Origin of the sequence: Oceaniradius stylonematis (assembly GCF_965223445.1) — a bacterium.
Classification (GTDB): Bacteria; Pseudomonadota; Alphaproteobacteria; order Rhizobiales; family Rhizobiaceae; genus Roseitalea; species Roseitalea stylonematis.
Genome location: NZ_OZ244994.1, coordinates 2,065,006 through 2,120,584, shown reverse-complemented (window position 1 = coordinate 2,120,584; position 55,579 = coordinate 2,065,006). Strand labels below are relative to the sequence as shown.

Sequence of the window (55,579 nt, the reverse complement as noted above, 5' to 3'; positions counted from 1 at the left end):
ATAGAAGACCATCGTCTTGGGATTGCCGAGCGTGACCAGCAGGCCGGCGACGAAGCCGGCCACCGCACCGCCGCCATCGGCCTTCGCATCGATCGTTTCGGCGGTGACCCCGGCCCGCCAGAACCCGATGGCCATCCAGACGAGATAGGCGGCACCGGCATATTTGATGACGACGAACAGCGTGCCGAAGGTCGATGCGACATAGGCGAGGCCAAGGATCGCCGCGGCCAGATAGACAACGTCACCCAGCACCAGCCCGAACAGCATGGGCAGTGTCGGGCGGAGGCCGGCGCCGAGCGCCCGCGCGACGATGGCGATCACGCCGGGCCCCGGAATGGCGGCGGCGATGGCAAGCGCGATCGCATAGGTCAGAAAATCGGGCAGGGTCATCGGCGCGGTTCCGCTTCGGGATCACCGGCAAGCCCTATCACCGAGCCGATGGTCTGTCTGTGGCAATCCTGTCACCGGTACAAGATATCCAGCGCCGGTCAATGGGTGCCGGTGGATCCGAAGCCACCGGCGCCACGCCCGGTCGCGTCCGGCGGCTCGGTCGTCTCGGCGGGCGCCGCCCGGACCGCCGGCGCGATGACGATCTGCGCGATGCGCATGCCGCGCGTGATCTCGAAGACGTCGTGGCCGAGATTGATCAGCAGCACATGCACCTCGCCTCGATAGTCGCTGTCGATCGTGCCCGGCGTGTTCAGGCAGGTGACGCCGTGACGGACGGCGAGGCCCGAACGGGGGCGGATCTGCCCCTCGAATCCATCGGGAACCACCATGACGAAACCGGTGGGCACCGCAGCCCGTTCACCGGGCGCCAGAACGAACGGCACATCGTCCGGCACGGCGGCGCGGATGTCCATGCCGGCCGCGCCCTCGGTGGCATAGGCGGGAAGATCGAGCCCGTCTGCGTGAGAAAGACGGATGAAGGTCACGACGGTCGCATTCATCACCGCCTGATGCGCCGTCGCGCGCCTGCCGTCAACGGCTGGCCGTCCGATTGCGGACATCCATTGCCGCGCGGCCGCGATGAACAATCAGCCTGTGCGCCAAAAGCGCAAAGGCGAGGCCTTGCTCCGCGCCAGTTCGCCCCGTGCCTCCAGGTCCAGCTGGACTGTCTTGGCCCACCAGCCTGCCGTCTTGCCCTGCGGAAACAGCGTTGCGGGCAGGTGCGGCAATGCCGCCTCCTTGATCTCCCGGCCGGTCAAACCCGGCGGGCCGTCGGGCAGAGTGGCCAGCATGGCGGTCTTCATGGCCGCGTACTTGGCCGCGTCGACCCGTTCCACGCGGCCCGGAACATTGACGTTCCGCACTTCGATCTTGTCGGACATGGCGTGCTCCCTCGGCCCCGATCGCCGGTCATACTGGCACGATTGACACCGCCTGCGCACCCTGCCAGACACCGCGCGACCCAGGAACAGGCCCACCATGCCGCAATCGCTCCAAGACGAGGTCGCCCGCCGGCGGACCTTCGCCATCATCTCGCACCCCGATGCGGGCAAGACGACGCTGACCGAGAAGCTGCTTCTGTTCGGCGGCGCCATCCAGCTCGCCGGCGAGGTCAAGGCCAAGAAGAACCGGACCCAGTCGCGGTCCGACTGGATGAAGATCGAGCGCGAACGCGGCATTTCGGTGGTCACTTCGGTGATGACGTTCGAATATGGCGGCAACGTCTTCAACCTGCTCGATACGCCCGGGCATGAGGACTTTGCCGACGACACCTATCGCACGCTGACGGCGGTCGACAGCGCGATCATGGTGATCGACGCGGCCAAGGGCATCGAGCCGCGCACGCTGAAACTTTTCGAAGTGTGCCGGCTGCGCAACATTCCGATAATCACCTTCGTCAACAAGATGGACCGGGAAAGCCGCGATCCGTTCGAGATCCTCGACGAGGTCGAAGAAAAGCTGGCGCTGGACACGGCGCCCGTCACCTGGCCGATCGGCCGGGCGAAGACCTTTTCGGGTACGTATCACCTGGCACGGAATGCGGTGCGGCAAGGCGATGCCGAAACCGAGCGCACAGCGGTCAACGGGCCCGAGGCGGACAGCGCGGCTGGCCTTCTGCCGGAAAACGAACGCGATGGGTTCATCGAGGAAGTCAATCTGGCGCGGGAAGCCTGCCGGCCATTCGATCGCGACGCCTATCTGGAAGGCCATCTGACACCGGTCTTTTTCGGCTCGGCGCTGCGCAATCATGGCGTGCGCGACCTGATCGACGCGTTGGCCGAGTTCGCGCCGCGCCCCCGCGCGCAGGAGGCAGACCTGCGCAAGGTGGAGGCGACCGAGACCGGCATGACCGCCTTCGTCTTCAAGATCCAGGCCAACATGGATCCCAACCATCGCGACCGGATCGCGTTCGCCCGCGTTTGCTCGGGGACCCTTGAGCGGGGCATGAAGGCAAAGCTCGTGCGCACCGGAAAGGCGGTGACGCTGTCGGCGCCGCAATTCTTCTTCGCCCACCAGCGCCAGACCGCAGACAGCGCCTTTGCCGGCGATGTCGTCGGCATTCCCAACCATGGCACGCTGCGCATCGGCGACACGCTGACCGATGGCGAAGCGCTGGTCTTTCGCGGCGTGCCGAACTTCGCGCCCGAGATCCTGCGCCGCGTGCGGCTGATGGATGCGATGAAGGGCAAGAAACTGACCGAGGCGCTGGCGCAGATGGCCGAAGAAGGCGTCGTCCAGCTCTTCATTCCCGAAGACGGTTCGCCATCTATTGTCGGTGTCGTCGGCGCGCTGCAGCTCGACGTGCTCAAGGCACGGCTCGAGGCGGAATACGCGCTGCCGGTTGACTTCGAAAGCGCACGGTTCTCCGTCTGCCGGTGGATTTCGTCCGATGACCGCGCGGCGCTCGACGGTTTCATCGCCAAGCAGCGTGCGGCGATCGCCCGCGATCTGGATGGCGATCCGGTGTTCCTCGCCGAGAACGGTTTTTCGCTGAACTATGAGGCCGAGCGCGCGCCGGCGATCAGCTTCGAAGCGGTCAAGGATTACCAGGTGACCGCGAAGAAGGCGGCCTGAGGCATGGTCAGCGGTTCTCGTCGAGCCGCTTGCGAATGGCGCGCAGATGCGGCAGCGCCTTGGCCAGATGATCGAGCATCGCGTCGTCGAACACATCGCCCACCATGGCTTCGACCGCGCCGATGGCCGCGTTGCGGAAGGCCCTGCCCTCATCGGTGAGGTAGACCAGCTTGGAGCGCGCGTCGCGCTCATTGGCTGCCAGCCGGATCAGGCCGCGCTTTTCGAGGAGCGCCAGCGTGTGGCTCATGGTCGCCCGGGTGACCTGAAAGGCCGACGCCAGTTGCGCCGGCGTCTTCGCGTCGCCGAGACGCACCATGTGGTTGAGCACACCAAAATGCGACGGATGCATGCCGTCCGGCAGGACCTTCTGGAACCGCGCGGTGCCCAACTGGCCGATAATGCCGACCTCGTTGAAGAATTCGAACGGCGAGCCTTTGCCGGGCGGCGTCTCTGTCAGCTTTGCGGCCCTTCCACAAGTCGGGATTCCAACGGCCAGCGCGGGGTCGGGCCGGCGGCGGGACCATAGCCGATGCGCGCGAGCATTTGAACCGTGCCGCCATCGGTCGCCAGCCGTTCGTGAACCTCGGTGTAGAGCGGTTCCATCTCGGCAAATTCCTGCAGCGACTGGCTCAGCGGATGGAACGAAATTCCCTGGGCCGTGGCGGCAAGGTTGATGCGCACCCAATCGCGCCCGGCACCGATCTGGCTCGAACGGCTGTTGTCGCCGGTCACGCTCCAGACAAATCCCATCGATGTCGCGACCGGGCCAAGCACCGAGGCCAAGCCCTGTTCGTAGGCGAACGAGCCGGTGTCGAGCGCGGTCTGTCGCGTGAAAAGACCGAGCGCGTTCAACACTTCGAGCGGCGCGCCGGGCAGTTCGATGCCGTCGGGGTTGGCGTTGATCTCACGCTTGCCGATGCGGAACAGATCGACCGACTCCTTGTAGGTGCGCGGCGTCTCGAATTCGATGCGCAAGGCATTGGCCGTGAGTTCGCGCCATTGCGCGATTTCGTCCGGCGCGAGGGTCCCGCCGACACGCGTGCCGTGGCGCGCAACGCGGATCATCGCGTCGAGTCCGGCCTGGGGAACCGGTCGGTCCGTGTCGTGGCTGCCCTTCGCAGAACGGCGCGCCAGCACATGGGCGAACAGCGGGTCGCGTTCGACAGCAGCGTCCTGCGCAAACCGGGCGACGGCGACCGGCGCACCGGTCAGGCCGTCAGGCGACGTGCCCGCCGGAAAAAGGTCGAGATCGACCCGGTGGCCGTCCTGGGCGGCAGCCATGACCATCAGTTCGAGGAAGCAGCCCATGCCGATGGTCAACTGCCGGTCATACGGGTCGGTGTGCGGCAGTTGCCGGGCATTGTCGAACCCTATCCGGACCGTGTCATCACCTTCAAGCGCGACCGTCCATGGCTGCCGATTGTGCGGATTGGGCGCGAGGATGGCGTAGGACAGGGCGCGCATGCGCGGGTCGGCATAGGCGGGAGCGCCGGCGCGCTCCCAGGGTTCAAGCGCGCGGGCCGGTGTGCGCGTCGCCGCAAAGACGCCGGCCGATGCGCCTGCGGCGACGACGACGCCACCACCGGCCAGCATCAGAAATTTTCTGCGATCGAGTGAGGACATGGCTTGCTCCTTTAATTAGATATCTAATCATTATAGTTTGATATCTAATTAGTCAAGCCGACCCAGAGGCGCTTTTTTCCGGGCCGCAGCGGGCAGGCTGCAGGTGCCGAGGGATGTGCCTTGCGGAACGGATTTCCCCGTCGCGGCCATCATCGGAACCGTGTTGGCTCGCAACGATGGCGCGGCGCGGCTAGATTGCTCTCAAGGTCGAAAGTCCAGCGGCGGGATGCCGCGCCCCCTTTCGAACGCGCTCTCCGATGCCTATTGAAAGGGCAGACCATCCGCACGACCACATGAAAAGGAACACGCCATGGGACTGCGCATCAACGACACCATCCCCGACCTGACCGTCGAAACCGACCAGGGCTCGTTCAGCCTTCACGAGTGGATCGGCGACAGCTGGGCCATCCTGTTCTCACATCCGAAGGACTTCACGCCGGTCTGCACCACCGAGTTCGGCGCGGTCGCGCAGCTTGCCGACGAATGGGACAAGCGCGGCACCAAGGTGATCGGCGTCTCCGTCGACAGTGCCGAAGACCATGTCAAATGGAAGGGTGACATCGAACAGGTCGCGGGCACCAAGGCCGGGTTCCCGATCATCGCCGATGACGGGCTGGCCGTGTCCAAGGCCTTCGACATGCTGCCGGCGGAAGCCTATCTGCCCGACGGTCGCACCCCGGCCGACAGCGCCACCGTACGCTCGGTCTTCATCATCGGCCCGGACAAGCAGCTCAAATTGTCGATGACCTATCCGATGAATGTCGGCCGCAACTTCGCCGAAGTGCTGCGCGCGCTGGACGGGCTTCAGACGGCCGCCAAGCACAATGTCGCGACTCCGGCCAACTGGAACGTCGGCGACGACGTCATCATTCCGACGGCCGTCAATGACGACGATGCCAAGAAGAAGTTCGGCGAATTCGAAACGGTTCTGCCCTATCTGCGCAAGACCAAGGCGCCGAAATCGGCCTAGCCGTCGAACCCCGGCCTTTCCGCTTGCCGGAACCTGTATGTTTTGGCAAGCTGAACGGGTCGGGGTCATCGTTCCCAAAGCGCCACGGCAGCGCGAGACCGGCCCCTTCCACACGCGGCGCCTTGATATGGCGAGACGTTGAAGACCGCCGTATCGTGCTGCGCGGAGGCTGGCTGAAACAGCCATGATTCCCGACCGCGACGTTCCGCTCACGCTGCGATGAGCGTTGCGGCTGCCAAGCTGCGCGGAGGAGGAACATATGGCACATGATCTCAAGGACCAGGGCGAACGGGCCGACGGCCTGTTTTCGCGTTTCGAAGAAGACCCCGAAGCGGCCGATTGGGCGTTGTTCGGCCGCCGGACCAACACCGACCGGCGCGGGTTCCTGCGCGGTGCGGGGCTGGCGACCATGGGGGCGATGCTCGGCGCAAGCATCCCGTTCCACCGCAACATGCCGGCCGGGTTCATTCCGGTAGCCTTTGCACAAGATGATGTGCTGGTCGGCAAGGATGGGCTCACGCTGCTCAACGACCGCCCGATCAACGCCGAAACGCCGGCGCATCTTCTCGACGATCCGATCACACCAACCGAACGGCACTTCATTCGCAACAACGGCATTCCGCCGCACGAACTGGGCGAGGTGGATGCCGACGGCTGGACGCTGACCATCGACGGTTTCGTCGACAACACCATGACGATGACCATCGCGGACATGCAGGAGCGTTTCGAGGTGCATACGATGGCGCTTGCCATCGAATGCGGCGGAAACGGGCGCGCCGCCTTCGATCCGCCGGCAAGCGGCAACCAATGGACGGTCGGCGCGATCGGCTGCTCGGAATGGACCGGCGTCAGGCTCAGGGATGTCCTCGAGGCGGCAGGTGTTCAGCCCCAGGTTGTCTATACCGCACATGTGGGCGCCGACGCCCACCTGTCCGGTGACCCGGAGAAACTGCCCATCTCGCGGGGCCTGCCGATCGAAAAGGCGATGTCCGACAATGTCCTGATCGCATGGGCGCAGAACGGCGCACCGATCCATCCCAACAACGGGGCTCCGTTGCGGCTTGTTGTTCCGGGCTGGCCGGGCTCTTGCTCGCAGAAGTGGCTCACCAGCATCACCTTGCGCGATGTCGTCCATGACGGACCGAAAATGACGGGAACGTCCTATCGCGTGCCGAACCGGCCGGTCGCTCCGGGTGAGGATGTCGCGGAGGAAGACTTCGTGATCATCGAGCGGATGCCTGTCAAGTCACTGATCACGGCGCCGCCGACGGGCACGTCTGCGGGGCGGTCGGTCGAGGTGCGCGGGCATGCCTGGTCCGGAGACCGCCGGGTCACGGCAGTGGACGTGTCGATCGACTTCGGTGCCACATGGCAGCGCGCCGAACTCGATGAGCCGGTCAATGACGGCGCCTGGCAGAACTGGCGGACGAACGTCCGGTTTCCGCAGGCCGGCTACTACGAGGTCTGGGCGCGGGCGACGGACGATGCCGGCGCGCAACAGCCCTTCGAGATCGCCTGGAACCCGAAGGGGTATCTCAACAACACCATGCACCGCGTCGCGCTGACCGTATCCTGAAAGAAGGGTGGCCGGCGTTGGCCGGCCACCCCCGCGCCTTTCCGATGGAGCAATGATGAACCTTTCGATGATGCTGCGTCCGGCGATCGCCGGAGCGTTCATGATGACGGCTGCGGCGGCGCAGGCCGGCGAAAACGGCGAGAGTCCGTTTGGCGCGCTGGTGCCCGGTGAAGGCGCCGAGGAAACCTATGTCCACTGCGCCGCCTGCCACTCCGAGATGCTGGTCGCGCAGCAGGGCCTGACGCGCGAGCGCTGGGCGGATCTGATCGAATGGATGGTCGACGAGCAGGGCATGAACCCGATCGAAGAGCCCGACTACACGCTGGTCCTCGACTATCTGGCCGAGCACTACAACACCGACCGGCCCAACTTTCCGCGCAACTGAGGGGACCGGCCCGCTCGGATCGGCGGGCCGGCACAATGCGCCTACATCCGCGCCTGTTCGCGGATGAAGTTGCCCGAGCGCAGGTCGGCGAAGGCCTGGGCCAGTTCTTCCTGCGTGTTCATGACGATCGGGCCGTGCCATGCAACCGGCTCCTGGATCGGCTTGCCGGTGACCAACAGGAAACGGATGCCTTTCTCGCCGGACTGCACGACCACTTCATCGCCGGTGTCGAAGACGACCAGCGTCCGGTCTCCGGACAGGTCACGCAGATGAATCTCCTCGCCATTGACCTCTTTTTCCACGAGCACGCCGAAGGGTTTGGAGGCGTCGCGGAACGTGCCGGAGCCCTCGAAGATATAGGCGAAGGCCGAGCGGTAGGTGTCGATCGGCAGGGCCTTGCGCGTCAGAGGGGGCACCCAGACGTCGAGATATTGCGGGTCCGCGGCGATACCGTCGACCGGGCCCTTCTTGCCCCAGAATTCGCCGGTGATGACGCGGACGCGCGTGCCGTCGTCGTCGATCACTTCGGGAATGTCGGCGCCGGAGATATCCTGGTAGCGCGGCGTCGTCATCTTCTCGCCGGAAGGCAGGTTCGCCCAGAGCTGGAAACCGTGCATGCGGCCGGACGTATCGCCCTTGGGCATTTCCTGATGCAGGATACCGGAGCCGGCGGTCATCCACTGGACCGAGCCCGGGCCGAGCGTGCCGGCATTGCCGAGGCTGTCTGCATGATCGACGGAGCCGGCCAGTACATAGGTGATCGTCTCGATGCCGCGATGCGGGTGCCACGGGAAACCTGCCGCATACTTTTCGGGCGAATCGTTGCGGAAATCATCCATCATCAGGAACGGGTCCGTCATGGACGGATCGCCGAAGCCGAAGACGCGATGCAGATGGACCCCGGCGCCTTCCATGGTGGGCGTGGTGCCGGAGACGTGCTTGACGGGTCGAATGGACATGGCGGTCAACTCCTTTGTTGACGTCAAGATAGGGTGGATTGCCGCCACGGCACATGGGTGAACGATGGAACAGACTGTTCAACGAACGCCACCATAACCGCCGGCCGCCATCGTCAGACCGTGACGGTTTCGAGCCGTTCGGCCACCAAGGCGGCGATCCGGGCCGCCACCTCGGTCTTGTCCATCTCGGGCCAGCGTTCGGCGACGCCCTTGGAGACCAGCGTGATGCGGTTGCGGTCGCCGCCCATCACCCCTCCCTCTCCGCCAATCCCGCTGTCATGCGAGACATCGTTGGCGACAATGTAGTCCGCGCCCTTCCTGGCGAGCTTGGCCTCGGCATTGGCGACCAGATCGCGGGTTTCGGCGGCAAACCCGATGACGAGACGCGGGCGCGCGGTATCGTGCGTGCCGACCGATGCGAGAATGTCGGGGTTTTCCGTCAGCGCGACGGCTTCGATGCCGCCATCGCGCTTCTTGATCTTGTCGCCTGACTCGGTGGCGGGCCTGTAATCGGCGACCGCGGCGGCGAAGATGGCTGCGTCGGCCGGCAAAAGCTGATGCACCGCATCGTGCATGTCGCGGGCGCTTTCGACCCGCACCATCTCGACACCGACAGGGTCGGCAATGGTGACCGGCCCGGAGACCAGCCGCACCGTCGCACCCAGTTCGGCCAGCGCGGCGGCGATGGCATGGCCCTGTTTGCCGGATGAGCGGTTGGCGATGTAGCGCACCGGGTCGATCGGCTCATGCGTCGGACCGGACGTGACGATCACGGTCTTGCCGGCAAGCGGCCTGGGCCGGTTGTCGAGCAAGGCTTCGACGGCGGCAGCGATTTCCAGCGGTTCGGCCATGCGGCCATAACCCGCCTCGCCGCTCTCGGCCATCTCGCCGGCATTGGGCCCGACAAAACCGATGCCGTCGCCGGCCAGGGTCTCGCGGTTGCGGCGTGTTGCGGGGTGGTCCCACATGGCCGGGTTCATGGCCGGCGCGATGAGGACCGGCGCCTTTGCGGCCATCAGCACCGTCGAGGCCAGATCGTTCGCCAGCCCGTGCGCCATCTTGGCCATCAGATCGGCGGTCGCCGGCGCGACGACGATCAGATCGGCCTGGCGCGCCAGCCGGATATGGCCAACATCGTGCTCATCCTGCCGGTCGAACAGATCGGTAAAGACGGTATCGGCGGTGAGCGCGCCCACAGACAGCGGCGTGATGAATTCTTCGGCCGCCTTGGTCATCACGCAGCGGACGTGAGCGCCACGCTCGCGCAGCCGGCGAATGAGATCGAGGCATTTGTACGCCGCAATGCCACCACCGATGATGAGCAGGATGCGCTTGTCGACGAGGATGCCGGAGCCGACTTGCGCGGTCGCAATCGCGGCCGTTTCCGTTACAGACGGCGCGCCAGCAGGGCTTGGCTTGGCCAGCGCCCCGAAGATGATTCGGGCTTCTTCCTCCATCGACCGGTTGTTGGCAGCGGCCCGAAGCCGCAGGGCTTCCTTGGTGGCCGGATCGAGATTGCGGATCGTGATCGATGCCATGACGAATCCCTGTGATTGCAACGCAATCACATTGCACACAATATCGCAATCATTGCAATCAAATCAGCTGACGGCGATGGCGATCCAGATGGCAGCCAGCGCGATCACCCACAGGGCGACCCTGCCCCAGCGGCTTTCGCGTGCCTCGGCCTTGCCGATCCGGGCCACCGTTTCCGGCGCCAGCTTCAGTCCGTGCTCGGCCATGGCGCCGATGTCGCGGCTCAGCCGCTCGGTACGATCGGCCAGTTCGGGCAGTTGCCGCGCGATTCGGATAGCCGAATGCACGCCGTCGCGGGCATCGTTGACGAGCGCGGCGGGGCCGAGATTGCGCCTGACCCAGTCGGACACGATCGGTTCGGCTGCCGCCCACATGTCGAAATGCGGGTCGAGCACCCGCGCATTGCCCTCGACGACGACCATTGTCTTTTGCAGCAACAGAAGTTCGGGCCGGGTCTGCATGTCGAAAATGTCGGTGACATCGAACAGCAGCGTCAAAAGGTTGCCCATGGAGATGGTGTCCGCCGACTGGTCGCGGATCGGCTCGCCCACCGCGCGCAGGGCCTGGGCGAAGGCCTCGATGTCGTGGTGCGGCGGCACATAGCCGGCCTCGAAATGCACTTCGGCGACGCGGCGGTAATCGCGCCGGATGAAACCGTAGAGGATCTCGGCAAGGAAGCGGCGCTCCTTGATGCCGATGCGGCCGGCAATGCCCAGATCGACGGCAACGATGTCGCCATTGGTGTCGATGAACAGATTGCCCGGATGCATGTCGGCGTGAAAGAAGCCGTCGCGCACTGCATGGCGCAGGAAAGACTGGATGACGTTGACGGCAAGGCGCGGCAGATCGTGTCCGGCGGCCTTGAGCGCATCGACGTCGCTCATCTTGATCCCGTCGATCCACTCCATTGTCAGCACGTCCCTGCCGGTGCGCTGCCAGTCGACCTTGGGCACGCGGAAGCCTGGATCGTCCTTCGTGTTCTCGGCCAGTTCGGACAGGGCCGCGCCTTCGAGGCGCAAATCCATCTCGATGCGCGTCGACTGGGCGAGCGTCTCGGCGATGGCGACGGGGCGCAGCCGGCGGGTCGAGGGGATATAGCGCTCCTGCATGCGGGCAAACAGGAAGAAGGCCTCCAGATCGCGGTCGAAACGGCTGCGCACGCCCGGTCGGATCACCTTGACGGCAACCCTGCGCTCGCTGCCGTCGGCGGCGCGGGTGATGCCGGGATGGACCTGGGCGATCGACGCAGCGGCGATCGGCTCGTCGAGGCGCGCATAGAGATCGTCCACGGGGAGGCCCAGCGATTCCTCGATGCGGGCATGGGCCTGGGCGCTCGGAAAGCTCTCCATATTGTCCTGCAGCGTGGCCAGATCGACGGCCATCTGCAGACCGATAATGTCGGGCCGGGTGGCGAGGAACTGGCCGAGCTTGGCATAGGACGGGCCGAGCCGGGCGATGGCCTTGGTCATGCGCTGGGCGCTGTCGAGACCCTCCGAGCGTTTGCGCGCCAGCCGGGTGGCGATCTTGTGCCCGGTGAGTGCCGGCCCCGAAAGGCCCTGTCGCGGCAGGGCGGCGATCACGCCCTCGCGCGCCAGCACCCAGACCGCGCGCAAAAGGCGCATGGCAGCGAAAAGGCTGGTCATCGGGTCAGAGTTTCCAGCCCGAATGGAGCGCCGCGACACCGCCCGAATAATTGCGCCACGTCACGCGCTTGAATCCCGCCTCGCCGATCATCGTGGCGAAATCAGCCTGGCGCGGAAACTTGGCGATCGACTCGACCAGATAGCGATAGGGCTCGCCATCGCCGGCAACCGTCTGGCCGATCCGCGGGATGGCGTTGAACGACCAGGCTTCATAGACGCGGTCGAAAACCGGCATGTCCACCTCGGAAAATTCAAGGCACAGGAACCGGCCGCCCGGCTTGAGCACGCGCCGCGCCTCGCGCAATGCCTTGGGAATATCCGGCACGTTGCGGATACCGAACGCGATCGAATAGGCATCGAACGCCGCATCGCCGAAGGGAAGCTCCTCGGCATTCGCCTCGACGAAATCGACATGGTCGGACAAGCCGCGTGCGTCCGCCCGTTCGCGGCCGACATCGAGCATCGATCCGTTGATATCGAGCACGGTGACATGGGCGTTTCCGCGCGAGGCTTCGACCGCGCGAAAGGCAATGTCGCCAGTGCCGCCGGCGACATCGAGCATGCGCCAGCCCGGCCGTTTGGGCGGCGCCAGCGCGGCGATCATCGCGTCCTTCCAGACACGGTGCAGGCCGAACGACATCAGATCGTTCATCACATCATACCGGCGCGCGACCGTATGGAAGACATCGTCGACGCGGGCCTGCTTCTCACTCTCGGCGACCTGGGAAAAGCCGAAGCTGCGCTTCATCGCGTCGCCGGCGCCGGTTCTGGATGTGGACATGGGACCCCGCCATGAAAAAGGTGCGTGCGTTCAGGCTGCCGCCCGATGTAGAGCAAAACGGGCGACAAGAAAACGGCCCAGCCTATGCCTGTCCGCGGCCATGGGCCGCAAGCTGCCCTTTCGTCGCGGGGAACGCGCAAGGAGATCGCGATGGTGCCGAAGGCCGAACTGCATTGTCATATCGAAGGGGCGGTGAGCCCGGCGCTTGCGCTGGCGCAGGCGGAACGCCACGGCGCGGACCTGTCGGAGATCGTCGTTGACGGCGCATACCGATGGACCGACTTCACCGCGTTCCTCAACGTGTACGACACGGTGGCGGCGCTGTTTCGCACGCGCGACGACTATGCGCGTCTGGCGCACGACTATCTGTCCTCGCTGGCTGCCGACGGCTGCCTTTATTCGGAGATCTTCATCTCCACCGATCATGCCGAGCAGACGGGCCTTTCCCCGCACGCCTATATTGACGGGCTCGCCGAGGGGATCGAGCGAGCGAAAGCCGAGACGGGAATCGAGGGTCGGATGATCGCGACCGGCTTGCGCCATGGCGGGCCCGAGGCGGTGGAACGGGCGGCACGGTTCGCCGCCGACAACCCGCATCCGCTGATCACCGGTTTCGGCATGGCGGGCGACGAGCGGATGCATCATCCCAAAGACTTCGCGCCGGCCTTCGACATTGCGCGCGATGCTGGCCTCCGGATCACCGTCCATGCGGGCGAACTGGCGGGCGCCGAAAGCGTGCGTGACGCGCTCGACCATCTGCGGCCCGAACGCATCGGCCACGGCGTCCGGGCCATCGAAGACCCGGCGCTGGTGGAACGGCTTGCCGAGGAAAGGATCGTCCTCGAAATCTGTCCGGCCTCCAACATCGCGCTCGGGGTCTTTGCCGACTATGCGTCCCATCCGTTCAACAGACTGCGAGACGCCGGCGTCAAGGTGACGCTCAACTCCGACGATCCGCCGCATTTCCATTCCTCGCTTGCCAACGAGTACCGGATCGCAAGCGACCATTTCGGCCTCGACGATGCTGCGCTCAAAGGGATTACGCGGACGGCAATCGAGGCGGCATTCTGCGATGACGACACGCGCACCAAGCTGCTCGGAAAGCTAGGCCAAGCCATCATTTGACTGTGAACCGCAGCATGGCGCAGCGCGCATTGGCTTTCACCCTGTCGGTCGCCGCGCTAGGCTTGTCCGGCTCAACCGTTGCAAGGCGCTCTTCATGAAACAGGTCAATGTCGTCGATCACCCGCTCGTCCAGCACAAGCTGACGCAGATGCGCAAACGGGAAACGTCAACGGCGGGGTTCCGCCGCCTTCTGGGCGAGATTTCGCATCTTCTTTGCTATGAGGCGACGCGCGAACTGCCGATGACCAAGGAGACGATCGAGACGCCGCTCACCGACATGGAAGCGCCGATCCTGGCGGGCAAGAAGCTGGTCTTCGCCTCGGTCTTGCGTGCCGGCAACGGCCTGCTGGAAGGCATGCTCGACCTCGTCCCGTCGGCCCGTGTCGCCCATATCGGTCTCTACCGCGATCCGGAAACGCTGGAGCCGGTCGATTATTATTTCAAGGCGCCCGACGATCTGTCCAACCGGCTGACCATCGTCGTCGATCCGATGCTGGCCACGGCCAACTCGGCGATCGCGGCGGTGGACAAGCTGAAAGAGCGCGGGGCAGCGAATCTGCGGTTCGTGTGCCTTCTGGCCGCGCCCGAAGGGATCGACAAATTCGTCAAGGCGCATCCGGACGTACCGATCATCACCGCCTCGATCGACAGCCATCTCAACGATCATGGCTATATCGTGCCGGGGCTCGGCGATGCGGGCGACCGCATGTACGGCACGAAATAGATAACGTTCGATCTTTTTCGGGAAATCCTTGTTTACCTTTTTCGCAGGGCGGTCCCCGGTTTAGCCCTTTGGGAAGGCGGACATGGCATCCTCTTTCGGCGGAGGCATGCCATGGTGCGCTATCTCTTCATCTTCGGCGCGGTCAGCTTTGCGGCGGTCGCGTTTTCCGACTTCGTCTCGGATCGCGCGGTCGCTCCCGATTCGCGCAACGCCGCCATCGACATGCCCGTATCGGACGGGGAGCCGGCGGTGCATTCCGCCGCGCTTTCGGGCATGGAGCGGCTGCGCGCCGATGCACGCGGGCATCATGTCGCCGAATTCGAGCTCAACAATTTGCGGGTTCAAGGTCTGATCGATACGGGCGCCACCACCGTCGCGCTCAATGAATCCACAGCACGGCGCGCCGGCATTCGCCTGTCGCCGGCGGACTTCGTCTATCCGGTCCAAACCGCCAATGGAACGGTCATGGGCGCCCGCGCCGTGATCGACAAGGTACGCGTCGGCTCGGTGCGCGTGCGCCAGGTGGAAGCGCTGGTGCTGGAAGACCGGGCGCTGAACACCGTGCTGATCGGCATGAGCTTCCTGAACAGGCTACGAAGCTTTTCCTACGAGAACGGAACGCTGGTCCTGAAACGTTAGTCGGTTATGGTTTCAGCGATGACGGGCCGCGTTGCGGGCGCCGCTTCGGCGATCGATACGGCGCTCAGGACGGCTTGACGCGCGCGCTCTAGGGAGGCCGCATCCCGCGCGTGGATACGGACGACCGGATCGCCCTTCTGTATCGATGTGCCAACCGGCACGATCCGGTCGAGCCCGACCGCATGGTCGATCTCGTCCTCGCGGCGGCGTCGACCGCCGCCCATCTCGACGACAGCAACGCCGAGCGCCCGTGTCTGGACGCCCGAAACGAAACCGCCGGAAGGCGCCGGCACGTCCTCGATCAGAGGCGCGACGGGCAGATGGTCGCGGAACTTCTCGACGAAATCGGCCGGGCCGCCCAGGCCATGGACCATCCTGCCGAACAGTTCGGTTGCACGGCCATCATCCAGCGCGGCCCGGGCCGTTGCGATGGCGGCATCGCGATCGGTTTCGAGATCCGATTGCACCAGCATTTCGCCGACCAGCGTCAGGACGACCGTTTCAAGGCGCGGATCGCGATCATCGCCGGTCAGGAAACGCACCGCGTTCGCCACCTCCACCGCATTGCCGGCGGCAGACGCGAGCGGCTCGTTCATATCGGTCAGGATGGCCGCCGTCCTTGTGCCGGCGCCGTTGGCGACCTGCACGAGGCTTTCGGCCAGCGCGCGGGTCTCGGCGATATCATCGATAAACGCGCCATTGCCGAACTTGACGTCGAGCACCAGCGCGCCGAGGCCGGCGGCCAGCTTCTTGGACAGGATCGAGGCGGTGATCAGTGACAGGTTCTCGACCGTCGCGGTCACGTCGCGCACGCCATAGATGCGCTTGTCGGCGGGCGCGAGGTCACCAGTCTGGCCGATGATCGCACAACCGATGTCGCGTGTTATGGTGCGGAACAGCGTGTTGTCCGGCGCAACATTGTAGCCGGGGATCGATTCCATCTTGTCGAGCGTTCCGCCGGTATGGCCAAGGCCCCGCCCTGAGATCATCGGCACGGCAAGGCCGCAGGCGGCGGCGATCGGCGCCAGCATGAGCGAGACATTGTCGCCGACGCCTCCGGTCGAATGCTTGTCGCAGACCGGCCGGTCGATGTCCGACCAGTCGAGCACGTCACCGCTGTCGCGCATTGCCAGGGTCAACGCGACAGTTTCGTCGCGGTCCATGCCGTTGAAGAAGACCGCCATAGCGAGCGCGGAAATCTGCGCATCGGTGACCGAGCCGTCGGTGACGCCGGCGATGAACTCGGCGATCCGGGCCTGCGAAAGCGCGCCGCCGTCGCGCTTGATGCGTATGATCTCCTGAGCAAGCACGGCTAACCGGCCTCGGCGACGAAGCGGCTCAAGATCTTCTGAAGGCGCCCACCGCCGACCGGCGCCATGTCCTTGGTTTCCTGGTGGGACAGTTCGCCGCCGGTCATGCCAGCACCGAAATTGGTGATCACCGAACAAGCCGCGCAATTGAGCCCGACGAACCGGCCCAAGATCACTTCGGGCACGGTCGACATGCCGACCGCGTCGGCACCAAGCGTGCGTGCCATGCGGATTTCGGCCGGTGTCTCGAAGCTCGGCCCCGAGAACCACATATAGACGCCCTCGCCCAGCTCGATGTTCTCGGCACTGGCCGCGGCGCGCAGCCGGTCGCAAAGGCCGGCATCATAAGCGCTCGTCATACCGACAAAACGGCGGTCGTTTTCCTCGCCGATCAGCGGGTTGGTGCCGGCGAAGTTGATGTGATCGGTGATCAGCATCACCGAACCGGGCGGCAGATCCTCGCGCAGGGAGCCGGCGGAATTGGTCAGGATGAGATTGCGGATTCCAAGGCCGTGCAGGATCTCGATTGCCGGGCGCATCACCGCCGCATCGCCCTTTTCGTAGTAGTGGGCGCGGCCGGACAGCATCATGACCGGCTTGCCGGACAGTTTGCCGGCAACCAGTTCGCCGGCATGACCGCTGACGCCCGATGCGGGAAAACCGTCCAGTTCCTCATAAGGCAGGTGCACCGCATCCTCGATCGCCGCGACAAGGCCGCCAAGTCCGGAACCCAGAATGAAGGCCGTCTGCGGTGCCAGCCCCTCGAGCCGCTCGATGATGTGATCGATGGTGGTGATCATGTCGTCAGCACGTCCCCGTCAAAGCCGAGCGGAAAGATCTCGGCCATGGTCAGCGTCCTTGCAATCTTGCCGTCGGCGCACAGATGCAGCCTTGCGTCCGGCGGCGCGAATTCGGCGAGACGCTGGCGGCAGCCTCCACAGGGCGTGCAGAGCGGCAAGCGCTCGGCGATGACGCAGATATCGGTGATTGTGCCGCCTTCGCCCATCACATAATGCGACAAGGCCGTCGTTTCGGCGCACCAGCCTTCCGGATAGGACGCCACCTCGATATTGCCGCCGGCAAAGATGCGGCCGTCCTCGGTCATGATCGCGGCGCCGACGGGAAACCGCGAATAGGTCGGGCGGGACTTGCCCATCGCGTCCTTTGCTGCCGCCAGAAGATCGTCGAGGCCGGCCATCGTCAGCGCTCCTTCACATAGGGCTGGCCGCCGGCCTTGGGCGGGATGGCCTTGCCGATGAAGCCCGCCAGCAGGACCACGGTGAGGATATAGGGCAGCGACTGCATGAATTGCGGCGGAACCTCGAACAGGCCGATATCGATCCCGGCAAAGCGGATGGCCACCGCGTCAAGGAAGCCGAACAGCAGGCAGGCGAACATGACGGGCACCGGTTTCCACTTGGCGAAGATCAGCGCAGCCAGCGCTATGAAGCCCTTGCCTGCGGTCATGTCCTTGACGAAGCCCGCATTCTGCGCGACCGCCAGATAAGCGCCCGCAAAACCGCACAAAATGCCGGTGCACATCACGGCCCGATAGCGCAGCCAGGTCACCGAGATGCCGGCCGTGTCGACCGCTCCCGGGTTTTCCCCGACGGCGCGCAGGCGCAAGCCGAACCGCGTCCTGAACAGGACCCACCAGGTAAAGGGCACCGCCGCGAAGGCCAGATAGACCAGGATCGAATGGCCCGAGATCAGCTCGGAGTAGACCAGGCCGAGGACCGGCACGTCGCGAACCGCTTCGGCGAACGGCAGGTCGATGGCGGTAAAGCGGCTTCCCTCGGCGCTGAGGGCCGGCGTACGGCCACCCTGACGGAACCAGGCCTGCCCCAAAATGATCGTCGTGCCCGCAGCAATGAAGTTGATGGCAACCCCGGAGACGATCTGGTTGCCCCGGTGGGTGATCGAGGCAAAGCCGTGCACCAGCGCCAGCGCCGTCGACACGACGATCGCGAAAAACAGGCCGATCCAGGCACTGCCATAGACGGCGGCCGCGGCCGCGCCGGCGAAGGCGGCGGCCAGCATCTTGCCTTCAAGGCCGATGTCGAAAATGCCCGAGCGTTCGGAATAGAGCCCGGCGAGCGCAGCGAACATCAGCGGAATCGCCAGCCGGACGGTGGAATCGAGGATCAGGATCAGTGTTTCAAACATGCCCATGACCGCCCCCTATTCGCCCGGCTGCGGCGTGGGCTTGAGCGTCCCGCCGCCGGCCATGTGGAACATCCGCGCGATGGTCGGCCGGAACATGTGCTCGAGCGCGCCGGCAAACAGGATCACCAGACCCTGGATGATGACGATCATGTCACGCGAGATGGTGGGCATCTCAAAGGACAGTTCGGCGCCCCCCTGGTAGAGCATGCCGAACAGGATCGCCGCGGGAATGATGCCGGCCGGATGCGACCGCCCCATCAGCGCCACGGCAATGCCGACAAAGCCTGCTCCGGCGACGAAGTTCATCTGCAGGCGCGTCTGGTCGCCCATCACAGGGTTGAGCGCCATCATGCCCGCCATGGCGCCCGACACCATCATCGCGATGACGATCACCTTGGTCTGGTTTATGCCGGCATATCTGGCAGCGGTGGGCGAGAAGCCCATGGTGCGGATTTCGTAGCCAAGTCGGGTGCGCCAGATCAAAACCCAGACGCCAAACGCGGCTGCAAGCGCAAGCAGGAAGGTGATGTTGAGCGGTGCCGAGCGGATCGTCAGGCCGAACATTTCCAGCATCCAGTCGAGCCGCGGAAGCTGCGCGCCCTCGGCAAAGGTGCGTGTTTCGGGCGCCATGGAACCGACGGGCTTGAGTGGGCCGACCAGCAGATAGACCATCAGGCTGGCGGCGATGAAGTTGAACATGATGGTCGTGATGACGACGTGGCTGCCGCGCGTCGCCTGCAGCCAGGCAGGAATCAACGCCCAGAGAGCGCCGGTCAGCGCGGCCATGATCGTCGCCAGCGGCAGGTTGATCCACCAGGGAAAGACCGAGTCGAAGGCCAGGCAGACGATCGCAACTCCGAGGCCGCCGACATAGGCTTGTCCCTCGCCGCCAATGTTGAACAGGCTGCAATGGAAAGCGACGGCCATGCAAAGGCCGGTGAAGATGAAGTTCGTCGCGTAAAAGAGCGTATAGCCGATGCCGTCGCCCGAACCGAACGCGCCCTGCACGAGAAGCTGCGCGGCGCGCACCGGGTTTTCGCCCACCAACAGCACGACGAGACCGGCGACAAGAAAAGCCACGGTCACGTTGATGAGCGGGATCAGGCCGTAATCGACCCAGGCGGGCAGTTTGGCGTAAGGGGCAGCCATGGGTTCGGTTTACTCCATATAGCCCCGTTCGCTCAGGAATTGCCTGAGCGCAACGGGAAACGCGGTGCGGCCGATGCGGTTTTCGGGACAATCATAGGCTTCCGTCCCTTCGTCTTTGCAGAACGTCATGCCCCAGTCCGGTTCGGGATCGAAATCATTGTCCGCCAGCGCGAACGGGTCTTCTTCGCCAAGACGCAGCTGCATCGCCGCATGGGCGGCCAGCCATGAATTGCGCGTTTCGCCTTCATCCGGCATCGCGCCCATGTTGCGGATTGCGGAACGGAGCACATACTCATACTCCGGCTCGCCGGTCACGTCGGCGATCGCGCCATCGCGCAGCGCGAGTACGATTGTCGGTGCGAACGAGCCCGCATAGGACGCGAACGCATAAAGAAACCCGTTGTCCAGCGTGATGATCTCGGCGATGCCGTCGCCGGTCACGTCATGGGGGTAATTGGCGGCCGGATCGCCGTCAAAGGCGCCAACCTCGATCTCGGTCCATTTCCCGTCGCCTCCTTCGGCGACGATGGAGACCAGATTGCAGCAATGGGCACCACCGCTGTAGCGCGACACGAACAGTTCCGGCGCATCGTTGGACGCATCCATCTCGACAAGCTTGAGGACCGGCGCCTGAAAGAGCGAGAACATCTCGTCATAGGTGCGCTCGAAAACCATCTCGCCTTCGGACGAGACCGAAACCGCCGCCTCGAACATACCGTCACCGGCCTCACGCACCTGCATGGAGACGGCCGTTTCGTCGAGCGCCATCGCGTAGGTGCCAACCGCGTCGGGTTCGACGAGTATCTGCGCCTGGGCGGCCGCCAACGGAAAAGCGGCGGCAACCGCGCCAGCGATCATCAGGCGGAGGACCCTATTCACTCCGCCGCCTCCCTTGTCGGCTCGCCCTCGACGCCGGCCATCAGAAGGCCCAGTTCGCCCTCGGTCGCGTCCGGACCACGTTCGCCGACGACACGGCCCGCAAACATGACCAGAATCCGGTCCGACAGGGAGCGGATCTCATCGAGCTCCACCGAGATCAGCAGAACGGCCTTGCCCGCATCGCGCATCTCGATGATGCGCTTGTGGATGAACTCGATCGCGCCGACATCGACGCCGCGCGTCGGCTGACCGACGATCAGGACGGTCGGGTCCTGCTCCATCTCGCGGGCGAGCACGATCTTCTGCTGGTTCCCGCCGGAGAAGTTGGCCGTCTTCAGCCGGCAATTGGGCGGACGGATGTCGTATTTTTCGATCTTGTCGCGCGCATCGGAGCGGATGCCGTCGATATCCAGCATCGGCCCGTTCACATATTCGGCGTCGCCGTGATAGCCCAGGATCGAGTTCTCGTTCTCCTCGAACTGCAACACCAGGCCCATATGATGGCGGTCTTCGGGCACATGGGCCATGCCGCGCTTGCGCAGCATGAAGGGGTCGGCCTCGCCGGTGACGCCGATCGGCTCCCCATCGAGCAGGACCCGTCCCGTTTCGGCACGCCTGATGCCGGCGATGGCTTCGATCATCTGGCTCTGGCCGTTGCCCGCCACGCCGGCAATGCCAACGATCTCGCCGGCGCGCACGTCAAACGACACATTGTCGACCATCACGACGCCGCGGCCGTCCTTTACGGTGAGATTTTCGACGGACAGCTTCACCGCGCCGGGTTTCGCCTCGCCCTTTTCGACGCGCAGCAGGACATGCCGGCCGACCATCAGTTCGGCCAGTTCCTCGACCGATGTCTCGGACGTCTTGCGGGTGGCGACCATCTCGCCCTGGCGCATGACGGAGACATTGTCGGTGACCGCCATGATCTCGCGCAGCTTGTGCGTGATCAGGACGATCGTCTTGCCCTGCTCCTTGAGCTGCTCGAGAATGCGAAACAGGTGATCGGCCTCGGCCGGCGTCAGCACGCCCGTCGGCTCGTCGAGAATGAGGATTTCGGCACCGCGATAGAGCGCCTTGAGGATCTCGACGCGCTGCTGCAGCCCAACGGGCAGTTCCTCGATGATGGCATCGGTGTCGACCTGGAGCGCATATTCCTCTTCCAGGCGCTTGAGTTCCTTTCGGGCCTTGGTGATCGAGCCGCTGATCAGTTGCGCGCCCTCGGCGCCGAGCATGACATTCTCCAGAACGGTGAAGTTCTCCACCAGCATGAAATGCTGGTGCACCATGCCGATTCCCATGGCGATGGCGTCATTGGGCGTATTGATCGTGACGGGCTTGCCATCGACTTCGATCTGACCGGAGTCGGCCTGGTAGAAGCCGTACAGGATCGACATCAGGGTCGACTTGCCCGCCCCGTTCTCGCCGATGATGCCGTGGATGGTTCCCTTTTGAACCGCAAGGTTGATGTTCTTGTTGGCATGCACAGGGCCGAAGCTCTTGTTGATGCCGGTCAGTTCGATTGCATAAGGCGCCATGCGGGTCCCGTCGGTCGCAGAAATCCATGCTTCAAAATTGCCGAACCCTAGCATCTTGATTGCTTGAATCCAGCCCGAAAACGCCGTCTGTTGCGCCGCGCGATCGCCGCATTTGTCCGGCGAGACCGCTTGGACTGGACAGGGGCGCCATGCTAGCCTTGACCGCTCACACGGGACCGCCAATGGCCAAGACCGACACGGAACGACTGGACGATCTGGAGATTCTGGCCGCTCACCAGGCGCAGATGATCGACGATCTCAACGAAGTCGTCGTTTCGCAGGGCGAGGTGATCGCCGACCTGCGGCGGAAGCTGGAAGTGCTGGCCCGGCGTTTCTCCGAGGCCGAAGAGCGCATGCGGGAAGCCGTTCCCGTCGATAAGCCGCCACATTGGTAAGCACAATACGGGCCCGCGGCCATGGCGCTTGATCCCGACCTTCTGGGACCGATCCTGACCGGCGCGCTGATCGTCGCGCTGTTTGCCGGCTTTGCGCGCGAATGGCGCGCGCCCGAAGTGATCGCCGGGCTGGGCGTCGCGGTGCTCCTTGTCGCCGGCATCCTCGAGACCCCGGACGTGCTGGCGGTCTTCTCCTCGCCGGCGATCACGACCATCGCGTCGATGTTCGTCCTGTCGGCGGGACTTGTGCGCACCGGCGCGATGGACCGGTTCGCGCGCTTTGCGACAGAGCATGCGCGGTCGAGCCCGGCCCTGTCCTTCTTCGCCTTTCTGGGCGCCACGGCCGCGATGAGCGCGTTCATGAACAACACGCCCGTCGTGATGCTGATGATCCCGGTCGCAGTGCAGATCGCCCGCCAGACCGGACAGGCGTCGTCCAAGCTTCTCATTCCTCTGTCCTATGCGGCGATCCTGGGCGGCACGTGCACGCTGATCGGCACATCGACCAACCTTCTGGTCGATACTGTCGCCCGCGACCAGGGTCTGGCACCGTTTTCCATCTTCGAGATCGCACCGGTCGGGCTCATCGCCGCCACCGCCGGCATCACCGTCATGTTCTTTGCGCGGCGCCTTCTGCCCGACCGCCAGTCGGTGACGACCCTCGGCACGGCACAGCCTGGCCGGCGCTTCATCGTCCAGGCGGTTATAGACGAGGGCTCGCCGCATGTGGGCGCACGCGCAAGGGAGGTGATCGCCTTCAACCAGCCGGAACGGCGGATCATCGACGTGCTGCGCGGCGACGCCTCGCTGCGGCGCGATCTGGACGATGTCATCCTCGAGCCCGGCGACATCGTCGTCCTGCGGTCGTCGGTCGCCGAAATCCTGTCGATGAAGGAAGAAGGGCAACTGGGCGGCGACAACACGCTGCAGCAGACCGGCTCACGCTCATCGGCGATGATCGAGATCCTGATCGGGCCGAGTGCACGCGTTCTGGGACGCACGCTGCGGCATCTGCGCCTGCGGCGGCGCTTCGGCATTTATCCGATCGCCCTGCACCGGGGCGGCATGAACATGGCCGACCGCTTCGAAACCACGCCGCTGGCGGTCGGGGACACGCTGCTCATCGAGGGTGCGCCGGAAGATCTGACGCGGTTTGCCGACGAGAACAATCTGGTCAACGTTTCCGAGCCGTCCGAACGCGGCTTCCGCCGCGACAAGGCGCCGCTGGCGATCGGCATCGCGCTCGCCGTCGTCGCCGGTGCGGCACTGAACATCATGCCGATCGCCGGCATCGCCATGATCGGCGCGGTCCTGGTTCTTGTGACGCGGTGTGTCGAGGTGGACGAGGCGGTGCAGGCGGTCGACTGGCGGGTGCTCGGCCTTATCGCCGGAATGCTGGCGATCGGGACGGCGATGCAGAAGACCGAACTGGTGACGATCATCGTCGATGCGATCGAACCCTGGCTCATGGGCCTTGCGCCGGTCGTCGCCCTGGCTTGCGTCTATCTTCTGACGACGGCGCTGACCGAACTGGTCACCAACAATGCGGTCGCCGTCATCGTCACGCCGGTCGCCATCGGGCTGGCACAGGCGCTCGGCCTCGATCCGCGACCGTTCGTCGTGGCGGTGATGATCGCGGCGTCGGCGAGCTTCATCACGCCGATCGGCTATCAGACCAACACGCTGGTCTACAATGCCGGCGGCTACCGGTTCACGGACTTCCTGCGTCTGGGCCTGATCATGGACGCAACGACATTCGCCACCGCCATGGCGATCATTCCGCTGGTGTGGCCGCTCGTGCCGGCGTGACGATCCGCTCGACGCGGAATTCGTCCATGTGATCGAAGAGGCAGAGTTCCGGCGGGCCGAGACGGAACGGCGGGAACAGGTCGCCCATCTCGGCGGCAAGCGATTGCATAACCGTGTCGAAGCCCTCGGCTTCGGTCTCCGACGGCCAGCGCACGAGATAGGCGAGCGTCAGGTGAAACCGGTAATCCGCGTGACCGGGGCGCGCCTGAAGGCCGGTGGCCTCGGCCAGACGATCCCTGTAGGTCCGGATGGCTCTTTCCTCGCCGGCCGTCGCAGGCGCCAGCGCGATGCCTAGCCCGTGGCTGGCGAGGCCGGAAAATCCGGTCGCAACCATGTGGATGGACGTATCGGGCGGATCGACAGTCGCCATGCGGTCCAGCATGAAGGCGTCGGCCTCATCGTCGGCCGCATCGGAAAACAGGCCGGCGGGCCAGAAATCGCGCCGGTCGCGGTCGGCCTCGTGCAGCAGACCGTTAAAGACCGTCATGTGCCAGCTTTCCGGCGCGGTGAAGGCGAAACAGCCGCCGGCGGGCGCAGATGCCAGACGCGCCACGATCTGCGACACTGCGGCGCGGCCGGCGTCGTCGCGCAGGTGGCAGACCATGGTGTTGCCGGAACAGCGAAGCGGCGCGCCTGCCGCATCGAACCGCACATCGAGCCAGCGTGGCGGCCGGTCGCCGTCGGCACCAACGATACCGGCGAAGCTCACAGCCGACGGCCCGTTCCATGGTCGAACAGGTGCAGATCATCGGCCTGCAGGCGCAGCCGTACCTGGTCGCCGGGTATCGGCTCGTCGGCAGACTGGTTGGCCGTGAAATGCTGGCCCCCGACCGATCCGTGGATCAGCCGCACGGCGCCCAGTTCCTCAACGGTATCGACCTTCATGGGCGGCCCGTCGGCGCCGCCGGAGCCATTGGCCAGATGCGCGCGCTCCGGGCGGATGCCGAGCGTGACGGGTCCGTTGGCGCGCACCGGCGCCTCGATGCGCGATTCGCCGATGACGATCGCGCCGTCGCCGGTCTGCGCTTTCAGAAGGTTCATCGGCGGTGCGCCGATGAAGCTGGCAACGAAGGTCGATGCCGGCGCGCCATAGACCTGGGCGGGCGTGCCGATCTGCTCGATCTCGCCATTGTTGAGGACGACGATCCGGTCGGCCAGCGTCATCGCCTCGACCTGGTCGTGGGTGACGTAGATCGCCGCCGTCCCCAGACGGCGCTGCAGGCGCTTGATCTCGAGCCGCATCTGGTTGCGCAGCTTGGCGTCAAGGTTGGACAGCGGCTCGTCGAACAGGAAGATGGCCGGATCGCGGACGATGGCGCGGCCCATGGCGACCCGCTGGCGCTGACCGCCCGACAGCTGGCTGGGCTTGCGCTCGAGAAAGTCGCCGATCTGCAGGAGCTTGGCCGCCTCGCGCACCTTGGCATCGATCTCGGCCTTCGGCGTACCGCGGTTCTTAAGGCCGTAGGCGAGGTTCTTGTAGACAGACATGTGCGGATAGAGCGCATAGTTCTGGAACACCATGGCAATGTTCCGGTTGGCCGGCTCAACCTCGTTGACCAGCCGTCCGTCGAGCACGATCTCGCCTTCGGTCACACTCTCCAGGCCGGCGACCATGCGCAGCAATGTCGACTTGCCGCAACCCGACGGGCCGACAAAGACCACCAGTTCGCCGTCCTCGACGGTGACATCGACGCCTTTGACGGCGAGCGCGCCGTTCGGATAGCGCTTGACCGCCTGCTTGATCTCGAGCGTCGTCATTTCTCACTCTCCACAAGGCCCTTGATGAACATGCGCTGGAATATGATGACGATGAGCACCGGCGGAATCATCGCAATGATCGCCAGACCCAACGCCTCGTTGTAGTCGGGGATGTCCGCGCCGATCCAGACCTGGAGGATCTGCCGGATGCCGCGCACCACGGTGTAGAAGCTCTCGTCCGTCGTCATCAGGATCGGCCACAGATACTGGTTCCAGCCGACGACGAACATGATGATGAAGATGGCGGCGATCATGGTCCGCGACAGCGGGACGAGGATGTCCCAGAAGAAGCGGAAGGGGCCGGCGCCGTCGATCCGCGCCGCCTCAAGCAGTTCATTGGGCACGGACTTGAAGAACTGGCGGAAGAAGAAGGTGCCGGTGGCCGAAGCGATCAAAGGCAGGATAAGGCCGGTATAGCTGTTCAGCAGCCCCAGTCCCTGAACCACTTCGTAGGATGGCAGAATGCGCACTTCCAGCGGCAGCAGCAGCGTCGAAAAAATGATCCAGAAGCACAGCGTGCCCAGCGGAAAGCGGAAATAGACGATGGCGTAGGCGGCCAGCATCGACACGATGATCTTGCCGATGGCAAAACCCAGTCCGAGGATAAGCGAGTTGAGCGACATGCCCCAGCCGGTGACCTGCTTGGTGAAACCGGTCTGTTCGAAGATGACCGCCTCGTAAGTCGGCAGAAAATTGTCTCCGAAACCGAGTTGCATGCCTTCGGAGTGAATGGTGACCGGGTCATGCGTCGATGTGGTGAATGCAACGGCGATCGGCCCCATCATCAAGAGCACGCCGAACAAAAGGACGATATGCTCGACAATCTGGTGTCGGCGCACGAACGCGCCGAAGCCGGCGCCGGTTGCCGAAGCCGATGGTGCGGCCGGGACGACCGGCTTGCCCGTCACGGCGATCTGGTCCTGGCTCATCGCGGCCTCCGCATGGTCCGTCCGGCTCGGGTCATGTGTAGTGCACCCGTCGCTCGATCAGGCGGAACTGGACGATGGTGAGCGCCAGCACGAACACCATCAGGATAACCGATTGCGCGGACGATCCCCCCAGATCGTTGCCGCGGAAACCGTCGAGGAACACCTTGTAGACGAGCGTCACGGGATTGTTGCCCGGCTCGCCCTTGAGCATGACGTCGACGATGCCGAAGGTCTCGAAGAAGGCATAGGTGATGTTGATGATCATCAGGAAGAAGCTGGTTGGCGCCAGCAGCGGAAAGATGATCGTCCAGAACCGGCCGGACGCGCTGGGATTGTCGATCGAGGCGGCTTCGCGCACCCCCTTGGGAATCGATTGCAGGCCGGACAGGAAGAAGATGAAGTTGACCGGGATCTGCTTCCATGTCGCCACGATCATCATGGCGATACCGCTGTCCCAATAGTCGACGCCGACACGCATGTCCCAGCCGAACAGGGCGAAGAAATCGACAATCGGGCCGATGTGCTGGTCGAACAGCATGATGCCGATCAGGCCGGCAACGGGTGGCGCGATTGCATAGACCCACATCAGGAGCGTCTTGTAGGGACCCTGGCCGCGCAGGACATTGTCGGCGGCCACCGCCAGCAGCAACGCTATGCCGAGCGAAAAAAACGTCACGACCACGGTGAACAGGAAGGTGAACCAGGCAGCCCGGCCATAGTCCGAACGGGTCACGGCATCGGTGTAGTTGTCGATGCCGACAAAGGTTTCGTTGCCGAAAAACGGATCCTGAAGAAAGAACGAACTGCGCACCGCCTCGGCGGACGGCCACAGGAAGAAGATGGCGACGATCGCCATCTGCGGCAGCAGGAGCAGATAGGGATAGAGCGGCGATTGAAACTGGGCTTTGTGCATGGCCTGTCCAGTGCGAGAGCCAAGGCAAGAACCGGGAGCGCGGCGCGCCCCCGGGTTCGATCGGTTTGCCGGATGGGTCAGCCGCTCTGGGTCTGCGCGAAGCGCTCGAGCAGGCGGTTGCCTTCTTCCTCGATGATGTCGAACGCCTCGTCGACGGTCGCTTCACCGGAGAAGATGCGGCCATATTCGCGGTTCATCACGTCGCGGATCTGGACGTAGAAGCCCATCCGGTAGCCCTTGGTCCAGTCGCCACCGGGCTGCTGGAGCTGGCTGATGCCAACTTCGGCTGCGGGCTCTTGGTCATAATGGCCTTCGGCCTTGGCCAGCTCGTAGGCGGTCGCGGTGATCGGCACATAACCGGTTTCCTTGTGCCAGAAGACCTGCGGCTCCGGCGAGGACAGGAACTGGAAGAATGCGGCCGCGGCTTCATTCTCTTCCTCGGGCTGGCCGGACATGGCGAACAGCGCGGCACCGCCGATGAAGGTGTTGTAGGGCTCTTCGGTGACCGCTTCCCAATAGGGCAGATAGGTGGCGCTGAACTCGAAGCCGGCCGACTGCTTGAGGCCGCCGAACGAACCGGACGAGCCGAGCCACATGGCCACTTCGCCGTTTTCGAACGGTGCCTGATTGTCGCCCCAGCCGGTGCCGTAATAGCCGAACAGGCCGGCGTCGATCCATTCCTTGACGGCCGCGAAGTGGGCCTTGATCGGCTCGACATTGATCAGGAGCCGGGTGCCTTCGGCGCCTTCATAGCCGTTCGCATTGGTGGCGAACTGCAGATTGTGGCGCGACATGAAGTTTTCGGTGAAGATCCAGGGCAGGTGCGACTGCGCCATCGGAACATAACCGGCTTCTTTCAGCGCGGGCGCGATTTCCTGGAATTCTTCCCAGGTCCTGGGCGGCTCTACGCCGGCTTTTTCGAGAGCCTCGACATTGTAGTAGAGGATCGGGGTCGATGAGTTGAAGGGCATGCCGACCATCTTGCCGTTTTCGTCGGCATAGAAGTTGGCAACGCCGGGAATGTAGTCGGTGCGGAACTCGAGGCCCGCATTTTCGATCAGGTCCTGGGCGGGGATCACGGCGCCCTCGGCACCGATAATGGTGGCGGCACCGGCATCGAACACCTGAACGATGTTGGGCTGTTCACCGGCACGGAAGGCGGCGATGGTGGCCGTCAGCGTTTCTTCATAGTTGCCCTTGTAGACCGGCGTCAGGTTGTACTTGTCCTGGCTGGCGTTGAACTGCTCGGCAACGGCGTTGGTCGCCTCGCCAAGGGCGCCGCCCATGGCATGCCACAGTTCGATCTCGATTTTTTCGGCCTGGGCCGCAGCGGTCGTCAGCGCAAGGGCGCCAGCCGCCAGAAGCGTTTTCCACATCATAGGTCTCCCGGGAAAATTGCGATACGCACAAGGTCGAATAGGAGGCCCGTTTGTAAGGTCGATGACAGTCCCGTGAAGGATTTGTGTCAACGGTGTGGGGTGGCCGTACCGGCTGCGGACGATCGCCGCTCGGTAGCCATCAACTATCTGATAATGCTGATTAATCGGTCAGGAAAATTGTGCTGTCCAACGGTCGGAATCGGCGCCCTGCGCTGACCTGAAGAACGTCACAAAACCGTCAAGGATTCGAAATGCCTTCGGCGATGCCCGCCACGACCGGCCAAGGCTGACGTGGCCGACGTTAGGCCAAGGGTCGTCCCCCCCCCGGACCTTGCTGCAAAACCGCTCGGCCGGTGCGGAAAAATCGCACGGACGTACTGCAAACTGCCGCCGCATCGGAAAAAATTTCCTCCGCCAGCCCCTCCCTTGCGGCGCCGATGCCTCGTTTGAGCGCCGCGGCACGGCTATTTTCGCGGAAGTTTGGATTGGCAGACCGCCGGGCATTCCGGCCGCACGCCATCGAAAGGACAAACCCATGAACCGCATCAACATCGCAATCGCGGCGCTTGCCGCATCCGCCATGCCCGCGCTGGCCCATGATGGTGCCGGGCCTCTCGTCAGCGCCCAGTGGGTGATCGACCATGCCGGCAATGACGATATCGTCATCGTCGACATTCGCGCCAATGTCGAAAACACCGACCTTGGCGACAGCCCCTATATCGAAGGTGCGGTGTCTGCGCCCTACAACACTGCCGGCTGGCGCACCGAGATCGACGGTGTGCCGGGCAAGATTCCTGCCATCGAGGACGTAACCGGCCTGATCGAGAGCCTGGGGATCGACAATGACGACCATGTCGTCATCGTGCCGTGGGGCACCGATTCGACCGAGTTCGGCTCGGCCACCCGCGTCTACTGGACGTTCCGCTATCTGGGCCATGACGATGTTTCGATCCTCGATGGCGGCTGGCGCCAATATGATGCCGTCGGCGGCGCGCGCGTCGCCGAACCGGTCACAGCCGAGGTTTCCGAATTCGAGGTCACGCTGAACGAGGCGGTCCTTGCCACAACCGATGACGTTCTGGCCGCGCTCGACGACGGCACCAAGCTCGTCGACGGCCGCCCGGTCGAGCAGTTCCGCGGCGAGACGAAAAGCCCGGTCGCGGCCGCGCCCGGCACCATTCCCGGTTCGGTGAACCTGCCGCATTCGGAGTTCTATTCCGCCGAGTTCGCGCTGTTCGCGCAACCCGAAACGGTTCAGGCCCTGGTCGAGGCGGTCGGCGTTAGAGCGGACGAAGCCAACATCACATTCTGCAACACCGGTCACTGGGCTTCGGTCGCATGGTTCGGGCTGAGCGAAGTGCTCGGCAACGAACAGTCGGCCATGTATGACGGCTCCATGTCGGAATGGACACAGGACCCCGCGCGTCCGCTCGATCCGCCGCGCGCGATCCAGTAAAGCGACCGCCATCAACCAGCCGGCGCCCGGCTTCCGCCGCGCGCCGGATCGGCTATAAAGGCGGCTTCACAGAGGTTGCGCCCCATGTTGCAGAACGTTGCAACGTCGTCGACGCCGAACGCGTCGAACCCTTATCTGCCCGACGCCGTCATCGACCGCAGCCCCGCGGCGGTGGCCGCCGCGTTCCTGGCGGCGGGATTTGCCGCGATCTGGCTGCTGGTCGATCTGCGGCAGGCGACGCTGTTCCTGATCGGCGGCGGCCTTGGTGCCGCGCTCTATCACGGGTCCTTTGGCTTCACCGGCGCCTGGCGGCGCATGGTGGTCGAGCAGCGTGGGCGGGGCATGCGCGCGCAGATGCTGATGATCGGGCTGGCCGGGCTTGCGATGATGCCGCTTTTGGCGGCCGGCAGCGTCGGCAACCAGCCGCTGGTCGGCGCCATCGCGCCGGTGGGCGTCTCCGTGCTGGTCGGCGCGGCGATGTTCGGCTTGGGCATGCAGCTTGGCGGAGGCTGCGGCTCGGGCACGCTGTTCACGGTCGGCGGTGGCTCTGCGCGCATGTTGGTGACCCTGATCTTCTTCATCGCCGGCGCCGTTGTCGGAACGGCGCATCTGCCATGGTGGCTCGGCCAGCCGTCGCTGCCGCCGGTGAGCCTGGGCCAGACGCTTGGCGTGCCCGCGGCCATCGCGGTGTCACTGGCCGGTCTCGGCGCCGTGGCTCTCATCACCGCGATGATCGAACGCCGCTCCCATGGCGATCTGGAGCGCGATCCGGGCCCGCGCCGCCCGGGTTGGAACTGGCTGCTGTCGGGGCCCTGGCCGCTGGTCGGTGCAGGTCTGATGCTGGCCCTTCTCAACATCGCCACCCTGATCGTTGCCGGCCACCCCTGGTCGATCACCTATGGCTTCGGCCTCTGGGGCGCCAAGATCGCGTCGGCGGCGGGGGTGCCGGTCGAAAAGTGGGAATTCTGGACATGGCCGGCGCAGGCCGAGGCGCTGTCCAGTTCCGTGCTTGCCGACTCGGTTTCGGTGATGAATTTCGGACTGATTCTCGGGGCGGCGCTGGCCGCATCGCTTGCCGGCAAATTCGCGCCCAGGGCCGCTGTTCCGCTGGCGTCATTCGCCGCAGCGGCGCTCGGCGGCCTTTTGATGGGCTATGGCGCGCGGCTGAGCTTTGGCTGCAACATCGGCGCTCTTTTCTCGGGCATCGCATCGGGCAGCCTGCATGGGTGGCTGTGGTTCGCCGCCGCCTTTGCCGGCTCGGCGGCCGGCGTGTTCGCCCGACCCCTGTTCGGGCTCGATGGCTTCAGGCGCAAAGGCGCGGCGGCATGAGCCGGTCGCGCAACACCGCCCTGTTCGCCGCCGCGCTGGCGGTGACGACGGCGGCGGTTGCCTATGACCATGCAGAACATGGCGTGCCGACGCCGGCGCCTGCCGCTGCTTCCGCACCGGCCGCCGGTGGCGTGGCGCCATGCGCGGCCGGCGCCGCGCCCTGTGCCCCGGCCGCCCCTTGCGCCGCCGCAGCGCCGCTCGCGGCCCCGCCGCCTCCGCCCGCGCCCTTGCCCGCCACACGGACCGAACGGGCCGCGCCACCGCCACCCCCGCCGGCACGCCTGCCTGAAGGCGCCACCGAAGCGCCGGATCTCGTTCCGGACAGCGAAACGTGAGCGAAGACGCGCGTGATACTGCCCGCAGCGAAATCGCGTTCTGCGAGCATGTTCTGGCCAAGGGCGGCGCGTCCGTCCTGACCGAAACACTCGCCGGCATCGAACGGCCAACGAGCTGGGAAAAATACCCCGCGGGCGAAGTGTTCGACCCGCAAACGGGGGCGCAATGGTTCTACCACAGCCATGGCCCGTCCACCGAGAGTGGCGAGCATGGCCATTTCCACTGTTTCGTCCGACCCGACGGCGCTGACGGACCGATCCACCATCTTTGCGCCGTCGGCGTCGATCCGCATGGCCGGTTGCTGCGCCTGTTCACGGTCAACCACTGGGTGGTCGATGACGACTGGCTCGACGCCGGCCCGACCATCGCGCTGTTGCCGCGCTTCGATGTGCACATGCCGCAACCGAACTACCTGGTAAACCGGTGGCTGACGGCGGTTTTGGCAGCGCACGAAAACGAAATCGCCGAGTTGATCCTAATCCGCGACAGGGTCATTGCCGCTCATCGCCGCGACAATGGCGGTGATGCGCACGCCGACCGCGCCCTCGAGGTCACGGCGGAACATCGCACGGCGCCGTAGCGCCGTTTATGGCGCAAGGTTCGCCCGGCGGCGATGCGCAGAAGGCACGAACTTGCAGAAGGACTGGCGGTGAGACAGGGATTCGAACCCTGGAGACGGTTTCCCGCCTACACGCGTTCCAGGCGTGCGCCTTCAACCACTCGGCCACCTCACCTCGCCATATGTCACCCGGCGAAACCAGCCGAGCGGGTTGAAAAGGCGCACGCGCCCTTTTTGGTGATGGGCGTTTTCCGCAATGCGGAAAATCGCCGGTGCGCCTTCAACCACTCGGCCACCTCACCTCGCCATATGTCACCCGGCGAAACCAGCCGAGCGGGTTGAAAAGGCGCACGCGCCCTTTTTGGTGATGGGCGTTTTCCGCAATGCGGAAAATCGCCGGTGCGCCTTCAACCACTCGGCCACCTCACCTCGCCATATGTCGCCGGGCCCAGACGGCCGGACGCTTCGCAAATCCGGTTCACCGGCCCGCGAAGGGCCGTCTCCTAGCGCGGCGCAGGCGGACAATCAAGCGGGTCTGAAATTGGACGGATATCGGGGTGGACCACCGGCCCGCGAATGCCATAATGAATGGAAGGGGCGGGTGGCGTACATCAATACGCCGCACAAGGGGTGGCACAAGCCAAAACGCATGGTCCGATTCGTTCTTCGAGCCCTGGCCGTCTTCTGCCTGGCGATGATGGTCATCGTAGGGGTCGTCGATGCCACGCGATCGATCGGCACGTCGGCCATGACGCTGACGCCGCTTGCCGACAGCTGGGACGCGATCGCGCCTGGTTCGCGCACCGCCCTGGGCGAATGGCTCGACGAGGCGGCGCATCCGGTGCTGGCCGATCCCATTCTGGCCACGGTGACAGGCTGGCCGACCGTTGCCGTCTTCGGCGGCCTCGCGTTGGTGCTGGCGCTGCTCGGCCGGAGGCGCCGCAAGCGTACGGCCGGATCTCTCGGAGGCTGATGCTTCGGGCCGGATGCGGTGCGCGCCAAACCTCACTTCGCTTTTTTGTCGACATGGCGCGATTTGGCGTGCCAATGTCCGCGCAAGGCGGCGTCAAACCGCTTTCAGGGAGGCCGCGCGCCATCATGTGCGCGGCAAAAGATGCAAACAGTCAGACAGGGTAAGTGAGAATGAAGCGCTTTGTTCTTGGTCTTTTGGCCGCATCCGCAATGACGGCGACGGCCTATGCCGAAACGCCGGCGATCGTTTACGATCTGGGCGGGAAGTTCGACAAGTCGTTCAACGAGGCCGCCTTCAACGGCGCCGAGCAGTTCAAGGAAGAAACCGGCACCGAGTATGTCGAGTTCGAGATCCAGAACGAGGCCCAGCGCGAGCAGGCGCTTCGCCGCTTCGCCGAACGTGGGCATTCGCCGGTCATCATCGCCGGCTTCTCCGCCGCGCAGGCGGTCGACAAGGTGGCGCAGGAATTCCCCGACACCGAGTTCGCCATCATCGACATGGTGGTCGACCAGCCAAACGTGCGCTCGGTCGTCTTCAAGGAGCAGGAAGGCTCGTACCTGGCCGGCATCATGGCTGCAAAGGCCTCGGAGACCGGTACGGTCGGCTTTGTGGGCGGCATGAACGTGCCGCTGATCTCCGCCTTTGCCTGCGGCTATGTGGGCGGCGTCAAATCGGTCAATCCCGGTGCCGAAGTGATCGTCAACTATACCGGTGACACGCCGGCGGCATGGAACGACCCGGTCCGTGGCGGCGAGATCACCAACGCGCAGATTTCGCAGGGCGCCGACGTTGTCTATGCCGCGGCTGGCGGCACCGGCATCGGCGTGCTGCAGGCAGCGGCCGATGCGGGCAAGCTGTCGGTCGGCGTCGATTCCAACCAGAACCATCTGCAGCCCGGCTCGGTGCTGACCTCGATGCTCAAGCGCGTCGATGTCGCCGTCATGGAAGCGATGAAGGACGGGATGGAAGGCAACTTCTCCACCGGCGTCCAGGTTCTCGGCGTCGCCGAGGACGGTGTCGGCGTGGCGATCGACGAAAACAACGAACCGCTGGTGACCGAAGAGATGATGCAGGCGGTCGAAGAAGCCCGCGAAAAGATCATCTCGGGCGAGATCGAGGTGCATGATTTCCGTTCGGACAACACCTGCCCTTACGGCTCGGTCGGCTAAGCCGGTACGATCCGACGCGATGACGATGGCCGTCGGCGGCAACGCCGGCGGCTTTTTGACGAAAGGCGCCGAGCATGGCGGGGCAGAAGCTGCGCGTGGCCAGCGTTCAAATGGCCCTCCAAAAAACCCGGTCGGTCGACGCGCTATTCGAGCGCGTGGCCCATTTCGTGCGCACGGCAAGCGGCTATGGCGCGCAGTTCATCTGTTTTCCCGAGCATTTCACGATCCAGCTCCTGTCGGGCGAAGCGCCGATGGTGCCGGCGGCGGAAAGCGTCGACCGGCTGACGGCACACACAACGGCCCTGAAGCAGGTGCTCGTCGAACTGGCGAAAAAGCACGCCATCACAATCGTCGGCGGTTCACACGCGACGCGCCTGGAAGACGGTGCCGCGCGGAACGTCAGCTACATCGCCCATGCCGATGGACGCCTGTCCGAACAGCACAAGCTGCATCCGACGCCGGACGAACGCAGCGTCTGGGGAATCGACGGCGGTGCGCGGGCCGATGCGATCGACACCGAGTACGGGCGGATCGGCGTCATGATCTGCTATGACAGCGAGTTCCCGGAGCTCGGGCGCCGGCTCGCCGACCAGGACGCCCGTATTATCTTTGTGCCCTACTGCACCGACACGCGGCACGGCCATTTTCGGGTGCGCTATTGCTGCCAGGCGCGCACGGTCGAAAACCAGTGCTACGTCGTGACATCGGGCCTTGTGGGCAATTTGCCGAACACGGACAATCTGGAGATGGCCTATGCGCAATCGGCGGTGCTGACGCCATCGGACCACGGCTTCGCGCGCGATGGCATCGCGGCGGAGGCCGAGCCGCAGGCAGAACAGATGATCATAGCCGATCTCGACATGGCGGCGCTCGATGCGGCACGTGCGAGCGGCTCGGTGCGCAATCTGGCAGACCGCCGCTTGGATCTCTACTCGGTTTCATGGCGTTGAGGCGCCGCGCCGCTCAGAAAACAGCGTGGTCGCCGCGATCAGCCGTCACCTCGCCCCTGACCAGACGGTCATAAAAACCGTACAGCGTCTCGGTTCCGAATGAGGGCGTCGCCTCGGCGTCGTAGCGCCCGGTGACGGGATCGAGGACGAGCATGGATTCGGTGGCATAGTAGCGGCCGATACGTGCCAGTTCCGCCTTGGCCGCCAGTTTGGATGAGAGGCGGCCCAGAATGCTTGTCGTCCAGATGATTGCATCGAGCAGCGCGACCGGTACGTGCCGGAACTTCGGCGGCCGGTCCAGGAGAGCGAACAGATAGTCGCCCTGCTGGCGCGGCGTGATGGCGTCGCCCGGACCGCCGATGGGCAATATGCGGTTGTGCCGTTCCGGGTCATCAATGCAACCGGCAATATAGCGGGCCAGATCGCCATCGGAAATCGGCTTGCAGGCGGTCAACCGACCATCACCAAAGACGAGGAAAGGTTTGCCCTGCCGCAGCCGCTCGACCTGACCCGACAGCGACTTGAAGAAGGCGGTGGGGCGGACGATCGACCAGGTCAGCCCCGAAGCGATCAGCGCATTCTCGAACGCCAGCTTGGCGTGCTGGAAGGCCAGTTTCGGCTTCTGCACGCAAATGGCCGACAAAAGGACGAAATGAGCTACGCCCGCCCGTTCGGCCAGTTGCAGCGCATTCAGGTTCGCATCGTGGTCGATGGCCCAGGCATCGCCGGGGGCGCCTGTTCGCGATGCGATGCAGGAAACGATGACATCGAAGCGCTCTCCGCAAAATCCGTCGCTGGCGAGCGAGTCCGGATCGGTCACGTCGCCATACCGGACGACGACGGCGTCGGGCATACCCGTTGCGGCGTCTGGCGATCGTCCTCCGGCATGGCGCGGCCTGACGAAGCAGACCACCTCATGACCGCAATCCACAAGCGCATGGGCCGTGGCGCGACCGACTGTTCCGGTGGCACCCAACAAGAGGATGCGACGGGGAGCGGGGCTCATGGGCACAGGAAGGCGCCGGGCGGCATTGGCGGGCTGGGATCAGGGAACATGCGTCCTTTTTATCGCGCAGCGGCCTGTCCCGGCAAGGACCGGACGGGTCCGTGATCCGATCCGGTTTGACCGAAGGCGCCGTCCGGCGGGCCGGGAGCATGCCGGACGGCGCAGGGGCTGGTCGATCGGGCCAATCAACGCCCCATCCCGGAGCGGGCTCGCAGACGCTCGAGCTCACGTGCGGCGTTGACATGGAGCGGCAGCCGGGCCGCCCATTCCACGTCGGCGCGGTTCACGCCCATGTCCCGGTAGACCCAGTCCTCCTTGCCGAGCAGCGCGCAATAGGCCTGGCGGTCGAGGCGCTGACGGCGGTGTTCGGCCGCCCGTTCGCGGCGGGTGACGAACCAGCCCAGGGCCTGTGCGGTCAGCCGGCGTCCAAGAGCGCCGGGCGTCACTGCGGTGGCGTGCCGGGCCAGTTCATTGTCGAAGACGGTCATTGGTCCACTCCTTCGGATCAGACATCCGGCTTGTCCGGAATGGGTGGACTGTGACGATTTCTTATGCTTCAATCAAACGAAACGATTTGACGCTATGATTCAGTTTTCTTGAACACAGGTTTTCCATGAACGTCTCCGAGACCAAACCCTTCGCGCCGCACGCGCCCGTCGACATCGATCTGCTGCGGACATTTCTGGCCATCGCCGAAACGCGCAGCTTCTCAAAAGCGGCCGAGCGGGTCTTTCGTACGCCATCGGCGGTTTCGATGCAGGTCAAGAAACTTGAAGACTTGCTGGGCGTCTCGGTGTTCACACGCGATTCGCGCTCGGTCGCGCTGACCGCAGAGGGCGAGATGCTTGTCGGCTATGCGCGCCGGATCCTGGCGCTGTCCAACGAGATGATGGCGCGTTTCGTCATGCCCGATGTCCAAGGAACGGTCCGGCTCGGTGCCGCCGACGATCATGGCGAACGGCTGCTGCCCCAGGTTCTGACGCGATTTGCCGAAACGCATCCCAATGTGGCGGTCGACGTGGTGATCGAGAATTCGGACCAACTCCTGCCGCGTTATGACCGCGGCGACCTCGATGTCGTCATCTTCACCGCCCGGCCGCAAAGCGCACTGCCCGCAGACGGGGTCGTGCTGATCGAAGAACAGCTTGTGTGGGCCGGTCTGAAGGGCGGCTGCGCGTGGGAGCGCGAGCCATTGCCTGTTTCGATGTGGGAAGAGGGCTGCTCGTGGCGCGCCAATGCGGTGGAGGCGCTCGGCGAGATGGGCCGCAACTTCCGCATCGCCTATATGAGCGCGCACACCGCTGGACAACGTGCCGCGTTGATGTCGGACCTCGCCATCGCACCGCTGCCGGCTTCCTGTGTCCGGCCGCCGCTGATTTGCCTTGGCAAGAAGCAGGGGCTTCCGCCGCTCGGCACCTACCAGAGCCGGATGCGCTTTCGACATGATGCCGGCGAATGCTCGCGCGCCGTCGCGGACCACGTTCTCGCCTGTTATGAGGCGCTCGAAAGCGGTGAGCTGGAGTGTTAAATCGCGAACACGATAAACCGGCAAATTTTATGATTTGTTAGCCGGCTTTTTTCTCGGCTGCCAGCGGCCCATTGCCTGGCTGACCTGCCAGCCAGGCATGCACGGCCGACACGACGACCGAACCTTCGCCGACGGACGACGCCACCCGCTTGACCGAGCCGGACCGGATGTCGCCGACCGCGAAAATGCCCGGTTCGCTGGTGGCAAAGGGCGATGAGGGATTGTCCGCATCGGCACCCGTGAGCACAAAGCCCTTTTCATCCGTCCTGACCAGGTCGCCGGCCCACGCGGCGTTCGGCTCCGCGCCGACCATCACGTAGAGCGCGCGGCAGGCAATGTCCTGTTTTTCTCCGGTCTGCATGTGGGTCAACGTAACCCCTGTCAGCCCGCCTTCGCCGCGCAACGCCGTCACTTCGCTTTGCGTGACCAGCGTGATGCGCGGATCGCGTTCGATGCGCGATGACAGATAATCGGACATGGTCTCGGAAAGCCCGTCGCGTCGCACGACGATATAAGTGTGCTCGGCATGGCGCGACAGGAACATGGCCGCCTGACCGGCCGAATTGCCGCCGCCGACGATCACCGCATTGGTTCCGTTGGCGTAACGCGCCTCCAGTTCGGTCGCCGCATAATAGATGCCGTTTCCCTCGTAGTCGATCAGGTTCGACAGGGGCAGCTTGCGATAGCGGGCGCCCGCCGCGATCACGACGGCGCGGGTATGCACCACATCGCCCGATTCCAGCGCGACTTCCAACACGTCGCCATCCTTGCGCAATCCGGCCGCCCGGTGCGGAACGGCGATGCGGGCCCCGAACTTGATCGCCTGGATTTCGCCCAGATAGGCCAGTTCGCTGCCGGAAATGCCCGTCGGAAAGCCAAGATAGTTTTCGATGCGCGAGGAGGTTCCGGCCTGCCCGCCAATTGCAGTGTCGTCGATCGCCAGCGTCTTGAGTCCTTCCGATGCACCGTAGACCGCCGCTGCAAGACCGCCCGGTCCGGCGCCGACGACGACCAGGTCGAACAGTTCGCCGACATCGGGCAGAAGCTCATATCCGAGCGCCTTGGCGAGCGTCAGCGGGCTGGGATCGTGCAGGACCGTGCCGCCGCGGACGATGGCGACGGTGCCGCGCGAGGGAAGGTCGTGCCGCCCGGCCGCAAAGGCATCGACCGCCGCGCGGTCGGCATGTTCGATGAAGCGGAACGGGATGCGGTTGCGGCTGGCATACTCCCGCAGGCCCAGGCAGGTCCGTTCGTTCTCGTCGCCAATGATCGTCAGCGCGCCGTCGGCCCATTCCACCAGCAGCTTGCGGCGCGCGGCGAAGGCCGACACCACGATGTCGCTGACCTCGGGTACCGTGGCGACCAGATGGCGCAGTTTTGCCGGATCCACTGTGAGAATGCGGCCCGCGCCTGCCATGACACCGGCAAAGAATGTGTGCTGGCCCATCAGCAGGCCCAGCTCGCCGGTGAAGTTGCCCGCCGTGATGGTGACCACGATGCTGTCGTCACGCCCGCGATCGACGATGTTCATGTCCGCGTCGATCAGATGAACCAACGGATAGTCGGGCCGGCCGACCTCCCAGACGACTTCGCCCGCAGCAACCGCTCGCTCGGTGCCATGCGCTTTGAGCACCTCCAGCGCATGGCCGGACAGTTCCGGCCATGCCTTACGCTCAAGGTCGCTGCGCGCGATCGATTTGCGGCCGTTTGCGGTCATGATCGGGTCCTCGGAAGCCGGCAGGCGGTCAGTGCGCTTCGTCCCAGTTGTGGGCGGCATTGGCGTCGACCTGCAACGGCACGCTCATCGCCACTGCCGGCATCGCCGCCTGCTCCATGACATCGCGGACGACATCAATCGTCGCTTCGACTTCGCCCTCGGGCACTTCGAAGATCAGTTCGTCATGGACCTGGAGCAGCATTTGCGCGGCGAGGTCTTCAGCCGACAAGGCATCTTCGATACGAACCATGGCCCGTCGTATGATGTCGGCGGCCGATCCCTGGATCGGCGCGTTGATCGCCGCGCGCTCGTTGAAGGCGCGCACCTGGGGGTTGGAGGACTTGATGTCCGGATAGTGCGCGCGGCGGCCGAAGACCGTTTCGACATAGCCGTGCTCGCGGGCGAACGCCTTGGTCGCGTCCATGTAATCCCGAATGCCGGGAAAGCGCTCGAAATAGGTCTTGATGTAGTCGCCGGCTTCGGAACGGGCGATGCCGAGCTGGTTGGCAAGGCCGAATGCCGAGATTCCGTAAATGATGCCGAAGTTGATCGCCTTGGCCCGCCGGCGCACCTCGGCGGGCATGCCCTCGACCGGCACGCCGAACATCTCCGATGCGGTCATGGCGTGAATGTCCATGCCGTCGGCGAAAGCCTGTTTGAGCTGGCCGATGTCGGCCATGTGCGCCAGAACGCGCAACTCGATCTGGCTGTAATCCGCCGAAACCAGCCGATGGCCCTTTTGCGCGACAAACGCAGTGCGGATGCGCCGGCCTTCCGCGGTCCGGATCGGAATGTTCTGCAGGTTCGGATCGGACGAGGACAGCCGGCCCGTCGATGTCGAGGCGAGGGCATAGGACGTGTGCACGCGGCCGGTCTGGGGATTGATGAAGCCGGGCAGGGCGTCGGTGTAGGTGGATTTGAGCTTGGTCAGCTGGCGCCAGTCGACGATCCGGCGCGGCAGTTCGTGGCCCTCGGCGGCCAAATCCTCAAGCACCTGGGCGGAGGTGGACCATTGGCCGGTCTTGGTCTTCGAACCGCCCGGCAGGTTCATCTTGCCGAACAGGATTTCGCCAAGCTGCTTGGGCGAACCGATATTGAAGCTCTCGCCGGCCAGATCGAAAATCTCGGCTTCGATGCCCGCGGCCTTCTGCGCGAATTCGCCCGACAGCCGGCTCAGTATCTGCCGGTCGACGGAAATGCCGCGGCGCTCCATACGCGCCAGAACGGCGATCAACGGCCGTTCGAGCCGCTCGTAGACGGACACCAGTCCTTCGGCGACCAGACGCGGTTTCAGCAGACGCCAGAGCCGCAGCGTGATGTCGGCATCCTCGGCCGCATAGCGCGTTGCCGCGTCGAGCGCGACCCGGTCAAAGGTCAGCGCCTTCTTGCCCGTTCCGGCGACATCCTTGTAGGCGATCGGCGTGTGGCCGAGCCAGCGTTCGGCTAGCGCATCCATCCCGTGATGACTGTTGTTGCCGCCGTCGAGCGCATAGGAGATCAGCATCGTGTCGTCGAAGGCCGCGATAGAAACGTCGTGACGGGCCATGACCTGAAGGTCATATTTGATGTTCTGCCCGACGATCAGGATCGACGGGTCCTCCAGCAAAGCCTTTAGTCGGCTCAGCGCTTCATCAAGACCTATCTGGCCGTCCACAAGGCCGCCTTCGCCGAGGAGATCGTCCTCGCCCTGACGATGGGCAAGCGGCACGTAGGCGGCCTCGCCCTCGGCATGGCTGAGCGAAAACCCGACCAGTGTCGCCTGCATGGCATCGAGCGAATCGGTCTCGGTGTCGAAGGCGACCACGCCGGCCGCCCTGGCGTTGTCGATCCATTCGTCGAGCGTTTGAGGATCGCGGATGCAGACATAGGTATCGGCATCGAAAGCGCCCGATCGGGCTGCCGTGGCACGCGCTTCGGCCAGCGCGCGCGGCGTGTCGACGCCGTCTTCGACCACGCCGGCAACGGCGTCAGCGCCGTCGGCGGTTCCGGCGTCCAGATCCGGACCACGCGCTTGCGCGCCCGCCTCGACCGCGACCTGGGCCGGATCGATCTCGCCGATCTCGGTTCCGGTCGCCTCGGCGACCCGGCGGGTCAGGCTGGAGAACTCCATCGCTTTCAAAAAGGCGACCAGCTTGGGGCCGTCCTGCGCTTCGAGCGCCAGAGCGTCCAGCGGAATATCGACGGGCGTGTCGGCCTTCAAAGTGACCAGTTGACGCGACAGGCGGGCCTGATCGGCAAATTCGATGAGGTTTTCGCGGCGCTTGTTCTGCTTGATCTCGGAGGCGCGCTCCAGAAGCGTGTCCAGATCGCCATACTCGTCGAGCAGCTGCGCCGCCGTCTTCGGGCCGATGCCGGGTACGCCCGGAATGTTGTCGGTGGAATCGCCCGCGAGCGCCTGAAGGTCGATCATCTTTTCGGGGCCGACGCCGAACTTCTCAAGGACCTCTTCGCGGCCGATCTGCCGGTCCTTCATCGTGTCATACATGGAGACGTGATCGGTGACGAGCTGCATCAGATCCTTGTCGGAGGAAATGATCGTCGCTTCGCCGCCGGCCTCCTCGGCCATCCGGCAATAGGCGGCAATGATGTCGTCAGCCTCGTAGCCTTCCATTTCGATGCAGGGCAGGTTGAATGCCTTCGTCGCTTCGCGGATCAGGCCGAATTGCGGCACCAGATCCTCGGGCGGTTCGGACCGGTTCGCCTTGTAGTCGGGATAAAGCTCATTGCGGAACGTCTTGGACGAATAGTCGAAGATGACCGCGAAATGGGTCGGCGTGACGCCGACATCGGTGTCGCGCGCATCCTGCAGCAGCTTCCACAGCATGTTGCAGAAGCCGGAGACGGCACCCACGGGCAGCCCGTCGGATTTGCGCGTCAGCGGCGGGAGGGCATGGAACGCGCGGAAGATGTAGGCCGAGCCGTCGACCAGAAACAGGTGATCGCCTTTTTTCATGGGGCAAGGCTTAGCGCGGCGTATGGCGGGCGGCAATGCGAAAGCGATGTCCTCCGTTTGGCTGGTGCCAAAGCGCGCGCATTCATGGTTTCTTCATCTTGGTTGACGCATTCTTTACGCGTCGGCGGCTTTATGCGGACGACCGAACCGGCTAGGCTCGCATAGACGGGGCGCAGATGATCGGGAGACGAAACGTGGTCCAATCGACTTTGGGGCGGATGCTGCTGGCATCGGCTGTCATCTTCACGGGATGGGCGGTAGCGCCAGGCGTGGCCGGCGCATCGGAAGTGCAGTTGCACGAATTGCTGTTCAACCGGGCCAAACGGCAGCAACGGCAGCGGGCAACACGCCCCCAGGGTCGCCAGCAGGCGGCGCCGCAGCGCCCGACCCAAAGCCGCGCCGCAGCGCGCCCGGTCCAGCGCATTTCAGGGCCGCGATACTACACCTACGCCGCGCCGGCGATCACCACGGTGACGCTGCTTTCACTGCTCCCGGACGTGGCGACCACCGGCGCCATCGACGATACGGACAGTTCTCTGCCGCCGCTGCCGGTTCTGGAGGAAGACCGGTTCGTCCAGGCGCTCGATTTCGCGCCCGATCAAAACATGGCCATCGAGCCGGCAATTGCAGACGCCATGCGCCGTCACTACGCGGAAAACCCAGCCTTTGTCTGGGTCAGCGGAATGAACCTCAACGCCAACGGCCAGACCGTTGCCGCCCTGGTCAACGATGCGGCCGCCCATGGCCTCGATGCCGCGCACTATGCGGTCGATCTGCCGTCTGCGGGTTGGTCGCCGGACGACCCCGCGTCGCGCTACCGCGATCTGATCGCCTTCGAGCTTCAACTGACCGCTCGCGCGCTGCGCTATGCCATGGACATGAAGGACGGCGCCGTCGATCCCAACAAGCTGTCCGGATATCACGACTTTTCTAAGGACCGGCTGACGGCGGATGCGGCATTGGACGGGCTGATGGCGGCCGGCGATCCGGCCGGATGGCTCGAAGGCCTGGCGCCGCGCCAGTCCGACTATCGGCGCCTCAAGGACGAACTGGCTGCCCTGCGCACCAGCACCGAAGACGCGATCGTCATTCCCGAAGGCACATTCCTGCGCCCCGGCACGGTGTCGGAGGCGTTGCCGATGGTGATGGCAGCGGCTGGCGAGAAGATGTCGGATGAGACCCGGGCCAAGCATGCCGCGATCATCGATGCCTATTCCGGCACGACGCTCTATGACGGCGCGCTGGTCGCGCTGATGCGCGATGTGCAGCGCGATCTCGGCCTGGTGGCAGACGGTATCGTCGGGCCGAGAACAGTTGCCGAGCTCGATGGCGAAAGCCTTGCGACCAAGATCAACCGGGTCGAGCTGGCGCTCGAACGGCTGCGGTGGCATCCGGAAGCCTATGGCAGCCGGCAGGTGGTCATCAACCAGCCCGAATACCGCGTCCGCTACATGGAAAACGGCGAAACCAAGCTGGCCATGCGGACGATCGTCGGCAAGCGCTCAAACCAGACCTACTTCTTCCACGACGAGATCGAGCATGTGGTCTACGATCCCTATTGGGGCGTGCCACAATCGATCATCGTCAACGAAATGCTGCCAAAGCTGCGGCGCGACCCGTCCTATCTGGACCGCAACGGTTATGTGGTCACAGGCGCTTCGGGCCGGCAGATCGCGTCGTCCTCGATCAACTGGTATCAGTTCTCCGGCAGCGTTCCCTACAATGTCCGGCAGAAGCCCGGGCCGCGCAACGCGCTTGGCGAACTGAAAATCATGTTCCCCAACAGCCACGCGATCTACATGCACGACACGCCCGCCAAGAACCTTTTTGCGCGCGACAACCGCGCGTTCAGCCATGGCTGCGTGCGGCTCGAAGACCCGCGCGCCATGGCCGCGGCGGTGCTGGGCAAGAGCACCGAGCATGTGGCAGCGCAGCTTGGCGGCTATGAGCAGGTGGAGAAACTGGCGGAGACCGTACCGGTCTATGTGGGCTATTTCACCGCCTGGCCGGACGATGACGGCGTTGTCGACTATCATGCCGACGTCTATGACCGCGACACCCATCTGCGCCGCGCGCTCGACACGGTGGGCAAGGCCCGCACCGGTTGACCGGACGACGGATCACCCCGTCCGGCTGATGCAGACAGGCACGATGCCTGAGCGCACCATGCCCAGGCGGCGGGCCGCTTCCTTGGAGACATCGACGATGCGACCGTGTACGAACGGTCCGCGATCGTTGACCCGCACCGTCACCGAGCGGCCGTTGGCACGGTTGGTCACCTCGATGCGGGTGCCGAAGGGCAGCGACGGATGCGCCGCCGTCATCTTGGACGGGTCCATCATCTCGCCCGAGGCGGTGCGAGAGGTCAGCGCGTACCAGGACGCCTTTCCGCATTGCTGGGCGGCCTCCGCCGGCACCGTTGCAAAAAGGGCGCCAAAGACCATCGCGGCGCAGGCTGCGCCGGTTGCCACTGTCCTGATCGACATCAATCGTCCTTCCGTCACGATGGACGCGCCCGATGGCAGCGATCAGGTGGACGGCGCCTGCCAGTCGTCGCCGGCCCACATCCGGTCGAATGCCGACCGGTAATCGGGATGGGCGAAGACAAACCCCAGCGCCTTGATCGCCGCGTTGGAAACGCGCTTGTTCTCGCCGTAAAAGGACCGGGCCATGGGCGACAATGTGGCGGATTCGAAGTCGATTTCGGGTGGCGGATCAACTTTCATGACCGAGGCGGCATAGGCGACAACGTCCTGCGGCGGCGCCGGCAGGTCGTCGGTGACGTTGAGGATGCCGTCATGTCGGCGCGCGGCGAGGAAGGCCAGCGCGCCGGCGATGTCGTCGACGTGGACGCGGTTGAAGACCTGACCGGACTTGACCAGACGTCGCGCCCGACCCGCCGCCAGATTGACGAAGGCGTTGCGACCCGGCCCGTAGATTCCCGACAGGCGCAGGATGGACAGCGGCACATTGCGTTCCTTGGCGAAAGCATGCCAGGCCCGTTCGGCGGCGAGCCGCTGGATCGAGCGTTCGGAAACGGGGCGCGGTTCGGTGGCTTCGTCCACCCAGCCGCCGTCATGATCGCCGTAAACGCCGACCGTCGACAGATAGGCTATCCACTCAAGATTCGGCGCGGCAGCGATGGCTTCACGCGCGGCGTGAAGCACCGGATCACCATCGGCATCCGGAGCGATCGAGACGACGATGTCGGTGGCTCGTGCGATCGCATCGGTCAGATCCGTTCGCAAGGCCTGGCCGGCGAAGATCACCGGCGTGATGCCCAGTTGCCGCAAGCTGTCGGCTTTGGCAGCATCGCGCGTCGTGCCGAAAACGGTTTCGCCGGCGGCGGCGAGCCGACGGCCGTAAGCGCGGCCCGAAAATCCGGCGCCGAAAACCAGCGTTATCCGTTCAGTCAACGGCAGCCTCCTCTGTGCTGTTCCATTCCGAAACGACATCGGGGTCCTTTTCCGCTAGCAGCCGTGCATCCCTTTCGGCGGTAAACGGCTCTGGCGCCATCTGCGCCAATGCCCAGACAGCCGCGCCGCGTACCAGTGGCTCGTCATCGTCAAGCAGCGCGACGACATGGGGCACCAGCGCCCGCTCGCCGCTGTTGCCGGCGGCGATCAGACAGTTGCGCACGAAACGGGCGCGGCCGATCCGCTTGACCGGGGAACCGGCAAAGCGCGCACGAAACGCCGCATCGTCCAGGATCAGCAGTTCATCCAGCGGCGGCGTGCGCATGTCGTCACGAGATTGGAGCTTCGCCTCGCGCGCGGCGCCGGCGAACTTGTTCCACGGGCAGACCGCTAGGCAATCGTCGCAGCCATAGATGCGGTTGCCGATGGCCTTGCGGAACGGGTGCGGCACCGGTCCCTTGTGCTCGATCGTCAGATAGGAAATGCAGCGTCGCGCATCGAGCTGGTAGGGCGCTGGAAACGCGTCGGTCGGGCAGATGTCGAGGCACGCCCGGCATGAGCCGCAATGATCGGTCTCGGCTTCGTCCGCCGGCAGTGCCATGTCGGTGAAGATCGCGCCCAGAAAGAACCATGATCCGAGATTGCGGCTGACGAGATTGGTGTGCTTGCCCTGCCAGCCGAGCCCGGCCCGTTCGGCCAGCGGCTTTTCCATCACGGGCGCCGTGTCGACGAAGACCTTGACGTCGGCTCCGGTGCGCGCGGCGAACCGGCCGGCCGCCTGCTTCAGCTTGCCCTTGATGACATCGTGATAATCGCGGTTGTGGGCGTAGCAGGAAATGGTCGCGCGATCGGTCCGCTCGAGCGCAGCGAGCGGATCGTAGGCATCGCCCGGGCCGTAGCTCATCGCCGCCATGACGATCGAGCGAGCATCGGGCCAGAGCGTCGTCGGGTCGGCGCGGCGGTCGCGCGTCTCGGCCATCCAGCCCATCGTGCCGTGCCAGCCCGCATCCAGAAACCGGTCGAGGCCCTTGGCGGCGCGGTCGATCCGGCCGGCCGGCGCGACCCCGACAGCATCAAAACCACATGCCTCAAGATCGCGCACGATGAATGCGCGCGCCTTTTTCGGATCGGTCAGGCGGTGGGACAAGGCCGTCGGCATGGCGGCACGCTATCCGGCCCGGTCTCAGAAATCGAGATCGGCGTAGTGCGACACCGGCGTCAGGCCGCGCACCCGGTCAGCCAGAAGCGGACGGAAGGAGGGCCGCGATTTCATCCGCGTGTACCAGTCGCGCGCCTGCGGCACCCCGGACCAGTCGATCTCGCCCATATAGTCGAGGATGGAAACGGCGGCGCCGGCGGCGATGTCGGCGGCGGAAATCGATGGCGCGCCAAGCCAGTCGCGGGTGCCGGCGAGCCAGTTCAGATAGCGCAGATGCTGCCGGATGTTGGCGCGGGCCGCGCGCATGGCTCCGCTGTCCGGCGCGCCGCCCCCCAGTTCGGCCGGCATTGCCAGCTTGTCGATTCGCTCGCGCACCAGCGCGCGGGTGACATCGGCTTCGAGCTTGACGATGAACCAGTCCACCAGGCGCCGCACCTCGGCGCGTTCAAGCGGATAGTCGGGCATCAGGCGGCGTTCGCGCGCCATGACGCCACGTGTTTCATCGAGGTACTCGGCAATTGGGTGGGCGCCGCTGAGCGGGACACCCGCCTCGGCGACGAGGACGGGAATGGTCCCGGCCGGGTTCATCGCCAGAAACTCCTGCCGGCGTTCCCATGGACGTTCTTCGTGCAACTGCGCCTCGACGCCATATTCAGCCAGCAACAGGCGGACGAACCGGCAGGGCGCCGACATGGGCATATGATGGAGAATCATCTCGGTCTCGCGCGCGGTGCAAAGCGGAAGGGCCAAGTGATACGCACCGAACCATGGCGGTGCAATGGCGGTTCAGCCGGCGAATGCCTCAATCTCCGCAAGCGTCGGCAGGTCGGCCCCGCGCCGGGTGCAGGTCAGCGCCGAGGCCCTGACGGCGAAGCCGGCCACTTCGGCGATATCGGCATTGCGCGCCTTGCCGGCTCCCACGAGATCGTTCGCCTTCAGGGAATGCAGGCACGCCGCCATGAAGGTGTCGCCGGCGCCGACAGTGTCGACGACATCGACGGCAATGCCCGGCACGTGCGTCAGCCGTCCGTCGGCCGATCCCGCAATCGCGCCATTGGGCCCGCGTGTGACGAAGGCGAGATCCGCGCCGGCAACCAGTGCCTGTTCGATGAACCATTCAAGCGGCTTGCCGGGCCATAAAAGCCCGACATCCTCGTCGCTTGCCTTGACCAGGCCGGCGAGCGGCAGCATTTCGCCGATTCGCTGCCGCCACAGGTCAAGGTCGGCGACAACCATGGTGCGGACGTTGGGGTCGAACGAGATGAAGCGGGCATCCGCCTCGCGCCGGGCCAGCGTGCGCAGCGTGTTTCCGGTCGGCTCGAACACGGTCGCGAACGACCCAAGGTGGATCACATCGACATCGTCGCCGAGCCGTTCGGGGATGTCCGAGGGTTCCATGGAGCAGTCGGCGGTGCCGTTGCAGTAGATGGAATAGCGCGGATGGCCGTCGAGGCCGGTTTCAACGAGCGCCACCGTCGTCAGATTGTCGGTTTCGACGCAGTAGCGGTCCAAAACGCCATTGTCGGCCATGAAGGCACGCAGGCGACGACCGAGCAGGTCCGTGGAAATCCGTGTGAACAGGCCCGCCGCTGTGCCCATCCGCGACAGGCCAAGCGCGACATTGAGCGGCGAGCCGCCGACGACGCCATCAATCGAAACGCCGTGGCCGCCCGATGCGTCGGACGGCCTTGCGAACATGTCGAACAGGGCTTCCCCGCAGGTCAGGATCATGATGGCGCGTCCCCCAGATGCACGATCTCGCCGTTCCGGATCGACCGTTCGGCGGCTTCGCCCATCTCCACCGCGCGCGCCCCGTCCGTCAAGCTCACATCGGGCTTGCCGCCCTCGCGAACGATGCGGGCAAACTCGCGATGCTGGTAGAAGGTACCGCCATGATGGTCGCCGGCGGCGAGCACCTGATCGTCCACATGGATTTCCTCGCGCAACGGCGCCTTGTCCGCGCGTGGGGAAATCACGATTTCCGAGGCGCGTTCGCCGCCGCCCGGCCAGAAACGCGACGGGCCAGGCACCATCGCCTCGATCTTGCCCGCCGAACCGGTCACCGAAACGTGCTCCTGCCACCAGGAGCCTTCGGCGAACATGCACAGATCAAGGGATGCGCGCATGCCATTGTCGAAATCGACGATGACGAAGGCGTTGTCGAGCACGTCGGGGACGCCCTCGTCATGAACCTCGTCGCGATGGTTGAGATCGTGGCCGCCCGAACCGAAGATGCGCACCGGCTCGGCCTGCGTGATCAGCCGCATCAGATCGAAGAAGTGGCAGCATTTTTCGACCATCGTGCCGCCGGACCGGTGGGAAAAGCGGTTCCAGTTTCCCGGCTTGACCAGAAACGGATAGCGGTGCTCGACGATCGAGATCATCTTGAGATCGCCTGCGGTGCCGTTGCGCGTTTCCTCGATCAGCCGGGCGACGGGCGGCATGTACCGGTATTCCATCGCCACCCACACCGGCGCGTGCCGGTTGTGGGCGCGGCGCGCCAGATCGCGCGCCCTTTCGGCCGATGTGGCCGAAGGCTTTTCGAGCAGGATGGGCAGGCCGGTCGCCAGGGCATCCAGCATGATGTCGTAATGGGTGTCGTTGGGACTGACGACGATCAGCGCGTCGATGGTTTCGGATGATAGCAGTGTTGCGTGATCGGCGTATGCGGCCACACCGGTCATGCCGGCGGTCTGCGCGGCGGCGAGACCGGCCTGGCGCATCTCGTCACGCGTGTCGGCGATGGCGGCGACGGTCGCGCCCTCCAGAAGCGCTATGTTGCGGATGTGCTCCTGGCCCATCATGCCGGTGCCGATGACGCCGTAGCGCAGGGTCATGCGTTTCGTCCCAACTGGCCCGCGTCATTGCTCGCACGACGCCGCTTGTCCCAAGTGAAAGGCGAAATCCGCCCTAGCGCGCGCTTCGGCGAGCAGCAAGACAATTGTGGTTGAATGATGGAGGAATTTGCACCGGCCAACGGGAAGCCGGGGGCGCTTGCAGCGGCCAGTTCACCATGCCAATACCGATTTCAACGGTCGGGGAGGACAATGTGACACAACAAGACGGCAATGTGGCGATGATCACCGGCGCCGCACGGGGTATCGGACTGGCGACCGCCAAGCGGTTTCTGGCCGAGGGCTGGCATGTGGTCATGATCGACCGGTTGGGCGACCTGCTGCAGAAAGAGGCGCGGGCACTCGGCAGCAACCGCGCCCATCCGATCGTGTGCGACGTGTCGGTGCCCGATCAGGTTTCATCCGCGGTGACAGAGACGCTTGAGACGCTTGGGCGGATCGACGCGCTGGTGAACAATGCCGGCATTGCCGAGTTCGCGCCGCTGCTCGAGACGAGCTTTGAGACATGGACGGAGGTGATGGCGACCAATCTGAACGGCCCGTTCCTGATGACACAGGCGGTCGCTCCCCACATGGTGGCCGCCGGGCGCGGCGGCGCGGTGGTCAACGTCACCTCGATCTCGGGCATTCGCGCATCTACCATGCGCGTTGCCTATGGCACGTCCAAGGCCGGGCTGGCCCACCTGACCAAGCAATATGCGGCCGAACTGGGCGATTACGGTATTCGGGTCAATGGCGTGGCGCCGGGACCGGTGGAAACCGCCATGGCCGCCAAGGTGCACACGCCGGAAATCCGGCAGTCCTATTACGACCACATGCCGCTGCCGCGCCACGCCGCCGAGAGTGAGATCGCCAGCGTGATCTGGTTTCTCTGTTCACCCGATTCGGCGTTCGTCACCGGCCAGATCATCGCCGCGGACGGCGGCTTTGCGGCCACGGGCGTCGGCCTGCCGGATCTGCCGGCGCGGGGATGACGGCGATCAAGTCCTAAAGAGACGCGTGATGCCGCCGACGGCACGCATTGCCCGTGTACGGATCGCATCATCGGGCAGCGGCCCGATCGCGCCCGTTGCGCGGCGGATCTGCAGGTCGCCGATGAGCAAGGCGACATAGGTCTCGGCCACCTCGCCGGCATCGTCGAAAGCCAGAAGTCCCCTGTCGCGCGCCCGACCAAGCAGTTCCGCGATCAATGGCACGACCGCCTCGCGCCCCGATTCGGCCAGCGCCGGGCCCAGCGTCGCGGTGTCATGGACATCGCCGACCGCAGCGCGGTTGAGGGCGATGGCGCGCTCGCCGGTGACCAGATCAAGAAGCAGCGGGCCGACGGTCGCCAGTGTCTCCAGCGGGTCTGCATCGGCGCCGTCGAGGCGGGTGCGCAGCAATTCGGCCACGTCCCGCGCATTGGCCTTGACCAAAGCGGCGAACAGGCCCTGCTTGTTGCCGTACCACTTGTAGAGCGTCTCGTTGGACGCACCGGCCCGACGCGCGACCTCCAGCATGGACGTGGCCTTGTAGCCCTTCTCGATCAGCAGCGCGAAGGCGGCATCCTCGATCGCCGTGCGGCGCCGGTCTGCATAATCGCCCATGGCGGTCTGTCCCTTACCAAAGTTTCATTTGCAAAATTCCGTAAACCTTTTTACGGATCATTGCAAACGTACAACACTTTACACTGATGGAGCAATGCTGTCATGATCGAACTCACCCGCACCGCGCCAATGGCGCCGATCCTCATGCTCGGCCTGATGGCCGGCTTCTTCTACGCCTTCTCGGTCTGCGTGATGACCGGCCTCGACGCCATCTCGCCCGACAAGGCAATTGCCGCCATGCAGGCGATCAATGCGTCGGTCAGAAATCCGGTCTTCTTCGTCACCTTCTTCCTGACCCCGGTCTTCGCCGTTGGCGCTTCGGTACTGGCATTTGCGATCGGAGACACCCGTTCCGGCCTCTTCATGGCCGCAGCCGCCGGCATCTATGTCCTGGCCGCCGTCGTGCCGACCGCGCTGGTCAATGTGCCGATGAACGAGGCACTGGCCGCGATCGATCCTGCCGGTGTCGATGCCGCTGCCCTCTGGTCGAACTATTCGGCGCGCTGGACCTTCTGGAACACGGTTCGGACGCTGACCACGACCGCCGCGCTGGCGGTCGCCATCTTCCCCCTCATCGAAAGCCGCTAGGCGGCACCCGACAGGAGACTTCCCATGAAAACACGTAATCTGATCTTGTCGGCGACAGTCGCCGCAATCGTCGTGGCCACAGGCACCATCGCCTACCATGCGCACGCCACCCGCGCGGCGATCACCGGGTTCGAGCAGACCGTCATCGACCGTGCCACCGCAAGTCCCGCGCCCTGGACCGATACGTTGCCCGACACGCTTCCAGAGCCGGTTGCCCGCTATTTCGCCTATGTCTTTCCCGACGGCCCGCCCGACCATGCCTATGTGGAAATCGAGGCAGCGGGCCAGTTCCGCCGGCCCTTGACCGAGACGTTCCAACCGACGACGGCGCGGCAGGTGATTTCGCTGCGGGCGCCGGACCTGGTGTTCTCGGCGGACACGCCGCTCTGGGGCCCGGTCTGGGCGATTGCCTACGATGCCTACATTGACGGTCAGATGGAAATGGCGGCCAAGCTGCTGTCGACGGTCACCGTCATGTACGAAACATCGACGCCGGCGCTGAACCGGACGTCGCTGCGCCGCTGGCTTCTTGAAAGCCCGGCCTATCCGATGGCGCTTCTGCCCGGCGGGCCGGTGACCTGGGAACCGGTCGACGACAACCGGGCGCGGGCGGTCGTGCGCGCCTTCGGCGAGGAGGCGTCGCTGGTCGCGACCTTCGATGCGGACGGCGCGCTGACGCGGTTCGATGCAGAGACCGACGGCGACCTGACGACGCCCTATCACGGCTCGGGCGAGCACACCGCGCGGAGTGACTACCAAATGATCGACGGCGTGCGTGTTCCTCTCGCCTTCACCATTGCCCGTGCCGCGGGCGGCGAGATCATCCCGTTCTGGGAGGGCCGGATCACGGCCATCCGGTTCGGCGGCACCTGACCTGCGCGCAAAGCCAATGCCATTTTTCTGGGGAGGCCGGCGCCAGCCGCTGGCCTTCGCGGCCGACCGCCGACACACTTGTCGGCGGTTAACGGATGTTTCCCGCCATGCCCAGCATTCGCATTGTCGCCCTTGTCACCAGCCTGTCACTGATCATCGGCATCGGCACCGTGTTCTTCCGCCTTGTCGAGGGCTGGACCTGGGTGGACAGCTATTTCTTCGCAGTCGTCACGCTGTCGACCGTCGGCTACGGCAATCTGGTTCCCGCGACCGCCCTGGGCAAGGTCGGCACAACGGTGTTCATCTTCGTCGGGCTCGGCATCTTCGCCGCCGCCATCCAGCAGATCGCGGCAGCGACGCTGCAACGCCGGCGAATCAATCCGCGCGACGGCAAGAATCGAACCAATTGAAGCCGGCTTGCCGGCTCAAGCCGCCTTCAGTTCCAGACGCCGGGCATGCAGGATCGGCTCGGTATAGCCGGAGGGCTGCTCGCGGCCCTTGAGCACCAGATCGAGCGCCGCCTGGAATGCGATCGAGCCGTCGAAATCGGGCGCCATGGGCCGGTAGGCCGGGTCGCCGGCATTCTGGCCATCGACCACCTCGGCCATCTTCTTCATCGTGTCGACGACCTGCTCCTTCGTGACGATGCCATGATAGAGCCAGTTGGCGATGTGCTGCGACGAGATGCGCAGCGTTGCGCGGTCCTCCATCAGGCCGACATCGTTGATGTCCGGCACCTTGGAGCAGCCGACGCCCTGGTCGATCCAGCGGACGACATAGCCCAGAATCCCCTGCGCATTGTTCTCCACCTCGCGGAGCTTCTGCCGGTCACTCCATTTGCGGTAGGTCGCGAGCGGAATGTCGAGCACCGCATCGACATAGGCGCGGCGCCCGGCCGCCTTGAGCTGCGCTTGCACCGCGAAGACATCGACCTGGTGATAGTGCAAGGCGTGCAGCGTCGCGGCGGTCGGGCTGGGCACCCAGGCGCAATTGGCGCCGGCCTTGGGATGCTCGATCTTCTGTTCGAGCATGGCGTGCATCCGGTCCGGCATGGCCCACATGCCCTTGCCGATCTGCGCCTTGCCCGAAAGGCCGCATTTCAGACCGATATCGACATTCTGGTTCTCGTAGGCGGTGATCCAGGACTTGCGCTTGATGAAGTCCTTGCGGCTGAACGGACCGGCTTCCATCGATGTATGGATCTCGTCGCCGGTGCGGTCCAGAAAGCCCGTATTGATGAAGGCGACGCGATGACTTGCGGCGCGGATGCACTCCTTGAGATTGACGCTGGTGCGCCGCTCCTCGTCCATCACGCCGAGCTTGACGGTGTGGCGCGGCAGGCCAAGCGCATCCTCGACCCGATCGAACATCTCGCCGGCGAACGCCACCTCGTCCGGTCCGTGCATCTTCGGCTTAACCACATAGACCGAACCATGCAGCGAGTTGCGGTCGCCGCCATCCTTCTTCAGGTCATGCATCGCGATGAGCGTGGTGATCATCGCATCCATAAGACCCTCGAAGACCTCATTGCCATCAGCATCGAGGATCGCCGGATTGGTCATCAGATGGCCGACATTGCGGACCCAGAGCAGTGCCCGGCCCTTGACGATCACTTCACCACCGTCCGGGCCGGTGTAACGACGATCGGCCTCGAGCTTGCGATCGACCGGCCGGCCGGCCTTTTCGAAGCTGGTCTTGAGGTCGCCTTTCATCAGTCCGAGCCAGTTGGCATAGGCCAGAACCTTGTCTTCGGCATCGACGCAAGCGACCGAATCCTCGCAATCCATGATCGCCGACACCGCGCTCTCCAGCATGACATCGGCGAGGCCGGCCTGATCGCGGCTGCCGATCGGGTGGGCACGGTCAAACACCAGTTCCACGTGCAGCCCGTTATTGACCAGAAGCACGGCATCGGG

General features: G+C 64.8%; 54 protein-coding genes and 1 tRNA gene (2 of these 55 running past the window's edge). 21 read left to right on the top strand and 34 right to left on the bottom strand.

Annotated elements, in window-relative coordinates; translation table 11 throughout:
* The 3 genes from ACOQOU_RS10475 to ACOQOU_RS10465 form a co-directional block, all read right to left on the bottom strand.
* Positions 1 to 390, bottom strand: the 5' portion of a protein-coding gene (locus tag ACOQOU_RS10475) for a LysE family translocator (RefSeq protein ID WP_306026258.1). Its footprint begins 231 nt before the window's first position; the window shows 390 of its 621 coding nt (coding positions 1-390); its start codon is at positions 388 to 390; its stop codon lies off the left edge, out of view.
* Positions 391 to 488: 98 nt separating this feature from the next.
* Positions 489 to 950, bottom strand: a complete 462-nt coding sequence (gene dut / locus ACOQOU_RS10470; RefSeq protein ID WP_306026257.1) for a dUTP diphosphatase — start codon at positions 948 to 950, stop codon at positions 489 to 491.
* 87 nt (positions 951 to 1,037) lie between these two features.
* Positions 1,038 to 1,331 carry a DUF6958 family protein gene (locus ACOQOU_RS10465; RefSeq protein WP_109767000.1) on the bottom strand — a complete coding sequence of 98 codons (294 nt, stop codon included), beginning with the start codon at positions 1,329 to 1,331 and terminating at the stop codon, positions 1,038 to 1,040.
* Positions 1,332 to 1,428: 97 nt separating this feature from the next.
* Between ACOQOU_RS10465 and ACOQOU_RS10460 the strand changes: the two genes are divergently transcribed.
* The gene (locus tag ACOQOU_RS10460) at positions 1,429 to 3,024 is read left to right on the top strand and encodes a peptide chain release factor 3 (protein ID WP_306026256.1); all 1,596 of its coding nucleotides are present in this window, start codon (positions 1,429 to 1,431) and stop codon (positions 3,022 to 3,024) included.
* A 7-nt stretch (positions 3,025 to 3,031) separates the two neighbouring features.
* Here ACOQOU_RS10460 and ACOQOU_RS10455 read toward each other — a convergent pair whose 3' ends face one another.
* Together ACOQOU_RS10455 and ACOQOU_RS10450 are read right to left on the bottom strand one after the other, a co-directional pair.
* A complete protein-coding gene (locus tag ACOQOU_RS10455; RefSeq protein ID WP_245412766.1) occupies positions 3,032 to 3,412 on the bottom strand; it encodes a MarR family winged helix-turn-helix transcriptional regulator in 381 nt (126 codons plus the stop codon).
* Between the two features lie 65 nt (positions 3,413 to 3,477).
* Entirely contained in the window at positions 3,478 to 4,647 is a 1,170-nt protein-coding gene (locus ACOQOU_RS10450; RefSeq protein WP_109767002.1) for an Acg family FMN-binding oxidoreductase, read from the bottom strand.
* A gap of 310 nt (positions 4,648 to 4,957) precedes the next feature.
* On the opposite strand from ACOQOU_RS10450, the gene ACOQOU_RS10445 reads away from it, so the two are divergent.
* From ACOQOU_RS10445 to ACOQOU_RS10435, 3 genes are all read left to right on the top strand, one after another.
* Positions 4,958 to 5,617 carry a peroxiredoxin gene (locus ACOQOU_RS10445; RefSeq protein ID WP_306026255.1) on the top strand — a complete coding sequence of 220 codons (660 nt, stop codon included), beginning with the start codon at positions 4,958 to 4,960 and terminating at the stop codon, positions 5,615 to 5,617.
* A 259-nt stretch (positions 5,618 to 5,876) separates the two neighbouring features.
* Positions 5,877 to 7,193: a sulfite oxidase gene (locus ACOQOU_RS10440; RefSeq protein WP_306026254.1), complete on the top strand. Its 1,317-nt coding sequence runs from the start codon at positions 5,877 to 5,879 to the stop codon at positions 7,191 to 7,193.
* Positions 7,194 to 7,245: 52 nt separating this feature from the next.
* Positions 7,246 to 7,578, top strand: a complete 333-nt coding sequence (locus ACOQOU_RS10435) for an aldehyde dehydrogenase (protein WP_120222640.1) — start codon at positions 7,246 to 7,248, stop codon at positions 7,576 to 7,578.
* A gap of 41 nt (positions 7,579 to 7,619) precedes the next feature.
* Here the strand turns inward: ACOQOU_RS10435 and ACOQOU_RS10430 are convergent, their stop codons facing one another.
* From ACOQOU_RS10430 to ubiE, 4 genes are all read right to left on the bottom strand, one after another.
* A complete protein-coding gene (locus ACOQOU_RS10430; protein WP_306026253.1) occupies positions 7,620 to 8,537 on the bottom strand; it encodes a pirin family protein in 918 nt (305 codons plus the stop codon).
* Positions 8,538 to 8,650: 113 nt separating this feature from the next.
* Complete coding sequence (gene coaBC, locus ACOQOU_RS10425) at positions 8,651 to 10,075, bottom strand: bifunctional phosphopantothenoylcysteine decarboxylase/phosphopantothenate--cysteine ligase CoaBC (protein WP_306026252.1); 1,425 nt, start codon at positions 10,073 to 10,075, stop codon at positions 8,651 to 8,653.
* Positions 10,076 to 10,138: 63 nt separating this feature from the next.
* Entirely contained in the window at positions 10,139 to 11,716 is a 1,578-nt protein-coding gene (gene ubiB / locus ACOQOU_RS10420) for a 2-polyprenylphenol 6-hydroxylase (RefSeq protein WP_306026251.1), read from the bottom strand.
* A gap of 4 nt (positions 11,717 to 11,720) precedes the next feature.
* Complete coding sequence (gene ubiE / locus ACOQOU_RS10415) at positions 11,721 to 12,497, bottom strand: bifunctional demethylmenaquinone methyltransferase/2-methoxy-6-polyprenyl-1,4-benzoquinol methylase UbiE (RefSeq protein ID WP_306026250.1); 777 nt, start codon at positions 12,495 to 12,497, stop codon at positions 11,721 to 11,723.
* Between the two features lie 150 nt (positions 12,498 to 12,647).
* Between ubiE and ACOQOU_RS10410 the strand changes: the two genes are divergently transcribed.
* From ACOQOU_RS10410 to ACOQOU_RS10400, 3 genes are all read left to right on the top strand, one after another.
* Positions 12,648 to 13,622, top strand: a complete 975-nt coding sequence (locus ACOQOU_RS10410) for an adenosine deaminase (protein ID WP_306026249.1) — start codon at positions 12,648 to 12,650, stop codon at positions 13,620 to 13,622.
* 94 nt (positions 13,623 to 13,716) lie between these two features.
* A complete protein-coding gene (upp, locus tag ACOQOU_RS10405) occupies positions 13,717 to 14,346 on the top strand; it encodes a uracil phosphoribosyltransferase (protein WP_109767008.1) in 630 nt (209 codons plus the stop codon).
* Between the two features lie 111 nt (positions 14,347 to 14,457).
* Positions 14,458 to 14,985, top strand: a complete 528-nt coding sequence (locus ACOQOU_RS10400) for a retropepsin-like aspartic protease family protein (protein WP_109767009.1) — start codon at positions 14,458 to 14,460, stop codon at positions 14,983 to 14,985.
* On the opposite strand, the gene deoA is transcribed toward ACOQOU_RS10400, so the two are convergent.
* Genes deoA through ACOQOU_RS10365 form a run of 7 tightly spaced genes read right to left on the bottom strand, consistent with a single transcriptional unit; the run spans position 14,982 to position 22,027 of the window.
* The gene (gene deoA / locus ACOQOU_RS10395) at positions 14,982 to 16,295 is read right to left on the bottom strand and encodes a thymidine phosphorylase (protein WP_306026248.1); all 1,314 of its coding nucleotides are present in this window, start codon (positions 16,293 to 16,295) and stop codon (positions 14,982 to 14,984) included. The genes ACOQOU_RS10400 and deoA overlap by 4 nt on opposite strands.
* A 2-nt stretch (positions 16,296 to 16,297) precedes the next feature.
* Positions 16,298 to 17,095, bottom strand: a complete 798-nt coding sequence (locus ACOQOU_RS10390; protein WP_306026247.1) for a purine-nucleoside phosphorylase — start codon at positions 17,093 to 17,095, stop codon at positions 16,298 to 16,300.
* Positions 17,092 to 17,493 (bottom strand): cytidine deaminase, encoded by a 402-nt coding sequence (cdd, locus tag ACOQOU_RS10385; protein ID WP_306026246.1) that lies wholly within the window; start codon positions 17,491 to 17,493, stop codon positions 17,092 to 17,094. The genes ACOQOU_RS10390 and cdd overlap by 4 nt, the downstream gene beginning before the upstream one ends.
* A gap of 2 nt (positions 17,494 to 17,495) precedes the next feature.
* Complete coding sequence (locus ACOQOU_RS10380; protein ID WP_306026245.1) at positions 17,496 to 18,467, bottom strand: ABC transporter permease; 972 nt, start codon at positions 18,465 to 18,467, stop codon at positions 17,496 to 17,498.
* Positions 18,468 to 18,476: 9 nt separating this feature from the next.
* A complete protein-coding gene (locus ACOQOU_RS10375) occupies positions 18,477 to 19,610 on the bottom strand; it encodes an ABC transporter permease (RefSeq protein ID WP_109767014.1) in 1,134 nt (377 codons plus the stop codon).
* Positions 19,611 to 19,619: 9 nt separating this feature from the next.
* On the bottom strand, positions 19,620 to 20,489 hold the full coding sequence (locus ACOQOU_RS10370; RefSeq protein WP_147393275.1) for a hypothetical protein: 870 nt from the start codon (positions 20,487 to 20,489) through the stop codon (positions 19,620 to 19,622).
* Entirely contained in the window at positions 20,486 to 22,027 is a 1,542-nt protein-coding gene (locus ACOQOU_RS10365) for an ABC transporter ATP-binding protein (RefSeq protein ID WP_109767016.1), read from the bottom strand. Before ACOQOU_RS10365 ends, ACOQOU_RS10370 begins: the two co-directional genes overlap by 4 nt.
* A 182-nt stretch (positions 22,028 to 22,209) precedes the next feature.
* Here ACOQOU_RS10365 and ACOQOU_RS10360 point away from each other — a divergent pair, with 182 nt between their 5' ends.
* Together ACOQOU_RS10360 and ACOQOU_RS10355 are read left to right on the top strand one after the other, a co-directional pair.
* Positions 22,210 to 22,422, top strand: a complete 213-nt coding sequence (locus ACOQOU_RS10360) for a SlyX family protein (protein ID WP_158585171.1) — start codon at positions 22,210 to 22,212, stop codon at positions 22,420 to 22,422.
* Positions 22,423 to 22,443: 21 nt separating this feature from the next.
* On the top strand, positions 22,444 to 24,231 hold the full coding sequence (locus ACOQOU_RS10355; RefSeq protein ID WP_306026244.1) for an SLC13 family permease: 1,788 nt from the start codon (positions 22,444 to 22,446) through the stop codon (positions 24,229 to 24,231).
* On the opposite strand, the gene ACOQOU_RS10350 is transcribed toward ACOQOU_RS10355, so the two are convergent.
* The 5 genes from ACOQOU_RS10350 to ACOQOU_RS10330 form a co-directional block, all read right to left on the bottom strand.
* Positions 24,197 to 24,940: a DUF1868 domain-containing protein gene (locus ACOQOU_RS10350; RefSeq protein WP_306026243.1), complete on the bottom strand. Its 744-nt coding sequence runs from the start codon at positions 24,938 to 24,940 to the stop codon at positions 24,197 to 24,199. The two genes, ACOQOU_RS10355 and ACOQOU_RS10350, sit on opposite strands and share 35 nt — an antisense overlap.
* Entirely contained in the window at positions 24,937 to 25,989 is a 1,053-nt protein-coding gene (gene ugpC / locus ACOQOU_RS10345; RefSeq protein WP_109767020.1) for a sn-glycerol-3-phosphate ABC transporter ATP-binding protein UgpC, read from the bottom strand. The genes ACOQOU_RS10350 and ugpC overlap by 4 nt, the downstream gene beginning before the upstream one ends.
* Positions 25,986 to 26,774: an ABC transporter permease subunit gene (locus tag ACOQOU_RS10340; protein ID WP_375567810.1), complete on the bottom strand. Its 789-nt coding sequence runs from the start codon at positions 26,772 to 26,774 to the stop codon at positions 25,986 to 25,988. Before ACOQOU_RS10340 ends, ugpC begins: the two co-directional genes overlap by 4 nt.
* Before the next feature lie 175 nt (positions 26,775 to 26,949).
* On the bottom strand, positions 26,950 to 27,831 hold the full coding sequence (locus ACOQOU_RS10335) for an ABC transporter permease subunit (protein ID WP_109767022.1): 882 nt from the start codon (positions 27,829 to 27,831) through the stop codon (positions 26,950 to 26,952).
* A gap of 77 nt (positions 27,832 to 27,908) precedes the next feature.
* Positions 27,909 to 29,210, bottom strand: a complete 1,302-nt coding sequence (locus ACOQOU_RS10330) for an extracellular solute-binding protein (RefSeq protein WP_109767023.1) — start codon at positions 29,208 to 29,210, stop codon at positions 27,909 to 27,911.
* A 535-nt stretch (positions 29,211 to 29,745) separates the two neighbouring features.
* Here ACOQOU_RS10330 and ACOQOU_RS10325 point away from each other — a divergent pair.
* The 3 genes from ACOQOU_RS10325 (at position 29,746) to ACOQOU_RS10315 (ending at position 32,911) form a co-directional block, all read left to right on the top strand.
* Positions 29,746 to 30,666 (top strand): sulfurtransferase, encoded by a 921-nt coding sequence (locus ACOQOU_RS10325; protein WP_306026242.1) that lies wholly within the window; start codon positions 29,746 to 29,748, stop codon positions 30,664 to 30,666.
* Between the two features lie 84 nt (positions 30,667 to 30,750).
* On the top strand, positions 30,751 to 31,995 hold the full coding sequence (locus ACOQOU_RS10320; RefSeq protein WP_306026241.1) for a YeeE/YedE family protein: 1,245 nt from the start codon (positions 30,751 to 30,753) through the stop codon (positions 31,993 to 31,995).
* Between the two features lie 331 nt (positions 31,996 to 32,326).
* Positions 32,327 to 32,911: a DUF6969 family protein gene (locus ACOQOU_RS10315; protein ID WP_306025962.1), complete on the top strand. Its 585-nt coding sequence runs from the start codon at positions 32,327 to 32,329 to the stop codon at positions 32,909 to 32,911.
* A gap of 64 nt (positions 32,912 to 32,975) precedes the next feature.
* Here the strand turns inward: ACOQOU_RS10315 and ACOQOU_RS10310 are convergent.
* A tRNA-Ser gene (locus ACOQOU_RS10310) sits at positions 32,976 to 33,065 on the bottom strand.
* A 474-nt stretch (positions 33,066 to 33,539) separates the two neighbouring features.
* On the opposite strand from ACOQOU_RS10310, the gene ACOQOU_RS10305 reads away from it, so the two are divergent.
* The 3 genes from ACOQOU_RS10305 to ACOQOU_RS10295 all read left to right on the top strand — a co-directional run bounded on the left by ACOQOU_RS10305 (position 33,540) and on the right by ACOQOU_RS10295 (position 35,982).
* On the top strand, positions 33,540 to 33,863 hold the full coding sequence (locus ACOQOU_RS10305) for a hypothetical protein (protein ID WP_158585172.1): 324 nt from the start codon (positions 33,540 to 33,542) through the stop codon (positions 33,861 to 33,863).
* A 170-nt stretch (positions 33,864 to 34,033) separates the two neighbouring features.
* Complete coding sequence (locus ACOQOU_RS10300; protein WP_306025963.1) at positions 34,034 to 35,032, top strand: BMP family lipoprotein; 999 nt, start codon at positions 34,034 to 34,036, stop codon at positions 35,030 to 35,032.
* 74 nt (positions 35,033 to 35,106) lie between these two features.
* Positions 35,107 to 35,982, top strand: coding sequence for a carbon-nitrogen hydrolase family protein (locus tag ACOQOU_RS10295; protein ID WP_306025964.1), 876 nt, complete (start codon positions 35,107 to 35,109; stop codon positions 35,980 to 35,982).
* 13 nt (positions 35,983 to 35,995) lie between these two features.
* On the opposite strand, the gene ACOQOU_RS10290 is transcribed toward ACOQOU_RS10295, so the two are convergent.
* Positions 35,996 to 36,961 (bottom strand): NAD(P)H-binding protein, encoded by a 966-nt coding sequence (locus ACOQOU_RS10290; protein WP_306026077.1) that lies wholly within the window; start codon positions 36,959 to 36,961, stop codon positions 35,996 to 35,998.
* A 212-nt stretch (positions 36,962 to 37,173) separates the two neighbouring features.
* Positions 37,174 to 37,476: a hypothetical protein gene (locus tag ACOQOU_RS10285; protein ID WP_306025965.1), complete on the bottom strand. Its 303-nt coding sequence runs from the start codon at positions 37,474 to 37,476 to the stop codon at positions 37,174 to 37,176.
* Between the two features lie 125 nt (positions 37,477 to 37,601).
* On the opposite strand from ACOQOU_RS10285, the gene ACOQOU_RS10280 reads away from it, so the two are divergent.
* The gene (locus ACOQOU_RS10280; RefSeq protein ID WP_109769357.1) at positions 37,602 to 38,516 is read left to right on the top strand and encodes a LysR family transcriptional regulator; all 915 of its coding nucleotides are present in this window, start codon (positions 37,602 to 37,604) and stop codon (positions 38,514 to 38,516) included.
* 37 nt (positions 38,517 to 38,553) lie between these two features.
* Here ACOQOU_RS10280 and ACOQOU_RS10275 read toward each other — a convergent pair whose 3' ends face one another.
* The gene (locus ACOQOU_RS10275; RefSeq protein WP_306025966.1) at positions 38,554 to 40,233 is read right to left on the bottom strand and encodes an FAD-dependent oxidoreductase; all 1,680 of its coding nucleotides are present in this window, start codon (positions 40,231 to 40,233) and stop codon (positions 38,554 to 38,556) included.
* 28 nt (positions 40,234 to 40,261) lie between these two features.
* The gene (gene polA / locus ACOQOU_RS10270; RefSeq protein WP_306025967.1) at positions 40,262 to 43,186 is read right to left on the bottom strand and encodes a DNA polymerase I; all 2,925 of its coding nucleotides are present in this window, start codon (positions 43,184 to 43,186) and stop codon (positions 40,262 to 40,264) included.
* 194 nt (positions 43,187 to 43,380) lie between these two features.
* On the opposite strand from polA, the gene ACOQOU_RS10265 reads away from it, so the two are divergent.
* Positions 43,381 to 45,294, top strand: coding sequence for a L,D-transpeptidase family protein (locus ACOQOU_RS10265; RefSeq protein WP_306025968.1), 1,914 nt, complete (start codon positions 43,381 to 43,383; stop codon positions 45,292 to 45,294).
* 12 nt (positions 45,295 to 45,306) lie between these two features.
* Here ACOQOU_RS10265 and ACOQOU_RS10260 read toward each other — a convergent pair whose 3' ends face one another.
* From ACOQOU_RS10260 to ACOQOU_RS10235, 6 genes are all read right to left on the bottom strand, one after another.
* Positions 45,307 to 45,672: a septal ring lytic transglycosylase RlpA family protein gene (locus ACOQOU_RS10260; RefSeq protein ID WP_420578712.1), complete on the bottom strand. Its 366-nt coding sequence runs from the start codon at positions 45,670 to 45,672 to the stop codon at positions 45,307 to 45,309.
* Between the two features lie 42 nt (positions 45,673 to 45,714).
* Complete coding sequence (locus ACOQOU_RS10255; protein WP_306025969.1) at positions 45,715 to 46,602, bottom strand: SDR family oxidoreductase; 888 nt, start codon at positions 46,600 to 46,602, stop codon at positions 45,715 to 45,717.
* Positions 46,595 to 47,761, bottom strand: coding sequence for a tRNA epoxyqueuosine(34) reductase QueG (gene queG, locus ACOQOU_RS10250; protein WP_306025970.1), 1,167 nt, complete (start codon positions 47,759 to 47,761; stop codon positions 46,595 to 46,597). The genes ACOQOU_RS10255 and queG overlap by 8 nt, the downstream gene beginning before the upstream one ends.
* A 24-nt stretch (positions 47,762 to 47,785) precedes the next feature.
* A complete protein-coding gene (locus ACOQOU_RS10245; protein WP_306025971.1) occupies positions 47,786 to 48,475 on the bottom strand; it encodes a glutathione S-transferase family protein in 690 nt (229 codons plus the stop codon).
* A 72-nt stretch (positions 48,476 to 48,547) separates the two neighbouring features.
* Positions 48,548 to 49,492 (bottom strand): carbohydrate kinase family protein, encoded by a 945-nt coding sequence (locus ACOQOU_RS10240; protein WP_306025972.1) that lies wholly within the window; start codon positions 49,490 to 49,492, stop codon positions 48,548 to 48,550.
* Positions 49,489 to 50,598 (bottom strand): Gfo/Idh/MocA family protein, encoded by a 1,110-nt coding sequence (locus ACOQOU_RS10235; protein ID WP_109769350.1) that lies wholly within the window; start codon positions 50,596 to 50,598, stop codon positions 49,489 to 49,491. Before ACOQOU_RS10235 ends, ACOQOU_RS10240 begins: the two co-directional genes overlap by 4 nt.
* 212 nt (positions 50,599 to 50,810) lie before the next feature.
* On the opposite strand from ACOQOU_RS10235, the gene ACOQOU_RS10230 reads away from it, so the two are divergent.
* On the top strand, positions 50,811 to 51,590 hold the full coding sequence (locus tag ACOQOU_RS10230; protein ID WP_306025973.1) for an SDR family NAD(P)-dependent oxidoreductase: 780 nt from the start codon (positions 50,811 to 50,813) through the stop codon (positions 51,588 to 51,590).
* A 6-nt stretch (positions 51,591 to 51,596) separates the two neighbouring features.
* On the opposite strand, the gene ACOQOU_RS10225 is transcribed toward ACOQOU_RS10230, so the two are convergent.
* Positions 51,597 to 52,202: a TetR/AcrR family transcriptional regulator gene (locus ACOQOU_RS10225; protein ID WP_306025974.1), complete on the bottom strand. Its 606-nt coding sequence runs from the start codon at positions 52,200 to 52,202 to the stop codon at positions 51,597 to 51,599.
* A gap of 102 nt (positions 52,203 to 52,304) precedes the next feature.
* On the opposite strand from ACOQOU_RS10225, the gene ACOQOU_RS10220 reads away from it, so the two are divergent.
* The 3 genes from ACOQOU_RS10220 to ACOQOU_RS10210 all read left to right on the top strand — a co-directional run bounded on the left by ACOQOU_RS10220 (position 52,305) and on the right by ACOQOU_RS10210 (position 54,073).
* On the top strand, positions 52,305 to 52,790 hold the full coding sequence (locus ACOQOU_RS10220; protein ID WP_306025975.1) for a DUF1772 domain-containing protein: 486 nt from the start codon (positions 52,305 to 52,307) through the stop codon (positions 52,788 to 52,790).
* Between the two features lie 24 nt (positions 52,791 to 52,814).
* On the top strand, positions 52,815 to 53,663 hold the full coding sequence (locus tag ACOQOU_RS10215; RefSeq protein WP_306025976.1) for a DUF6920 family protein: 849 nt from the start codon (positions 52,815 to 52,817) through the stop codon (positions 53,661 to 53,663).
* A 107-nt stretch (positions 53,664 to 53,770) separates the two neighbouring features.
* Entirely contained in the window at positions 53,771 to 54,073 is a 303-nt protein-coding gene (locus tag ACOQOU_RS10210; protein ID WP_109769363.1) for a potassium channel family protein, read from the top strand.
* Between the two features lie 15 nt (positions 54,074 to 54,088).
* Here ACOQOU_RS10210 and ACOQOU_RS10205 read toward each other — a convergent pair whose 3' ends face one another.
* Positions 54,089 to 55,579: the 3' portion of a malate synthase G gene (locus ACOQOU_RS10205; RefSeq protein ID WP_306025977.1), read on the bottom strand. Its footprint extends 657 nt past the window's final position; 1,491 of the gene's 2,148 nt are visible here — the last part of the coding sequence; its start codon lies beyond the right edge, outside the window; it ends in the stop codon at positions 54,089 to 54,091.

What these genes read in the sequence shown, in the direction of transcription:
- ACOQOU_RS10240 (WP_306025972.1), bottom strand. Translation starts at nt 49,492, where the DNA reads ATGATCCTGACCTGCGGGGAAGCCCTGTTCGACATGTTCGCAAGGCCG.
- ACOQOU_RS10390 (WP_306026247.1), bottom strand. Translation starts at nt 17,095, where the DNA reads ATGATCACCACCATCGATCACATCATCGAGCGGCTCGAGGGGCTGGCA.
- ubiE (WP_306026250.1), bottom strand. Translation starts at nt 12,497, where the DNA reads ATGTCCACATCCAGAACCGGCGCCGGCGACGCGATGAAGCGCAGCTTC.
- ugpC (WP_109767020.1), bottom strand. Translation starts at nt 25,989, where the DNA reads ATGACGACGCTCGAGATCAAGCAGGCGGTCAAGCGCTATCCGAACGGC.
- ACOQOU_RS10400 (WP_109767009.1), top strand. Translation starts at nt 14,458, where the DNA reads ATGGTGCGCTATCTCTTCATCTTCGGCGCGGTCAGCTTTGCGGCGGTC.
- ACOQOU_RS10245 (WP_306025971.1), bottom strand. Translation starts at nt 48,475, where the DNA reads ATGATTCTCCATCATATGCCCATGTCGGCGCCCTGCCGGTTCGTCCGC.
- coaBC (WP_306026252.1), bottom strand. Translation starts at nt 10,075, where the DNA reads ATGGCATCGATCACGATCCGCAATCTCGATCCGGCCACCAAGGAAGCC.
- ubiB (WP_306026251.1), bottom strand. Translation starts at nt 11,716, where the DNA reads ATGACCAGCCTTTTCGCTGCCATGCGCCTTTTGCGCGCGGTCTGGGTG.
- dut (WP_306026257.1), bottom strand. Translation starts at nt 950, where the DNA reads ATGAATGCGACCGTCGTGACCTTCATCCGTCTTTCTCACGCAGACGGG.
- ACOQOU_RS10445 (WP_306026255.1), top strand. Translation starts at nt 4,958, where the DNA reads ATGGGACTGCGCATCAACGACACCATCCCCGACCTGACCGTCGAAACC.
- ACOQOU_RS10285 (WP_306025965.1), bottom strand. Translation starts at nt 37,476, where the DNA reads ATGACCGTCTTCGACAATGAACTGGCCCGGCACGCCACCGCAGTGACG.
- ACOQOU_RS10430 (WP_306026253.1), bottom strand. Translation starts at nt 8,537, where the DNA reads ATGTCCATTCGACCCGTCAAGCACGTCTCCGGCACCACGCCCACCATG.
- ACOQOU_RS10330 (WP_109767023.1), bottom strand. Translation starts at nt 29,210, where the DNA reads ATGATGTGGAAAACGCTTCTGGCGGCTGGCGCCCTTGCGCTGACGACC.
- ACOQOU_RS10295 (WP_306025964.1), top strand. Translation starts at nt 35,107, where the DNA reads ATGGCGGGGCAGAAGCTGCGCGTGGCCAGCGTTCAAATGGCCCTCCAA.
- polA (WP_306025967.1), bottom strand. Translation starts at nt 43,186, where the DNA reads ATGAAAAAAGGCGATCACCTGTTTCTGGTCGACGGCTCGGCCTACATC.
- ACOQOU_RS10380 (WP_306026245.1), bottom strand. Translation starts at nt 18,467, where the DNA reads ATGGGCATGTTTGAAACACTGATCCTGATCCTCGATTCCACCGTCCGG.
- ACOQOU_RS10325 (WP_306026242.1), top strand. Translation starts at nt 29,746, where the DNA reads ATGAACCGCATCAACATCGCAATCGCGGCGCTTGCCGCATCCGCCATG.
- ACOQOU_RS10375 (WP_109767014.1), bottom strand. Translation starts at nt 19,610, where the DNA reads ATGGCTGCCCCTTACGCCAAACTGCCCGCCTGGGTCGATTACGGCCTG.
- ACOQOU_RS10260 (WP_420578712.1), bottom strand. Translation starts at nt 45,672, where the DNA reads ATGTCGATCAGGACAGTGGCAACCGGCGCAGCCTGCGCCGCGATGGTC.
- ACOQOU_RS10355 (WP_306026244.1), top strand. Translation starts at nt 22,444, where the DNA reads ATGGCGCTTGATCCCGACCTTCTGGGACCGATCCTGACCGGCGCGCTG.
- ACOQOU_RS10450 (WP_109767002.1), bottom strand. Translation starts at nt 4,647, where the DNA reads ATGTCCTCACTCGATCGCAGAAAATTTCTGATGCTGGCCGGTGGTGGC.
- ACOQOU_RS10220 (WP_306025975.1), top strand. Translation starts at nt 52,305, where the DNA reads ATGATCGAACTCACCCGCACCGCGCCAATGGCGCCGATCCTCATGCTC.
- ACOQOU_RS10365 (WP_109767016.1), bottom strand. Translation starts at nt 22,027, where the DNA reads ATGGCGCCTTATGCAATCGAACTGACCGGCATCAACAAGAGCTTCGGC.
- ACOQOU_RS10280 (WP_109769357.1), top strand. Translation starts at nt 37,602, where the DNA reads ATGAACGTCTCCGAGACCAAACCCTTCGCGCCGCACGCGCCCGTCGAC.
- ACOQOU_RS10320 (WP_306026241.1), top strand. Translation starts at nt 30,751, where the DNA reads ATGTTGCAGAACGTTGCAACGTCGTCGACGCCGAACGCGTCGAACCCT.
- ACOQOU_RS10305 (WP_158585172.1), top strand. Translation starts at nt 33,540, where the DNA reads ATGGTCCGATTCGTTCTTCGAGCCCTGGCCGTCTTCTGCCTGGCGATG.
- ACOQOU_RS10435 (WP_120222640.1), top strand. Translation starts at nt 7,246, where the DNA reads ATGATGAACCTTTCGATGATGCTGCGTCCGGCGATCGCCGGAGCGTTC.
- ACOQOU_RS10275 (WP_306025966.1), bottom strand. Translation starts at nt 40,233, where the DNA reads ATGACCGCAAACGGCCGCAAATCGATCGCGCGCAGCGACCTTGAGCGT.
- ACOQOU_RS10235 (WP_109769350.1), bottom strand. Translation starts at nt 50,598, where the DNA reads ATGACCCTGCGCTACGGCGTCATCGGCACCGGCATGATGGGCCAGGAG.
- ACOQOU_RS10225 (WP_306025974.1), bottom strand. Translation starts at nt 52,202, where the DNA reads ATGGGCGATTATGCAGACCGGCGCCGCACGGCGATCGAGGATGCCGCC.
- ACOQOU_RS10340 (WP_375567810.1), bottom strand. Translation starts at nt 26,774, where the DNA reads ATGATGGGGCCGATCGCCGTTGCATTCACCACATCGACGCATGACCCG.
- ACOQOU_RS10440 (WP_306026254.1), top strand. Translation starts at nt 5,877, where the DNA reads ATGGCACATGATCTCAAGGACCAGGGCGAACGGGCCGACGGCCTGTTT.
- ACOQOU_RS10465 (WP_109767000.1), bottom strand. Translation starts at nt 1,331, where the DNA reads ATGTCCGACAAGATCGAAGTGCGGAACGTCAATGTTCCGGGCCGCGTG.
- ACOQOU_RS10300 (WP_306025963.1), top strand. Translation starts at nt 34,034, where the DNA reads ATGAAGCGCTTTGTTCTTGGTCTTTTGGCCGCATCCGCAATGACGGCG.
- ACOQOU_RS10215 (WP_306025976.1), top strand. Translation starts at nt 52,815, where the DNA reads ATGAAAACACGTAATCTGATCTTGTCGGCGACAGTCGCCGCAATCGTC.
- ACOQOU_RS10335 (WP_109767022.1), bottom strand. Translation starts at nt 27,831, where the DNA reads ATGCACAAAGCCCAGTTTCAATCGCCGCTCTATCCCTATCTGCTCCTG.
- upp (WP_109767008.1), top strand. Translation starts at nt 13,717, where the DNA reads ATGAAACAGGTCAATGTCGTCGATCACCCGCTCGTCCAGCACAAGCTG.
- ACOQOU_RS10210 (WP_109769363.1), top strand. Translation starts at nt 53,771, where the DNA reads ATGCCCAGCATTCGCATTGTCGCCCTTGTCACCAGCCTGTCACTGATC.
- ACOQOU_RS10410 (WP_306026249.1), top strand. Translation starts at nt 12,648, where the DNA reads ATGGTGCCGAAGGCCGAACTGCATTGTCATATCGAAGGGGCGGTGAGC.
- ACOQOU_RS10360 (WP_158585171.1), top strand. Translation starts at nt 22,210, where the DNA reads ATGGCCAAGACCGACACGGAACGACTGGACGATCTGGAGATTCTGGCC.
- ACOQOU_RS10460 (WP_306026256.1), top strand. Translation starts at nt 1,429, where the DNA reads ATGCCGCAATCGCTCCAAGACGAGGTCGCCCGCCGGCGGACCTTCGCC.
- cdd (WP_306026246.1), bottom strand. Translation starts at nt 17,493, where the DNA reads ATGGCCGGCCTCGACGATCTTCTGGCGGCAGCAAAGGACGCGATGGGC.
- queG (WP_306025970.1), bottom strand. Translation starts at nt 47,761, where the DNA reads ATGCCGACGGCCTTGTCCCACCGCCTGACCGATCCGAAAAAGGCGCGC.